We start from the raw sequence: 53,863 nt of genomic DNA, 5'->3' as shown, positions 1-53,863 counted from the left end.
AGCGAAGCGCGTGGACGCTGGGTGCCTCGCCCAGCACCACCGCGGCGTCGCTCCGGTGGAGCCGTCGATCGACCGCGTCCGTCGGCGAGTAGGGGCGCGACAGCGTCCGACCGCCCCCGTCGAGGTCGTACGCGCCGCTCCAGTAGTTGCCACGACCGTCGTGCGTGTAGATGCGCATGGGACCGGGCCTGCTCGTGGCGTGGCGATCGTTGGCCACGAAGTCGTTCTCGACGACCCGGTTCGACGGGACGATCGTCGCCGCGATCACGCCGACCCCGTTGTCGGCGAGGACGTTGTGCTCGTACAGCGACCGACCGGCGTTCGTCGAGAGCCCCCGCTCGGTGCCGACGACGACGTTGTGGCCGACGTAGCTCCTCGAACCCGCGGTGAGGATGCCGCTTCTGGCACGGCGAACGTCGTTGCCGACGATCGCGTTACCCGAGGGGTCCGTCATGACGACGATCCCCGCGTGGCGCTGGTCGCGCGCCCGGTTGTCGGCGACCAGTGTGGCGGAGGTGTACATCAGGTGCGTACCGAAGCGGTTGCGTCGGAACGTGTTGTTCCGGAGCACGGTCCCGTCGGCCCGGTGTAAGTAGACGCCGTCGCGCCCGTCGGTAAACGTCGAGTGCTGGACGACGATCGGCTCGTCCATTCCGACGACGCCCATGAACCCGTCGCGCCAGTCGTCGGTCCCGTCGACGGTGACGTTCTCGACGACCGCGCCGGGGGTCCCGACGAGGACGAATCCGCTCGCCGGCGTCTCGACGGAGACGTTCGCGACGAAGAGCCCGGAGACGTTCCTCGCCGCGAGGGCGGCGTCGCTCTGCCCGTATCCCTGGCGGACCGGCGCGTCCCACGACGAGTCGTCGTCCGTCGATTCCCCGACGGTCGCGTTCCCGACGCCGACGATCTCGAAGCCGACGACGCCGACCCGATCGGCGGTCACCCGGAGGATCGTCCCGTCGCCGCCGCCGTCGAGTCGGGTGCCCTCGCCCCGCAGCGTCACCGGCTTGTCGACGGTGACGTTGCCGACGGTGGTCGCCGTCGGGACCCTGATCGTCGTGTTCGGCGGCGCGCGGTCGATCGCGGCCCGTACCGTCGCCACGTCGCGGCCGACGACGACCGAGACCGGACGATCGCGATGCTCGCGGGCGGCCGCGACCCGCTCGTCGGCTCGCGACGCTCGCTGCTCGACCTGTGCCCGGACCGCCGCGGCGGGGTCGTCGGTCGTCGGCTCCCGAGCGCGGACCGTCTCCCAGTCGACGACGCGGCCGCCACAGTCATCGGTGAAGCCCTCGGCGTCCGCGCGGTCCTCGAAGGGGACGATCACCGGCCCGGCGGGGCTGCGTGCGTCGCTGTCGACGACGTAGTGGGCGGTCTCGGCCGGCGTCCACGCCGGGGTGGCCGACGCCGAGAGCGAGCCACCGGCCGAGCAGTCCACCGAGACGCCGCCGTAGTCGGAGACGTACACCGCGAGAGGGTAGCCGAACTGACTCGCGCTGGCGGGCGCGTCCAGCGCACTCACCAGCCGGTCGACGCCGGAGTAGCCGACCACGTACCGAAACTGCGAGTAGAAGACTTCAGCGCGGGGGACGGAGGCCCCCTCCGCACGCGCGATCTGTTCGGCTTCCATCGTGAGGCCGACGCCGACCGTCTCGTCGTACGCGACCGGCTCGGGGCGGGCACTGCCGGCGTCAGCGGTGAACGCAGCGGTCACGACGACGGCGGCGACCGCGACGAGGGTGATCGCGAGCCACTGCCAGCCAGTCGTCTCGGAACTGCCCATGAACTAGCCACCGATACGACACCCAACGACAAACGTCGTGTGGTGTGCCCGTCGAAACAGACGGGAGCCCGAGATCGACCAGTGGCCGGCAGGCGGCAGAGCGACGGTGTGGCGGGCCAGACCGGCGTTTACTCGCCGAGACGGGGACCCGGCTTCCAGGTGTTGCCTTCGAGCACGACCAGATCGTACCGTTCGAGGACCTGCATCGTCTCGACGACGGCCGCCGCGTCGTACTCTGCGGCCATCTCGCCGGGCAGTTCGTCGGCGATGGCGCTCCGGGTGCCACCGCCCATGCGCTGGACCGTCTCCAGCAGCGTTTCGAGGTCGCTGGCAAGCGGGGCGAGCGCGTCCGGGCGACTCTCCTCGGATTTCAGCTTCGACACGACCTCTTCGTACCGGCCGGTGATCTCCATCGACACGGATACGTCCTCGTCAGTCGACTCGTCCTCTGACATACCCGAAGCGACGGGTAGATGGATCAAAAGTGTTTCCACACGCCGTCATATCGAAACAGGCCGGAGCTATTCGTTGCCACCATTCCACATTCGTCAGCCACTTGGCGGAATCGAAGTGCAGAGTGAGGCGGCGACGGCAGTGGCGTCTGCCCCAGACCGGTCAGCTGCCCGCGTCAGAGGCCGCGTCGACGGTGCTGCCCTCGCGTCGAGAGTGGACGGGGTCTCGAAGCTCCCCACGGCGGACGGCACCACGGAGTCCGGCTTCGGCGATGTTCCCGCCGTGCTCGGCCGTCCGCCGGAGGCTGTCGAGGACGCGGACGAGTCTGTAGTCGCCGTCCGCACCGTCGACCAGTCGCCGCTCGATCGCGGTCGCTCGCTCTCTCACGTCGTCGCGACGGTCGAGCACGTCTCGGGCCGCCCCACCAGCCGTCTGATCGACGACGACGCCGACGGCGTCCTCGACGACCGTCCGGGCCTGTTTGGCGAGATCGGTGAGCGCGTCGACGGATTCGGCGGGTGGTGCGTCGAGGGCCGCCACCGTGGTCGCGATCCGCTCGGCGTGGTCCGCGACCCGTTCCAGTTCGCAGGCGGTCCGCCAGCAGTCGAGCAGTTCGGGGCGGCGCTGGCCCAGCGCGTCGACCTCGTCGAGGCGGGCGAGCGCGCGTCCGAAGTGGCGATCGACCATCGCGGCCAGCCGGTCGGACTGGTCGTCCCGATCGGCGATGTCCGGGCCGCCGTCGCCGGCCAGGGCCGCCGTCGCGTCGCGATGCATCGAGAGGGCGACGAAAGAGAGCTGGCGGACGGACTGGGGGATCGACACCTCGGCGGCGTCGACGAGGCTCTGGACCGTGATCTGGGTCGCCGTGCGCTCGTCGATCGTCACCCCGGTCATCGTGCGGGTCACCGACTGGATCCGACGGGACTGTGCGTCGGTGAACTCGCCGGCAGCCTCGAATCTGACCGTCGACGCACCGGCGGCGTAGGCCGCCCGAAGCGTCTGTTCGAGGTGGACCGGGCGCTGGTCCTCGACGGCTACCTCGACGCGACCGGCCTCGTCGTCGGTCTCGCGGGCCTCGACGACGAGCAGGCCGTCGACGTGCGTGTGGAGGTCGACGACGGAGCCCGCTTCGAGTGACTGTTCCCGTGCCCACGACTTGGGGAGCGAGACGGTGTAGGTCCCGCCACCGACCGTCTGGATCTTGCGGGAGTCCATCGGCTCACCCGAACTTGCCGGTGATGTAGTCTTCGACGCGCTGGCTCTCGGGGTTCTCGAAGATCGTGTCCGTGTCGTCGTACTCCACGAGGTGGCCGCCGGTGAGGAAGACGGCGGTCTGGTCGGAGATCCGAGCGGCCTGTTGCATGTTGTGGGTGACGACGACGACGGTGTACTCCTCGGCCAGGTCCTCGATGAGGTCCTCGATCTTCGCGGTGGCGATCGGGTCCAGCGCCGACGCCGGCTCGTCCATCAGCAGTACCTCCGGATCGGTCGCCAGCGCGCGAGCGATACAGAGACGCTGTTGTTGGCCGCCAGACAGTCCCAGCGCGTTGTCGTCGAGTCGGTCGTTGACTTCGTCCCACAGGGCCGCCTGTCTGAGCGTCCGTTCGACCAGTTCCGCCTCCTTCTCGGTGTCGTCGCGACCCAGGAGCCGCGCCATCAGTCCCTTGTTGATGTCGCCGTGTTTGCGCGGGCCGTAGGAGATGTTGTCCCGGATCGACTTGGGGAAGGGATTGGGTGCCTGAAACACCATCCCGACGCGCTTGCGAAGCTCGACGAGGTTGGTACCGTCTCGGTAGATCTCCTGGCCGTCCAGTTCGACCGAGCCGTCGACGCGCGCGGCGTCGACCCGGTCGTTCATGCGGTTGAGACAGCGCAGGAACGTCGACTTCCCGCAGCCGGACGGCCCGATCAGCGCCGTCACGCTCTCGTCGGGGATGTCCATCGAGACGCTCTGGAGGGCGTGCTCGTCACCGTAGTGGACGTCTAAGTCTTCGACCGACAGTTTCGCCTGCCCGGTGAAGTCGTACTCGCGCCACGCGGCGTCGATCTGCTCGTCGGACTCGCCGCTGGTCGTGGGCCGTTGCTCGCTCGATGCCTCGTCGTGGTGTTCGATTTCTGCGTTACTCATGGTGCAGTTTCCTCCGGAAGTACAGTCGACTGCCGACGCCGACGGCGTACAGCCCGATCACGACCAGCAGGAGGACCAGCGCCGTCCCCCAGCCGAACTGCTGGTTGGTGAAGATCTCCTTGGGGAACACGCCGGCAGTGATCGTCGAGTAGAGCTGGTAGGGCAGCGCACTGGCCGGCGACAGCAGCGCCTCGTTGGTGACGAACGGCGGGTTGGGCGTCAGCGCGAACGATCCCAGCACGTTCGGCGTGTTGCTGGGGTAGGGGGGACCACCGAACACCAGCAGGAGCGGCGCGGTCTCGCCAGCGATCCGGCCGACGCCGAGGATGACGCCGGTGATCGTCCCCGGCATCGCGGCCGGTACGACGACGCTGCGGATCGTCTGCCACTTCGTCACGCCCAGGGCCGCACTGGCGTCTCGGTACTCGTCCGGGACCGCCAGGACGGCCTCGCGACTCGTGATGAGCACGAGCGGCAACAGCATGAACCCGAGCACCAGCTGGCCGACGAGAATCGAGTTCCCGCCGCTGATCCGCGGCACCAGAAAGGCCAGCCCGAACAGACCGAAGACGATACTCGGGGTCGACCACAGCCCGTTGGTCGCCACCTCGACGACCTGGGTGAAGCGACCGTGTTCGGCGTACTCGGTGAGAAAGACCGCGGCACCGACGCCGAGTGGCACCGCGAAGACGACGGCACCGAAGACGAGCCAGAGCGTGCCGATCGTCGCCGGCAACACGCCGGGGACCTCGACGAACAGCCCGCCGGTGACGTTCGTCGCGAACGGGAAGGCGGGCCACGGAATCGTCACGCCGACGAGGGGGATCGTCAGCTGCCCGCCAAGCAGGCTCGCGCCGGTGAGCATCGTTTCGAGACCGTTGACGACGATGAAGCCGATCAACAGCCCGAGCACTGCGAGCATCCCGAAGACGACCGTCCCGATGAGCGCGAAGGCACCGGCCTGGCGGCCCTGCGCGCCGAAGCCGGCTTTCGCTTTGGCCCCGCTCCAGGCCGCGAGCAGGGAGCCGGCGATCACGACGGCGGGAATCAGTTCGCTGCCGGGGAAGCTGGCCGACGACCACGCCGGGGCCCAGACCCACGCCGCGTCGATCTGGCCCACCACGACCGCGCCACCGAGCAGGGCGAGCACGACGGCGACGGGGATCGTCGAGCCGATGTCCTCGCGGGTGAGCGTCGCCGCGAGACTCCCGGCGGCACCGAACGCCACTGCCGCAGGGACCCACAGTACGGTCCCAGCGCCGAGGAGCGTCGTCGCGAACAGCGCCCCCAGTACCGACCAGAGCACGCCAAAGACCGCGCCGACGGTGAACCCCGCCGTCGGGGACGGGGTGGTGTCGAGCCGATCGAGTCGGGACGCGACGCCGACGGCCACGAGACCGGCGGCGGCGACGAGCAGCGCCACCCCGAGCAGGACGAGCACGGTGGCCCCGGCCACCGTCGTCGCCTCGTCGATCCACTGGAAGAGCACGCCCCAGGAGACGACGAAACCCGCGAAGCTCACCGCGAGGACGACGTTCGCGATCAGTTCGCTCGTCGTCGAGTCGCCGCTGTGCAGCGCAGTGTCGCGGACGGTACTCATCGTTCACCTCGGAGTTTCTGTCGCATCCGCCACTCGACGAACTGCGAGGAGACGCTGAGGAACATCACCATGACGAACAGGACGACGCCACCGGCGAACAGCGCACTCATGTGGAGACCGCTGGCGTTGCCGCCCTCGAAGGCGATCACGGTCGTCAGCGTCTCGCCGTAGCCCGCGAACACGTCGAAGATCGGCGACGGGAACCCCTTCGTGTGTGAGAGCATCACCGTGGCCGCCATGGTCTCGCCCATGGCACGACCGACGCCGAGCAAGATTGCCGCCGAGATGCCCGACAGCGCCGCGGGAATGGTGACGCTCTTGGTCGTCTGCCACTCGGTCGATCCCATCGCCAGCGAGCCGCTCTTCATCGACTCGGGGACCGTCGAGAGCGCGTCTTCCGCGACCGTGACGATGGTCGGCAACGCCATGATGCCGACCATCAGACCGGCCCCGAAGTAGTTCCCGATCGTCGGGGTGTTGAACTCCGCGTAGAGGTACTGATTGACGATCGTCAGTCCGATGAACCCGTAGGTGATCGAGGGGATCCCGGCCATCAGCTCGATGCCGGGCTTGACGAGTTCGCGAACGCGGGGCGGGGCCAGTTCGCTGACGAAGATCGCACCGGCGACGCCCAGCGGTGCCGCGACGATCGTCGCGATGACGGTCGTGAGTGCGGTCCCGACCATCATCGGCGTGAGCGACCAGACCGTCCCGCCGTCGCCACCCCAGAGGCGTGGGGGCGATTCGGTTCGGAAGAACAGATCGAGGCCCATCTGTCGGAACACCGGCAGTGTCCGCAAGAGCAGGAAGGCGATGATCAGCGCCAACACGCCGACGGTCACGACGGTCGTGAGGAAGGTGAGTCCCTTCGCAGTCTCGGCCTGGTACCGAGCCCAGCCGTAGGCGGTCGTCGTCAGAAAGCCCACGAGCGGCAGGATCGTCCACGCTGAACCGACGAAAAAGAGCGCGAAGCCGACGGCGATCCAGCCGGCGACGAGTACGTGCAACGCGATCGCACCGTCTTCCGTTCGGGACCGGTAGTCTCGTGCCCGTTGTGAGAGCCCGGTGAGTGAGAGTCGTTGAAGCATTGGATCGTAGTATCCGGAAAGCCCAGGGTCCGCGACGCTATTCGTACTTCGAGGCTGCGACCTTCTCGCGCTGTGCTTCGAGGCGATCGTCTGGCAGCTTGAAGTAGTTGTTACCGGCGACGAAGATCTCCTGTCCGAAGTCGCTCAGGCAGAAGTTGATGAAGGCCGCTTCCTTCCGGGACGTGTCCTCGTAGGTGTACGCGTGGAGGTCCCGAGAGAGGGGGTACTCCTGGGCACCGAGGTTCTTGCCGTACTCGTAGACGGTGCCGTCGATCTCCAGGCCGATCGGCGGCGTCCCGCCGTCGGGCTCGACGAACGCCAGCGCGATGTAGGCGATGGCGTTGTCGGCCTGTCCGACGGCCTGCTGGAGCTGCTGGTTCTGACCGAACCGCTGGTCGGGACTGATCGGCTCGTCGGGGTCGCCGTAGACGTTGTTCCGGAAGGCGGTGTCGGTCCCCGACCCCTCTGCGCGACCGAGCGCGAGAATGTCCTTGTCCGGGCCGCCGACCTCGCTCCAGTTCGTGACCTCGCCCTTGTAGATGCCCCGCAGGTCGTCGATCGTGATCTGCTCGACGCCCGCCTCGGCGATCTCGGGGCTGACGACGATCGGCTGACCGTCGACGCCGACGACGTGGTCGACGAACCCGTCGAGCCCCTCGGCGTCCTCGCCGAGTTCGGACTCGGCCGAGGAACTCGCGTCGCCGATGTCGACGCGCCCCTCCATGACGCCCTCGATCCCGGTCCCGGAGTGGGAGAGGGCGATCGAGACGCGGAACGGTGGGCTGGATCGATCGCCGGTCGCTTCGAAGCCGTACTCCGAGGCGAAGTAGTCGGCGAGCCGCATGTCGGTGCCGTACTCCTCGGCCCAATCGGAGGGCCAGTAGTCCTCGTCGCCGGCCTCGGGGTTGGAGTTCCAGTAGCTCGCCGCGGTGTTCGTGATCGGGAACACCGTCGAGGAACCGTCACCCGTCAGGACGCTCGTGTCCATCCCACCGCCGCCGCTACTCTCCGAGCCGTCGGAGTCCATGGAGTTCGAGCCGTCACCGCTCGACCCCTCGCCGCCAGTGTCTCCGTCGGCGCTGTCGCCGTCGCCACTGCCTTCGCTCTCGCTGCACCCGGCCACAGCAGCGGCCCCAGCCGAGCCCGCCGCCGCGACGAATTTCCGCCGTGATACCAGATCAGACAGTCGCGCTGACTCGCGTGTCATCACCAGAAACCGGACGGAGGATTACTAAACTCGTTTATAATAGCGGTACTTGACGGTATGTTCGTTTCGGTGCGGTACGTACCGATACGATCCCAATAGAGCCCTATATATCGGTACGTACCACCGGGTCGTCGTCTCCGAGTTCGGGCGGCACGAACACGAGACAGCCCGCCCCGGCAGTATCAGTCCGCGATGTCGTCCTGGAGTCGGGCGAGCGCGTTCATCGCCTCGATGGGCGTCATCGTCGCCACGTCCAGCCGTGCCAGCCGCTCGCGGAGCGGATCGGCGTCGGGTCTGCTCTCGTCACTGGTCGCCGCCTCGACTGCGGCGTGGCCGTCGGTCGACGGCGACTCGCTCGCCGGGACCGACGGCTGGGACGCCGTGTCGTTTTCGGCGTTCGAGGGCCCACTTCGTGCGCCCTCACTACCCGCGTGTCGCGCTGCTCCCGCTCCCGTCTTCGAGGACTCACTTCGTGCGCCCTCGCTGCTCACGGGTCGTCTCTCCCCGCTCGCTCGTTCCGAGGGCTCACTTCGCTCGCCCTCGCCTGCCAACAACGTCCGGGATCGCTCGACCACCGAATCGGGCACGCCAGCCAGGGCCGCGACCTCGATCCCGTAGGACGCCGCGGCCGCGCCGGGAGCGACGCTGTGCTCGAAGACGACGCCGTCGCCGTCGTGGCGCGTCTCGAAGTGGCGGTTGTGGACGCCGGGCAGTTCGTCGGCGACGGCCGTCAGCTCGTGGTGGTGGGTGGCAAAGAGCGTGTAGGCCCCGATTTCGTCGTGGACGTGTTCGGTGACGGCGCGGGCGATGGCGAGCCCGTCGGCCGTCGAGGTCCCGCGGCCGACCTCGTCCAGCAGGATCAGCGAGTCGCTGGTCGCGCCCTGCAGGATGTCTGCGAGTTCGGTCATCTCGATCATGAACGTCGAGCGCCCGCCAGCGATGTCGTCGCTCGCGCCGACGCGGGTGAACACCCGGTCGACGATCGGCAGGCTCGCCTCGCGTGCGGGGACGAAGCTCCCGGCCTGTGCCAGCACGCAGAGGAGCGCGATCTGGCGCATGTAGGTGGACTTGCCGCTCATGTTGGGGCCGGTGAGGATCGTGAAAAACGCGTCCGGAGTGAGGCGGGCGTCGTTGGGAACGAACGACTCTTCGGCGCGCTCGACGACGGGGTGGCGGCCGGCCGTCACGTCGATGGCGTCCCCGCCGACACTGGGTCGACAGTAGTCGTGGGTCGCCGCCACCTCGCCGAAGGCCACGAGCACGTCCAGCGTCGCCAGGCGGTCGGCCAGTGCCTGCACGCGCTCGGCCTCGGCCGCGATCGCCGCCCGGACCTCACAGAACAGTTCGTATTCGAGGTCGTCGGCGGCCGTCTCAGCGCGGACGATCTCCTCTTCGCGCTCCTTGAGCTCGGGCGTGACGAAGCGCTCCGAGTTTTTCAGCGTCTGGCGGCGCTCGTAGTCGTCGGGGACGCTGTCGAGGTTGGGGTCGGTCACCTCGATGTAGTAGCCGTGGACGGAGTTGTGCCCGACCTTCAGCGAGTCGATCCCGGTGCGTTCGCGCTCGTTGATCTCCAGGTCGTCGATCCACCGCTTGCCCGACTGCTCGGTCTCGCGCAGCGCGTCGAGGTCGTCGTCGTACCCCTCGCGGATCACGTTGCCCTCGGTGACTTCCTGTGGCGGGTCCGGACAGATCGCCGCCTCGATCTCCTCGCGCACGTCCGTCAGCGGGTCCAGCCCCTCGTAGAGGTCCGCGAGCAGGGCGCTGTCGGCGTCTGCCAGCTGCTCGCGCACGTCCGGCACGACGGCCAGCGTGGCGGCGAGCGAGCGCAGGTCTCGCGCGTTCGCCCGGCCGCGAGAGACGCGCGAGATCAGTCGTTCGAGGTCGTACACCGCCGTGAGCAGTTCGTGGAGTCGTTCGCGACGCTGGAGTCCCTCGACCAGCTCGGCGACCGCCTCGTGACGGCGCTCGATCCGGTCGGCGTCCAGCAGCGGGCGGCGCAGCCAGTCGCCCAGCCGTCGCCGGCCGAGCGCGCAGGCGGTCTCGTCGACGGTGTCGACCAGCGTGCGCCCCTCGTGGCCCCGCACCGCCCGGCGCTCGAACAGTTCGAGGCTGTCGAGCGCGACCGCGTCGAGCAGCATGTACTCGCGAGGATCGTAGCGCGTGAGGTGTGTGAGATACGTCAGCTGCCCGCCGCCGTCGTCTGCAATTTCGTCGCTCGTGCCCGCACCGCCCCCGCGGGTGTACTCGGCGTACTCGAGCAGCGCGCCGCAGGCTCGCACCTCCAGATCGTCGGCCAGCAGCGCGTCCGGATCGCCGAAGTACGTCCGCACCCGGTCGGCGGCGTCCGCGAAGGCGAACACCGACTCGTCGTACGGCGTCACCATCGCCGCGGTGTCGAAGACCCGATCCTCGTCCACGTCGACGCCGGGGCCGACGATCGCCTCCGCGGGTGCGAACCGGCCCACTTCGTCGGCGACGGCGTCGACGGCGTCGGCGCTGGTCGCGTAGAAGTCGCCCGTCGACACGTCGAGCAGCGCCAGCCCGTAGCGGCGGCCGTCGGCCGTCAGCGCGGCGACGTAGTTGTTGTCCGGTGAGTCCAACAGTTCGTCCTCGGTCAGGGTCCCCGGCGTGATGATCCGCGTCACCGCCCGGTCGACGACGCCGCTGACCGCGTCGGGGTCTTCGACCTGGTCCGCGATGGCGACGCGGTAGCCGGCGTCAAGCAGCGTCTCGACGTAGCTTTCGGCGTTGTCGATGGGGACCCCGGCCATCGCGTACTGCCCGGTCGAGTCCTCGCGCTTGGTCAGCGTGATCTCACAGAGCCGGGCGACTCGCTCGGCGGCACCGCAGAAGGCCTCGTAGAAGTCACCCACCTGAAACAGGACCAGCGAGTCGTCGTAGGCCCGACAGAGCTCGTAGTACTGGCGCATCATCGGCGTCAGCTCGTCGACCCGCTCGGCCATCTTTTCGGGAGGTCCCAGCGCCGCGTCCATATCCGGGAGGGAAGCCCTGCCCGCCCAAATATACTGCGGGTCGGCGGGACGGCTGTGGGCAGAGGGGGAGCTAGAGCAGTGGTTCGGCGACGAGGTCGACACCGGCGTCGCCAGTCGGGGCACTGGTGGAGTGCAAACAGCCACCAAGGCGATGTTCGACATTCAGTTTTTTAACTCCCTTTGCCACACGTAGGGCCATCTGCACGTGACTTCGACTCCGTCCGCGTCGGATTCACCGTACGCACGACTCGTGTCCGGCTTTCTCAAGAATCAACACTTCTTCGTGTTCACCGCACCAGTAGTGTTCGTCGCGTTGGTGTACCTGTTCGCGCCGACCAACGGGGCCGGCGGGAGCGGCTACTGGCTGGAGTACTGGTGGCTGTTCCCCTGCTTCCTGCTGGGCGCGACGATCGTCAACACGGTGGGGATCAGCGGCGCGGCGCTTTTCGTCCCGTTCCTGATCTTCCTCTTCCCGCTGGTCGCGTCGCCACTCGACGCCGCGACGATCGTCAAAGTCGGGCTCATCAGCGAATCGTTCGGCCTGTCCAGTTCCGCCGTCGCGTTCGTCGCTCACGGCCTCGTGGATCGGCGAGTCGGAACGGCCATCGTCGGTGGGGCGCTCCCGCTGGTGGTCGGCGGCGCGTTCCTCTCTTTCTTCCTCCCGGAGCCGGTCTTCCAGCTCATGCTGGGGGTCGTGTTGACGCTGTCGGCGTACCTCCTCTTCCAGCTCGACCTCTCGCACGGCCACACGGGAGACAGCGTCGAGACTGCTGCGGCGGACGGCGGCAGCGACCTGCCAAACGACGCCGACAAGCTGGGCCACGCGGGTGTGAGTACCGACGGTGACGGACAGGTCACCCGTGTCGACCGCAGCGGAACGACCTACCGCTACGATCGATCGGGCTACGCCGAGCGGTTCGGCACCTACGGCTTCGGCGGCGTCTTCCAGGGTGTCGCCGGCTTCGGCATCGGCGAGATCGGGATCGTCTCGATGCTGCGCTCGAAGATTCCCGTCCGCGTCGCCATCGGCACCAACCACATCATCGTCGCCATCACGGCGGTCGCCGCCTCGCTGACTCACGTCTTCGGCGGCGGCCTCGTCGGCGCACACAGCATCGATCTGGCGACGACACCCTGGAACATGGTCGTCTTCACCGTCCCGGCGACGGTCACCGGCGGCCAGATCGCGCCCTACGTCACGTCGACGTTCAGCACGCGAACGCTGAAGCTGTTCGTCGCGGGACTGTTCGTGTTGATCTCGGTCGCGCTGTATATCCTCGCGAGCCAGGGGCTGTTCTGACACGATCGGCAGCCATCTGGGACCAAGTGGCCGCCCCGCGGCGAACATCGTCGCGGAGTGAGGCGTCAGTACGAGACGACGGCAGTGAGAGCCGCCAGGGACAACCGTATTCGTCTGGGCGACCAAAGACTGGCATGGCCACGGAAACACAGCCCCGGCCCCACCTGCTCGACTCGAAGCCGGCGCTCGACGACCTGATCGCCAGCGAGGAGCGACTGCTCGTGGAGTTTCACACGAAGGGCTGTTCGCTGTGCGAGGCGATGGCCCCGGTACTCGACGCGGTCGCGAAGGGGACCGACGCGACGGTCGCGACGATGAATCCCCGCGACGATCCCGTCCTCGTCGACGAGTACGACGTGCGGTCGGTGCCGAAGCTGTTGCTGTTCGTCGACGGCGAACTCGTCGAGACGCTGGAAGACGGGTTCGTCCCGGTCGAAGACGTGCGCGCGTTCGTCACCGAAACCGAATGACGCGCGGAGAGCAAAGAGTCGACAGGGAGCGCGATCAGGTCCCGTCGACGAGCCGTTCGAGCTGTTCCGGAGGGACCGCACCACGGGCGGCGTAGCCGTCGTAGACGAACGTCGGGACGCCGGTGATCCCCCCGCGCTGGGCCTCGGTAAAGCGCGTGGTGACCGCCTCGCGGAGCGTCTCGTCGTCGAGCGCGGCGCGGATCTCACCGCCGTCCAGACCCGCGCGTTCTGCGAGGGCTGCCAGCACGTCCGGATCGCCGATGTCACGTTCCTCCTGCCACAGCGCCGTGAAGATGCTCGTGTCGAAGTCGAGCCACGTCTCGTAGTCGGCCGTCGTCTTGACGTGGTAGGAGGCGACCTGGGCCGACAGCGAGTCCACCTCGCTGGCCAAATCGAGGCTCATCTCGACGTCGTACTCCGCTTGCAGGCGGCGGACGTTCTCCTTTGCCTGCTCGTAGTAGTCGTCGTCTTTGCCGTCGTCGACGGAGTGGTCGATCGAGCCGTCGGGGTTTCGTTTGTTGTGGCGCAGGTCGAACGGCCGCCAGTCGATCCGCAACTGCTCGTCGCGGTCCGCCTGGAACTGTCTGAGCGATTCGCGACCGAGATAACAGAACGGACAGACGTAGTCGGAGTAGACCACGATCTCGTCGGTCGCCGTCGACTCCGGCCGGTCAGCGGCGTCGGTGTCGGTCATCCTAACCACGTTTTGCAGTCCGGACGGAAGAGCGTTGGCCGGTCGTGTGTCCGCGGTATCAAGCCGAGGAGGTGTCCTCGCCCACCTCGACGGCGTAGTCCGACTGGATCCAGGCCGCCGAGTTGGTCCGATCGTAGACGATGGTGTCGCCGTCGTCGGTCGTGAACGCACCGAACTGTTCGTCGGCGCTGGGTTCGTCGTCGGTTGCCACGTCGGAGGGAGTGTCTGGTTCGGTCATCGGTTGAAATACGGTATCGTTTCCCAATGGAATGGTGGACATAAGCCTTTCCCGGGTGCGATAAGGAATAGTAATACCATACTAGGACTCGGTGCTGTCGGAGAGACTTCAAAAAAGCCGCGCACGCCGTGGACGCGTGCGATCGACGGCTACTGCCCACTCAGGTCCAGTGCGAAGTCCGACTGGATCCAGGCGTCCGGATTCTCGCGGTCGTAGACCACGAAGTTCCCGTCGCCCGTCACGAACGTCCCGTACTTGTCGCTCTGTTCCCCACCTGTTCGATCGACTGTGCGTGTCATCGTCCCATGCCACCCGGCGACCCGGGTTGGCAGACGTACACGACCACATATCATAAATATTATTAATTTCGCGGCGATTCACAGCGAGACCAGGATCACCATCCATTAGGGCCGGGTCGCCCTGTCGTCACACATGACACGAGAGGCCGCGCCCGTCACGCCACCGGTCGTCCTGTCGATCGCCGGCAGCGACAGCGGCGGCGGTGCGGGGATCCAGGCTGACACGAAGACGATCGAAGCGGGCGGCGCGTTCGCGACGACGGCGATCACCGGCGTCACCGCACAGAACACGCAGGGCGTCCGGGACGTGACCACGCTCGACCCGGGGACGGTCGGCGCACAGATCGACGCCGTCGTCGAGGACTTCGACGTGGCGGCGGTCAAGACGGGCATGCTGTCGACGACCGCAGTCGTCGAGACGGTGACCGAGTACGCCGCGTCCTTGCCCGCGCTGGTCGTCGACCCCGTCATGGTCGCCGCCAGCGGCGACCGACTGCTCGATCCGGCGGCAGAAGCCGCCTACGAGGACCTGATCGCGGAGGCGGCAGTCGTGACGCCAAACGCCGACGAGGCCGAGGTGTTGACCGACATCGAAGTGACCGACGCCGACGCGGCGCGGCGCGCGGGCGAGGCGCTCGTGGCGATGGGTGCCGACGCGGCCCTGGTCAAGGGCGGGCACGTCCCCGGCGACGCCGTCGTCGACACGCTCGTGACCGACGAGACGGTCCACACCTACCGACACGATCGAATCGACACGACGGCAACCCACGGCTCGGGCTGTACCCTCTCCAGTGCCGTCGCGACGCGACTGGCACACGGCGACGACACGGAGACCGCCGTCGGCGAGGGGATCGCTCTGCTCGCCCGCGCGGTCCGGTACAACGTCGACGTGGGCGAGGGGGCGGGTGCCGTCCACCACACCGTCGAGAGCCGCAACGAGGCCGCGCGCAACGAGACCGTCGAGGCTGTCGAGGCCGTCGTCGCGGGACTGAGTGACGCGAACGCGACCGCGCTGGTCCCACACGGCATCGCCAACGTCGCGGGGGCGACGCCGTACGCCGAATCCCCGGCAGAAGTGGCGGCCGTCGAGGGCGGTATCGGGCTGACCCGAGACGGAATCCGCTCCAACCGCGGCGTCCGTTTCGGCGTCCCGACGCCGCTCGCAGAGACGATCCTCGCCTGCCGGGAACACGATCCAGCGATCAGGTTCGCGCTGTCGTGTACGGCCACGTCACCGCTCGTCGACGCGCTGGGGACGCTCGACGGGGCGACGGCGACCGTCGAGAACGGCGAGACCGAGGCGCGCGTGCAAGCGGCGTTCGCGGACTGTGAGACGACGCCCGCGGCGATCGTCGACCGCCACGACGACCGCCTCGTCGTCCTCGCGCCGGAGGCGACCCAGCTGCTCGAACGCGTCCAGACCCTCGTCGCCAGCGTCGAGGCGTGAGCCCGTAGCTACCGCCGGTAGCGGAGAGCGACCCACAGCACGGACAGAGCCACGACGAGAGTGACGACGCCGGGTCCCGCCCCGTCACCGCGGCTGGTCGCCGTCGGCGTCGGCGTCTCGGTGGCGGTCATCGTCCGCACGCGGTTCGGTCGGACCATCACCTCGACGGAGGGGACGGTGCCGGCACCGAGCGACACCGCGCCCGGACGGGGGAGCGAGATCTCCCGCTCGATGGAGGTCCTGTTGTAGGCCGGCATCGTCACGTGCCGGCGACCGACCTCCTCTGAGTCGCGGGTGAACACGACGGTCGCCTCGCCCGGGCGCGGCTCGCCGTTGTACAGCGTCGCGGTCAGGACGACGGTGTCGCCCTGCTCGGCAGTCGTGGGCTCGACGTCGAGGCTGACGACGTTGGCCCTCACCGGTCGCTGGACGGTGACGTTGAGCCGCTCGCCGTCGACGACGACGTGGTAGGTGCCCGGCGTCGGGAACCGGTGGGACAGCGGAGCCGTCGTCGATTCCCCGGCCTCGATTTGTCCGCTCGTCTCGTCGACGACCGTCCCGTTGACCCGCATCGAGACGTTGTACACGCCCGCAGTGCCACCGGCGTTGCTGACGAGGGTGTCGACGGTCAGGCGCTCGCCGGTCACCAGCTGGATCGAGTCGTCCGCGACCGTTTCGTTTCGGTAGAGGCCGGTGATCCGGTAGCCCTCGGCGTCGCCGGCCGGCGGCAGCTCGTATCCGACCCGTGCCGGGAGCTGGCCGAAGACGGCGGCGTGGGTCGTCCGGTTCCAGGTCTCGACCGACGCCGTGGTCTCGGTGTAGGTCTGGCCCTCGTCCAGCACGGACGTTCCCCCGGTCGTCGCCAGCAGTTCGAGGAAGTCGAGCTGTGACACCGGCTGTTGCTGGCCGTTCATCTCCCGGAACACGTCCTGGAGGGTCCGCTCGCGGTCGGTCGCGACGCGCAGGCGACGGTCCAGTTCGCCGGCCACGAGCGAGCCCCTGTCGTAGTCGGGCGCGCCCTCCCAGGTCGAGACGTTCGAGAGCACGACCCCGTCGTAGACCGGATGGGTCCCGCGGGCCAGTCGGTCACGGAATCCCTCGAACGCCACGGACTCCTGTTCGAGCGAGAGCAACGACGCGTAGTACGACGCCGACGCCTCCGTGAACCAGGCCGTCCGACTCGTGGGCGTGAACGCCTGCCGGGTGTGGACGTACTCGTGGAGCCAGGCGTTGTCCGGCTGGTCGAGCGGCTCCGTGTCCCGGACCCAGGCGTCGGTGTCCCCGGTCTGGACGCCCCGGACGCCCCACTCGACGGGTCCCGTGGGCGCGGCGATCAGGAACACCGTCTCGTCGCGATCGCCGACGCGCAACGCGTCGGAGCTGTTTGCCAGTGCGTCGAGGATCGCCGACGGTGACTCCGACAGCGTCGCGGCCGCCGGGACGACCAGCCGGAACCGCTGGCCGTGGGCGGTCCGCTCGTGCAGTTCGTGCTCGCCGAGGTAGACGAGCCACTCCCCGGCCGCGCCGGGACCAGCCGTCGACGAGCCGCGGTCGAACACGATCGGCGTCCCGCCAGTCGCCTCCCAGTAGGTCGGCGTCGGCGGCCGTTCGAACAGCGCCCACTTGCCCGTGCCCGCGTACAGCGCGCGGCCGTCGGTCCCGTGTGGCCCCGTCCGGTCGATGGTCTCGTTGATCCGGTAGTCGTAGGTCAGCGTCGGCTGCTGTGTCGTGGCACGCCAGCGAAAGTGGGTCTCGTTGTCGCGGACGAATCCCCGCTGGGAGACGAAAGTGGCTCCGTCGGGAAGCGCGGCCCGCATGGAGACGACACGTGCCGGGACGCTGTAGGCCAGTCTGACCCGAACCGTGCCGGGACGTTCGGGCAGGCGCTGGAACCGCTGGGTGAGTCCCAGCGTCCCGTCGTCCTGCTGGCCGGTGTCGCTGTCGGCGGTGTCGCCCACGCCGAGACCGAACTGGTCGACGCCGGCAGACAGCTGCCGGGACGGCGAACCCGACTGGTCCGCCGACGCCGGCACGTCGGTGTCGACGGTCGTCTCGGCGGCGGCGGAGTCGGTGACGGTGACCGCGGGGGCGATGCTCCCCGAGAGCACCACCACGACCAGCACCGCGACGGCACCACGCGTCACCTCGCCCATTTACCACTTGTTGTACACCACCGGACAAATAGCTGACCCGTGGGAACACGGACCAATCGACGACCCACAACCCTTAGGCACCCGTCGCTCCCAGGGGCGGGTATGACAGAGGCGACGGGTATCGTCGGCGAGTTCCTCTCGCTGAAGGCGGACAGTGACGCGGATCTGCTGGCGATGCAGTGTGGCGACTTCTACGAGTTCTTCGACGAGGACGCCGAGATCGTCGCCGACGAGCTCGACCTGAAGGTGAGTCAGAAGTCCTCCCACGGCTCTTCGTACCCGATGGCGGGCGTGCCGGTCGACGACCTGACCCCCTACGTCTCCGCGCTGGTCGAACGAGGCTACCGGGTCGCCGTCGCCGACCAGCACGAGACGGCGGACGGACACGCCCGCGAGATCACGCGCGTCGTGACGCCGGGAACCCACCTGGAGACGACCGACGACGCCGCCCAGTACCTGGCTGCCGTCGTCGGTACCGACGGCGACTCGTCGGACCCGGCGGACGGAGCCGACGGGAGCTACGGGCTGGCCGTGGCCGACGTGACCACCGGCCAGTTCCACGTGACCCAACTCGACGGCCCGGACGCTCGCACGCGGATTCAGACGGAGCTGTACAAGTTCGACCCCGCGGAGGTGTTGCCCGGTCCCGACCTGCGTGGCGACGACGACTTCCTCGATCGCCTGCGCGAGCGGACCGACGCGGCGCTGACGGTCCACACCGAGGAGTCGTTCGCGCCCGGACGAGCGCGCCACCGCGTTCGCGACCACTTCGGCCCCGAGACCGTCGACAGCGTCGGTATCGCCGACGACGACGCCGCGATCTGTGCCGCCGGTGCCGTCCTGTCCTACGTCGAGGACACCGGCGTCGGGACGCTGGCCTCGATCACGCGCCTGCAGTCCTACGGCGCGACCGACCACGTCAATCTGGACGCGACGACCCAGCGCAACCTCGAACTGACCGAGACGATGCAAGGCGGGACCGACGGCTCGCTGTTCGACACGATCGACCACACGACGACGGCTGCCGGCGCGCGCCTGCTCCGGGAGTGGCTCCAGCGGCCACGCAGAGATCGCGCCGAGCTGACGCGCCGCCAGTCCTGTATCGCCGCACTGACCGAGGCAGCGATGGCCCGCGAACGGCTGTGTGAGACGCTTTCCGACGCCTACGACCTCGAACGGCTGGCCTCACGGGCCGTCTCGGGCAGTGCCGACGCCCGCGATCTGCGGGCCGTCGCCGAGACGCTCGGGCTGCTGGCGACGGTCGAGGACGTGATCGACGAGGACGACCGACTGGCCGACTCGCCGCTGGCCGACGCCCTCGATCGGCTCGACCGCGAGGCCGCCGCCGACCTGGCGACCGAACTCGACGCCGCACTGGTGGCAGATCCACCGGGGACGGTCCGACAGGGTGGCCTCTTCGAGCAGGGGTACGACGAGGAACTGGACGAGGTGATCGAGCGCCACGAGTCGATCCTTGAGTGGCTCGACACGCTGGCCGACCGCGAGAAAGAGCGGACCGGGATCACGCACCTCTCGGTCGACCGCAACAAGACCGACGGCTACTACATCCAGGTCGGCAAGAGCGAGGCCGACGAGGTCCCCGAGGGCTACGAGGGGATCAAGACGCTGAAAAACTCAGAGCGGTTCACGACCGACGAACTCCAGCAGAAGGAACGCGAGGTGTTCCGGCTCGAAGAACAGCGCCACGAGCTGGAGTACGAGCTGTTCGGCGACCTGCGGGAGCGAGTCGCCGAGGACGCCACGCTGCTACAGGACGTGGGTCGCGTGCTGGCAGAACTGGACGCCTTCGCGTCGCTCGCGATCCACGCCGTCCGCAACGACTGGACACGTCCGGAACTCACCGACGGGCGCGAACTCGACGTGGAAGCCGGCCGCCACCCCGTCGTCGAGCAGACGACCGAGTTCGTCCCCAACGACCTCCGGATGGACGGGGCGGCTTCGCCGCCGAACCGGGAGCGTGCCAGCGGACACGCGAACGACCAGCGCCAGTTTCTGATCGTCACCGGCCCCAACATGAGCGGCAAGTCCACCTACATGCGCCAGGCGGCGCTGATCACGCTGCTGGCACAGATCGGCAGTTTCGTCCCCGCCCGGACGGCGACGCTCGGACTGGTCGACGGGATCTACACCCGCGTCGGCGCGCTGGACGAACTGGCCCAGGGCCGGTCGACGTTCATGGTCGAGATGCAGGAACTCAGCAACATCCTCCACTCCGCGACCGACGACTCGCTGGTGATACTCGACGAGGTGGGCCGGGGCACCGCGACCTACGACGGCATCTCGATCGCCTGGGCGGCCACCGAGTACCTGCACAACGAGGTCCGGGCGAAGACCCTCTTTGCGACGCACTACCACGAGCTGACGACGCTTGCCGACCACCTCGACCGCGTCCACAACGTCCACGTCGCCGTCGCCGGTGAACCGCCGACTGCCAGTGGGGCTGAGTCACACACCGCAGACGAGTCCGACGAAGACGTGACCTTCCTCCGGACGGTGCGAGACGGGCCGACCGACCGCTCTTACGGGATCCACGTCGCCGACCTGGCGGGCGTCCCAGAGCCCGTCGTCGACCGCTCTCGGACGGTGCTCGATCGCCTGCGCGAAGAGAAGGCCATCGAGGCGAAAGGCAGCGGGTCGTCCGAGCCCGTCCAGACCGTCTTCGACGTGAACGCGGGCGGGTTCAAACGCGCCGACGAGAGCGAGCCGGCCACCGCCGACGGTGGAACGGCGGCCGAGGCGTCGGACGCGGGACTCGACCCCGAGACCGAGGCCGTCGTCGAGGAGCTGAGCGAACTCGACGTCAACGAGACGCCGCCGGTCGAGCTGATGGCGACGGTCCAGGAGTGGCAATCGCAACTGGACGACGGGTGACGCGACCAGCGATCAGCGACCGCGTGGTCTCGTCCCCACGATCGGGACGTGCTGGTACTCGATGCCGTCCTGGCCGTCCAGTGGTCGACGGAGCCGGAGGATCGCCGTCCTGCGGCCCCGTTCCTCGTATGGCAACTCCTCGACGACCTCGAAGCCCAGTTTCTCGTAGAGCCGGCGGGCCGTGCGGTTGTCCGGATCGACGATCAGCGTGAGCGCCTCGCGATCGGCGACGGCCGCCGCCGCGACGACGTGCTTGCTCAGTTCGGTCCCGATGCCCCGTCCCTGGTAGTCCTGGTGGACGAAGACGGCGAACTCCGGCTCGGCGTCGTCGGTCGGCGTGTACAGCGCGTGGCCGACGAGGCCGGTCTCGCCGGCCACGACGAAGTTACAGCCCTCGTCGAGCAGGCCGTCGAGCCAGTCGGCGATCCGCGAGCGCGTCCGTGGCGGCAATCCCTGTGCCGCCTGTCCCGGCGCGAAGTCGTCGTACATCGCGACGAGGGCCTCGTGGTCGCCGTCGGCCGCCGGGCGGATCACCCAGGACGAACCTTCTCGGTCGACGAACCGTGGACACCGCGGCGGGCAGTGTCGCGTCCCCTCGCACTCGCCTGCGTCCCAGTACCGGCAGACGCGGTCTGTCTGGTCCATGGCTGACTCTCTGTCGGCCCCAGTCAAAAGGAGGGGACTGCGCTCTCAGTCGCTGGGAATCACTCCTCGACCAGCGCCGTCGCTGCCGCCACGTCCCGGAGGCTGGTCGTCGCGGCGTCCAGCACTCCCGTCAGCGTCTCCAGCGCGATCGGACGAAACCCCAGCAGCTCACAGCTCACGTTGACCCGCTGGGCTCGGGGAGCCACGAACGGGTACGTCTCCGGGTCGTTGTTGTGGATGTGGCCGTGGATCACCCACTCGTCCCAGTCGTCGGGCACGTCTTCCGGGCGGTGCGTGCAGTAGAACCGGTAGTCGCCGTGTTCGAGGACACACGAGTCGAGCACCGGGAACGGAGCCCCCGCGGGATCGAGCCCCACGTCGTGGTTGCCCTGCAACAGGAGATCCCCGCCCAGCTGTTGGAAGTACTCGATCGTCTCCTGGCCGTCCCGCATGTCCATAGCAACGTCGCCGAGGTGGACGAGCAGGTCGTCGGGATCGACCGTCTCGTAGTGGCGATCGAGCAGCGCGCTGTCCATCTCGCCGACCGACGTGAACGGCCGATCACAGTACTCGATGATGTTCGAGTGCCCGAAGTGATGATCGGAGATGACGTACCGGGCCATGGTCCATAGCGCCGGGGGAGGGACCTAACAGTTCGGGTCGGTCGATGTTTGCTACCACACCTCATTCGGCCCCTGATCGTCAATCCGGGGAGCGTCGGCCAGCCACGAGACGGAGATCCGCGGGCGGCCTGCGCCGACGACGACAGCGTCGAACTCCGCCGCGTCCAGTACGACATCGACCGGGTCATCTCGAAAGTCGAAGAACTCGACACGCCCCGACGGCTCGGCGTCCGGCTGCTCGACGGCTCCGGACACTGTCGGCTGTGTGCCTGGGACACGTCTCGCGATCTCGGAGTGACGGACGTTGCCAGACAGTGACAGTCAGCGCGACAGAGACGGTCGCGAAAATCGTCGAAACAGTCCCGCGACGGGGCAGCGAGTCGAGCGGGCTGGAGTGGGTTCGTTCTCATACTGCCGGCGGTACCTTCGTGACGAGCTTCGCCACCTCGGGGTGGCGAAATCGGTCACAGATGTACAGCCGGTCGTCTCAGTCGGCGGTCATCTCGGCGCGGTCGGCGGCGTCGGTGGCCATGGGCGTGGCGAGCTTGTAGGCACCCCAGACGGCCAGCACGAGCAGCGCGGCGATGACGATCCCGGTTCGCAGCGTCGGGTCGAGCAGCGGCGTCGCGATCACTTCGCCGGCGTCGTTGGTCAGCGGGGCCGGGCTGTAGGGTTTGCCTGCCAGCAGCTCCAGCACGCCCATGACGACGATGCCCAGCACGAACAGGGCACCGCTCAGTCCCAGCGCGATACGGTCGACGGTCGTTGTGGTGTCAGTCATTGTGTGTCACCTCGTTAGCCGAGGATGTAGCGTAGTTTCGGGTGGCGTTTGACCAGCTTCGTCTGCTCGACGATGGCGTCGAGCCCGTAGTACCGGCCGGCACCCAGCACGAGCACGGTCACGAACAACAGCAGCCCCATCAGGTCGCTGTTGACCAGTCCGTGGCCGAACTCGGCGTTGCCGATCCAGAACAGGGTCATGAAGGTGACCCCGCCGATGGACGCCAGCCGCGTCAGCAGGCCCGCCATCAGCGCCAGCCCGATCAGCGTCTCGAACAGCGGCACGCCGGGCGCGATCAACCACGCCAGGTTGTTCCCCATCCAGACCGGGATCGGTCCCAGGGCTGTGCCCGTCATCTCCTGCATGTACATCGGTCCGTAGCTGTAGGCCAGCCCGTCCTCGATGAGCTTCGTCACGCCCGCGTGGAAGAACCACCAGCCCGTGATGACCCGCAGCAGGGCCAGCCAGTAGCTCGTCAGCGGCCCGTCTAACTCGAGCTCGAAGTCCGTCGCCAGGGGGTTTGCCGTGTTGGTTGCCATAATCTCTCCCTCACATGTACGTGTTGGCGGTGATACGGGATATAAGAGGACGCGTGTTCCCAGCGGGTGAAAACCGCTCTCAGATTCCGAGAGCCGTCACTCCTCGCGGTCGCCGTAGGCCACGTCCTCGTCGTCGAAGAAGCCGAAGTCGTCGTCGTCCCGGAGCACGTAGTCGTTCTCCAGGACCTCGGAGACGATCCGCCCCAGCGAATCGAGCGCCATGTCGATCCCGTCGGGATCGTCGAGATCGTACTCGTCGGCGGCGTCGTCGGGCAGTTCGGGGGCGCGGTACCCGACCTCGTCGCTGGCGGGGTCCCAGTAGAAGTCGAACGCCTCGATCAGATCGAGCCGTTCGACGACCGCGAACTCCGCGGTCGAGAGCCCGGCGCTGGTCGTCCACTCCTCGAAGGCGTCCTGCCAGGCACCGGCCCGGAGGAACCCCTCGACCTCCTGTCGACGGTAGTCGTCGCCCGTGTCGACGATCTCGTTGTCGATCGCCTCGTAGTCGCCTCTGGTCTGGGGACCGCGCAACGACGGGGGGTCGGGCGTGGGAACGTCGAGCACCATGCCGAGTTGTTGTCTCTCCAACAGTATAGCCTCTCGGGCACACAGGCCAGAAGGTTCTCAAGTGGCGACCAGAGAGGGGCGTGTATGAGACACGTCGGACTGAAAGCCCGGATGGCGTTCGTGGGGTCGCTGCTGTTTGGCTTCTACGCGGTCGCCGCGGTAGTGCTGATGGGGCTGTTCGGCGAGCGCGCGCTCCCGCTGATCCTCGTCGGGAGCGTCCTCTTCGTCGGCGTCCAGTACAAGATCGGTAAGTGGGCGGCCCTGCGCAGCGTCGGCGCGGAAGACCTGCCAGAGGACCGCTTCCCCCAGATCCACAAGCAAGTCGAGTACCTCTCGACGGACATGGGCATCGAGAAACCGCGGCTGATGGTCGCGCGGATGGGCGTGCCCAACGCCTTCGCCGTCGGCCGCAAGGGTGCCGGGACGGTCGTCGTCAGCGAGGAACTGCTCCAGCTCCTCGACGCAGACGAGGTCGAGGGCGTCCTCGCCCACGAGCTGGCTCACATCCGCAACCGCGACGTAGTGATGATGGTGCTGGGCCAGGGAATCGCTTCGATCGTCTCCATTGCCGCCCAGTGGATCGTCCTGCTGACCGGCGACAACGACCTGGCCGACTTCTTCCTGGCGATCGTCGTCGGCCAGATCGTCCAGCTGATCGTGATGGTGTTCGTGCTGGCGATCTCCCGGTACCGGGAGTACGTCGCCGACAGCGACGCCGCAGCGGAGGTCGGAGGCGAGCCACTGGCCAGCGCACTGGAGAAGATCTCACGTGGGAGCGAGCGCGCCCAGGACTCCGCGATCGACGAGCAGGTCAGCGCGCTGTGTATCTTCGGCGAGGAGCGCGGCCTACTGGCCACGCTCTTTGCCTCGCACCCGCCCGTCGAGAAGCGCATCGAGCGGCTCCGCAACTGAGATGGACACTCGTACCGTCCTGGCGGCCGTCCTCGGCGTCGGCCTGGGACTCGTCTTCCTGGCCGCGCCGGGAGCCGTCCGGACCGCCTACAGCGCCGGACGCAGCCCGCAGGATCGTCGCGGCGAGTACGGATCGGGGGAGAGTGCGGGGAGTCGGTACCACTCGCTGATCCGGGCGGTCGGCGCGGCCTTCGTCCTCGCGGGGCTGTATTTCGGCTGGCAGGCGCTCGCAGTCTGAGGCCGATCCCGCCCGCGACGGGATCAGTTCTTCTGGATCTCCGTCGGGGGCAGGTCGGCCGGCTCGTCGGCCTCGACCCAGTTTTCCTCGGCGAGGACGAGCCGAGAGATCACCGCGGCCACGTCGCGGGCCGTCGCCTCTTGCTGGAAGAAGGAGACGTTGCCGAGCGACGCGCCGATCGAGCGGCTCACTTCGACGGTCGCGAGCGCCTCGTCGCCGACGACATCTTCGACTTTGCGGGTCACGCGCTCGTTGAGTTCCTTGCGCATCGGCTCGGAGAGTTCGTAGCCCGCCGGCAGGAGATCGTAGGTGATCGCGTACCCCTCCTCGTAGCGCTCGACGGCGAAGAAGGGCGTCGATTCGGCCTCGGCCTCGTAGTAGGCGTCGTCGCGCGCCTGCTGGTCCTCGTACAGTGGCACGTCGGATGGATCGAATCCTGCTGGCACACGAGAGCGTACTCGATACGGCGTTATCAACCTGTTCCCGGCGGAGGCGACGTGATACGCTGCCACCGCCCACACCGGAGCCCGCAGGCTCAAGACGCTCCCGCCATACGATCGGACAATGAGCGAGGGGACAGACACCGAGATCCGACAGCTCGATTCGGCGACCGTCGAGCGCATCGCGGCAGGGGAGGTCGTCGAGCGGCCCGCAAGCGTCGTCAAGGAACTCGTCGAGAACGCGCTGGACGCCGACGCCGACCGCGTCAGCGTCGCCGTCGAGCAGGGCGGTATCGAGGGGATCAAAGTGACCGACGACGGGATCGGGATGGGTCGCGAGGCCGTCGAGCGGGCCGTCGAGGAGCACACGACGAGCAAGATCAGTTCGATCGAGGACCTGGAGAGCGGCGTCGGGACCCTCGGCTTCCGTGGCGAGGCCCTGCACGCGATCGGAGCGGTCTCTCGGACGACGATCACCACGCGCCCGCGTGGGAGCGACCGCCAGGGGACCGAACTCGTCGTCGAGGGCGGCGACGTGACCGCCGTCGAGCCGGCGGGCTGTCCCGCCGGGACGACCATCGAAGTCGACGATCTCTTCTACAACGTCCCGGCCCGCCGGAAGTACCTCAAGCAGGCGAGCACGGAGTTCGCTCACGTCAACACCGTCGTCACCAGCTACGCGCTCGCGAATCCCGACGTGGCGGTGACGCTGTCACACGACGGCCGGGAGACGTTCGCGACGACAGGACAGGGCGATCTCGAAGCGACCGTCCTCTCGGTGTACGGCCGCGAGGTCGCACAGTCGATGATCGAGGTGGACGACGGCGATCTGCCGGACGGACCACTGGCGTCGGTGACCGGACTCGTGAGCCACCCCGAGACCAACCGCGCGAGCCGGGACTACCTCTCGACGTACGTCAACGGCCGGTACGTCCGGGCCGACGCCGTCAGAGAGGCGATCGTCGACGCCTACGACACCCAGCTCGCGCCCGATCGGTACCCCTTCGCGGTGCTGTTCTGTGCCGTCGATCCGGCGACCGTCGACGTGAACGTCCACCCGCGAAAGATGGCGGTCCGATTCGCAGACGACGAGGGCGTCCGTCGGCAGGTCGAGCACGCGGTCCAGTCGGCGCTGCTCTCCGAGGGGCTCGTCCGCTCCAGCGCACCGCGGGGCCGCTCGGCCGCCGAGCAGACCGAGATCACGCCAGAGTCCGGGCGAGTGGACGACGAGACCGACGCCGCCGGGGACGGCGCGGAGGCCGACGGAGAGCAGTCCGGCGACGACTCGGCTGGCGAGACGAGCCGTCCAGACACCCCGGTTTCGGATCGAACCGCCGACGGAGCGAGTGGCGCGTCCGCTGGCGAAAGCGGCGACCGCGGACAGCCCGACGCGACGGCGGCGAGCGTGACGGACGACGGTGCGACGGGCGACAGCGCGTCGGACACCGCCTCGCCGCGGAGTCGGTCGAGCGCGTCCAGCGGACGGGACGAGCCATCGACGAGCGCGCAGTCGAGCCAGACGAGCGGATCGACTCAGACGAGCGACGCCGACCGCGGACGTGCCCGCTCCGGGCGCGACACGGACCCAGAGCGGAAGTTCCGCGGCGACGACCGGCAGGCCCGGCTGGGCGGCGAGGAACCGACCCAGTCGCTGGACTCGCTGCCGGCCCTGCGGATCCTCGGGCAGCTCCACGAGACCTACGTCGTCGCGGAGGCCGACGACGGACTGGTCGTGATCGATCAGCACGCGGCCGACGAGCGGATCAACTACGAGCGGCTGAAAGATGCCTTCGAAGGCGAGACGACGACGCAGGCGCTCGCCGAGCCGGTCGAACTCGAACTGACGGCGGGGGAGGCCGCGGTGTTCGAGGACCGCGTCGAGGCGCTCGCGCGGCTGGGTTTTCACGCCGACCGAACGGGTGACCGGACCGTCGAGGTGCGGACGGTCCCCGGCGTGATCGCCGACGCCGCCGGCCCCGAACTCGTCCAGGACGTGCTGGCGGCGTTCGTCGCGGGCGAGCACGAGGCCGCCGACACGGTGGAGGCGGCCGCCGACGAGCTACTGGCAGATCTGGCCTGTTACCCCTCGATCACGGGCAACACCTCGCTGACCGAGGGCTCGATCCGGGAGTTGCTCGCCGCGCTCGACGACTGTGAGAACCCCTACGCCTGTCCGCACGGTCGACCGGTCGTCGTCGAGATCGACCGTGGCGAGCTCGAAGACCGGTTCGAGCGGGACTATCCGGGCCACAGCGGTCGTCGGACCTAACGGCTCCCGGCGAGGGCACGTCCCTCGCCGCGTCGCGGACCGCCGGCAGACGCCGCTGCGATCGATCGAAATCGCGCGCCGTGACGCCCGTGGCAACTAAACCCCCGGCCGTCGATGGCTGGGCCATGAGTCGACTCGTCACGTTCGGAGAGACCGCGTTGCGACTGAGCCCGCCGGACCACGAGCGCCTGGAGACGGCGACAGACGTATCGCTGCACGCGGACGGTACCGAGAGTTCCGCCGCCGTCGCGGCCACGCGACTCGGTGCGCCGGCCGTCTGGCTGTCGAAGCTCCCCGACACGGTGCTCGGTCGGCGCGTCGTCGCCGAACTGGAACAGCAGGGCGACGGGCTCCAGACGCAGGTGGTCTGGGACGAGGACGGCCGGCAGGGCCTGCAGTTCGTCGAACGGGGGAGCCCACCCAGAGACGACGTGACCGTCCAGGACCGGGGCGACACCGCGCTGGCTACGGTGTCGACCGAAGACGTGCGGATGGCGATGGTCCAGAACGCCGACGTGTTCTTCGTCAGCGGTTCGACGCCCGCGCTCTCGCCGACGGCCCGGCGGACCACGGAGGCGCTCTATCGGGCCTGCGAAGGGACCTGCGTGTTCGATCTGGACTACCGGTCCGGCCTCTGGTCGCTTGCGGACGCCCGCGAGGCGCTCCTCTCCCTGCAAGACGCGATCGACGTACTCGTCGCGGACGAAGAGGACGCACAGGCGGTGTTCGACCGCTCTGGCAAGGCCCGGCAGCTGGCCCACTCGCTCGCCGCCGAGGGCGACTTCGAGCAGGTCGTGATCACCCGCAGCGGGCGCGGTGCGGTCGCCTGGGACGACAACGTCGTCCACGAACAGGACGCCATCGAGACCGACGTAATCGACGCCAGCGGCACGCACGCCGGCTTCCTCGGCGGCTACCTCCACCAGTTGTACGAGGACGCCCCGACGGAGCAGGCGCTGGCCTACGGGACCGCCGCCGCCGCGCTGACCCGGACCGTCCCCGGCCCGCTGCCGACGATCTCGGCGAGCGAGGTCGAGGCCCTCGTCGAGACCGAGCAGGATCGCACCGGCGAGCGGAGCATCTGAGTGGGTCCGCGGGGTCGGGTGCGCGGATCGATGGAGGGAAAGCGCCAGCGGCGTGAGGATTGATCGATGCAGGTCGAGTTTCTGGGCGGAGCCGGCGAGATCGGTCGCAGTGCCGTGTTGATCGACGACTCGCTGTTGCTGGACTACGGCATGGCCAGCGAGTCGCCCCCGCAGTACCCCGTCGGCGACGTGGACCCGGACGCCGTCGTCGTCTCGCACGGCCACCTCGACCACGTCGGCGCGGTGCCGGCGCTGCTCTCGGGGACCGAACAGCCCCCCGTCCACTGGACGCCACCGACCCGAGAGCTCGCGCTGACGCTGGCTGAAGACACGCTCAAGCTACACGGCGGGAGCCCGCGGTGCCCCTTCACCGAGAACGACGTGCGCCGGATCGGCGAGGTCTCTGCGACCCACGGCTACCGCGAGCCGTTCGAGGCGGCCGGTTACGAGGTGACGTTCTACGACGCCGGCCACATCCCCGGGAGCGCACACGTCCTCGTGGAAGATGGTGAGACGCGCCTCCTCTATACCGGGGACTTCCACACGGACGAGCGTCGAGGCGGCGACGCCGCCTCGGGCCGCGCGAACGGGCGCGAAGCGCCCGTGAGCGGACAGCGCCTCGTCCCGGCGACGACCGACCGCCCCGACGCCGACGCCGTGATCTGTGAGTCCACGTACTCGGACGTGAGCCACGAGGATCGGGGCGACGTGGAAGCGTCCTTCGTCGAGACGCTGCGCACGACCGTCTGGCAGGGCGGGACCGTCGTCGTCCCTGCCTTCGCCATCGGCCGCACACAGGAGATCATGCTCGTCTGTGCGGCCCACGACATCGACTGTTACGTCGACGGGATGGGCCAGCGGGTCATCGAGCAGTTGCGCCACCACCCCGCGTTCCTCCGGGACGCCGACGCCTTCCGCGACGCGGTCTCGAACGCCCGCTTCGTCGACGGCCGGGACGGCCAGCGCCGACGGATCGCCGACCAGAACGCCGTCGTCGTCACCACGAGCGGGATGCTCTCGGGCGGGCCGGCGATGACCTACGTCCCGGCGATCGCCGACCAGCCGGTCAACACGATCGCGATGACCGGCTACCAGGTCGAGGGGACGCCGGGCAGGGACCTCCTCGAAACCGGCAGCGCCGAGATCGACGGCCGCGTGATGCCCGTCAGCGCGCAGGTCGAGGCGTACGACTTCTCTGCCCACGCCGACCGCGAGGGGCTCCTGTCGTTCCTCGACGCGTACCGAGACAGCCGGCTGCTGATCAACCACGGGGACCGCTGTGAGTCGTTCGCCCGAGAGCTGCGAGCCGAGGGCCACGACGCCAGTGCGCCGACGCTGGGCGAGACGGTGACGCTGTCCTGACAGCGCCGGTGAGGCGACGGCCAGCGCAGTCCGGAGTGGGCGTCCCCAAGACGTTTGTGAGGTGTGGTCGGAGGAGAGAACATGGTCGAGCCCTCCCGCCGCGAGTGTCTCGCGGCGATCGCAGGCGGTACTGTCGCGGCGCTCGCTGGCTGCCAGTGGAACGCGGAGACGAGCGACGAACAGCCCGGCGACGGCCGAGAGCGAGTGACGGAGTACGAGGTGGCGTCGGTCCGCAATCCGGACGGGAAAGCGCTGTTCACCGAAGGCGAGACGCTCCCGACGCCGAGAGAGACCGACGATCGGTCGCGGGTGTACAGGCACACCTATCTCACCAGCGGCGACGACCTCGACGACGTGACGTTCGCGGAGACGAGCGAGGCACGCACGCTGGCGTCGTTCGCCGAGGCGACGGCGCTGGACGGCGAGGAGTCGGTGTACCTCTTCACGACGGCGATTCGAGCGTGCTCCGAGGTCCGTCTCCAGTGGGTCGAAGTCGACACCAGCGGGCCGTCGGCGCAGTTCTGCCAGACGCTGCGACCCGCCGACGTGGAGTGTCGGGCCACGGCCTACGAGACGACGGGGTTCGCGATCAGGTTCCCGTTTGCCGGCGATCGATTCTCCGGTCACGGCGCGGGCACGAGCAGCAGTTGCGGCCGGCCACCGCGTCCGGAGCCGTTCGATCCCACGGAGGGAGCGCCATGACCCGGCTCAGTCGCCGTCGGTTCCTGACGGCGATCGGGGTCGGAACAAGCGCGCTGGCGGGCTGCTCGGCGCTCCCGTCGAACGGGGACGACGAACCGGAGATCGACGACGACGCGATCGCGCGGGCGATTCGAGAACGCGAAGCGCCGTCGGTGCCGGCCACGAATCCGCTGTCCGTCCCGAGCAGTGCGATCGAGCACCACCGGACAGCGGCGCGTGAGACGCTAGAGCGCGTACCGCCGGAGCTGTCCGTGCCCAACGGCGCGATAACCGAGAAGCTGCGCGAGCAGCGAGCGCGAGTCGCGACGGAGCTGGATTCGTCGGCCGAGGGAGCGCCCCGAGAGCGCCTGGCGACGTGGCGCGACCGTCGTGGGGACGCCGTCAACGTCCGGCGAGCGTACGAAGCGGCGAGCGGCGACGCCGACCGCGGGGCGTATCGCGATCGGTACGACGAGGTCCGGGCCGAGCGTGCGGCCGTCGAAGCGAGTCTCGACTATCGAGCGCCGGACCCCGTCGCTGCGACGGTCGGGTTCGGGACCGTCGAGTCACTGCTCGACACGGCACACGAGCGGCTCGGCCCGCGCTCGCCGTTCGCCGAACCGCCACAGGCCGCCGTCTTCGCCGTCGGCGACCGCTGGGAGGCCGTCGAGACGGCCGGGATCGAGACCGCCGACGCGCGTCGGCTACGAGACGCCTTCGTCGACGCCACGGACGGCACCGCCTGGCGGTCCCACCTGGCGGCGGCGAGCGAGCGCCTCGACTACTCCGTTCGGGCGACCCGAGATCGGGTCGCGGAGTACGTCGACGCCGAAGCGTCGGTGCTGGACGCCGACGCCGCCACAGAGCCGCCGACCCGGCATCTGTTTCGGCAGGCGTCCGACGCCGTCGACTGGCGCACGGAGCACGCGGACCAGGCCCGCGATCGCCACGACTACGCGACGGCCGTGATCGAGTCGGGGCGCGGGCTGGTCGCAGCAGAGGCGCTGGACCGGGTCGTCACGGAGATCGAGAGCGGCGAGTACCGGACGGCAGTGACCGAGGAGACGGTCCAGTCGGCCCACGCGTCGGCCGTGAGTGCCGTCGAGGACGCCGTCGCCGCGACGCCACGGCCGCTTGCCGTCGCACTGGCGACGCCCGCCATCGAGGTGCTCTCTGGCGTCCGGCGGCGGCTCGACCGGTCGCCGTCCAGAGTCGCGCCCGAGCGGCTGCAGCCGAGACTGGACAGCGTCGTCCGGTACGCTCGTGTCGTACCCGACGCGACGGCGTTCGTCGCGGAGCGACTCGCAGTCGAGGGGTGACCGACGGGACGAAACGAATTTCCGGCGGCCGGGTCGACGGGCGGACATGCGACAGGCCCACCTCGACTTCGAGCAGTACTTCTCGATCGCGATGGAGACCGACGAGGCCCAGGCCGCCGAGATGACCGTCGAGCCGGGCCGAACCGTCGGTGGCCCGGAGAACGTCCACGCCGACAGCGACCAGTGGTGCTACGTCGTCGCGGGCACGGGCGTCGCGACCGTCGACGGCGCGGACAATCGGATCGAGGCCGGCGACCTGCTCCTGATCGAGGCCGGCGAGGCCCACGCGATCGAGAACGACGGCGACGAGCCGCTGCGGACGGTCACCTTCTACACGCCGCCCCGATCCGATCGGTGAGTCCACAGGAGTTGCTCGACCGCACCCCGTTGCTAAGGCGGTGGCCGTCGAACCTCGAACCATGCCAGATCCGTTCGTCGCGATCGGTGGCGACGCAGCCGGCCTAAGCGCCGCCAGCAAGTGCAAGCGCGAACAGCCAGAGCGGGACGTGATCGTCTTCGAGAAGGGGTCGTGGGTGTCCTATTCGCACTGCGGGATGCCCTACTTCGTGAAAGGCGAGGTCGAACGGCTGGACGAGCTGCTGTCGCTGTCGCCCGCGGAGATCCGGGAGCGCGGGATCGACCTCCGCCGAGGGCACGAGGTCGTGGCGATCGACAGCGACGAACGCGTCCTCACCGTCGAGACGAGCGCGGGCGACCGTCTCGAACAGCCCTACGGCGACCTCCTGATCGGGACCGGCGCGCGTGCGGTCACGACGCCGATCGAGGGGAGCGGTCTCGACGGCGTCCACACGATGCACGGGCTGGACTCGGCCGCGGCCGTCCGTGCGCACCTGCTCGATCCGGCGGTCGACGCCGTCGCCGACGTGGGCGGCGAGGAGTTCGTCGACCGGGAACTGGTCGAGCGCTACGCCGCGTTCGAGCCCCCCGAGACCATGGCGATCGTCGGCGGGGGCTACGTCGGCATCGAGATGGCAGAGGCGTTCAGCGCCCACGGGCTGGACGTTCACCTCTTCCAGCGTGGCGAGCACGTCCTCCCGCCCTTCGGCGAAGCGGTCGCCGAGGTCGTCGAGGCAGAACTCGCCGCCGAGGGCGTCACGCTCCACCTCGGCGAGGAGGTCCAGCGCCTCGACGGCGACGACGGCCGAGTCGAGCGCCTCGTCTGTGCCGGCGGCGCGTCGCTGGCGATCGATCTGGTGCTCGTGGGCATCGGGATCCGCCCCAACACGGACCTCCTCGCCGACACGCCGATCGAGACCGGCGTCGCCGACGCCGTCGCGGTCGACGACTACGGCCGGACGAACGTCGGCGGCGTCTACGCGGCGGGCGACTGTGCGACGATGCGCCACGCGGTCACCGGCGAGCACGACTGGGTGCCGCTGGGCCTGACTGCGAACCGGGCGGGGCGAGCGATCGGCGCGACCGTCGCAGGCGACCCGACGCCGGTGGGCGACATCGCGGGGACCGCCGTCGTCAAGGCCTTCGAGCAGGAGTGTGGCCGGACCGGCCTCGTCGATCACGAAGCGGCCAGCGACGCCGGTTTCGATCCGGTCAGCGAGACGATCACCGCCGGCTCGCGGTCGGGTTACTACCCCGGCGGGGCCGAGACGACGGTGACGCTGGTCGCCGACCGGGACAGCGGCCGTCTGCTGGGCGGGACCATCGTCGGCACCGACCGCGCGGCGATCCGGATCGACATCGTCGCGATGGCGCTGGAACAGGACGCGACCGTGGGAGAACTGGAGCGGTCCGACCTGGCCTACGCGCCGCCGTTCTCGCCCGTCTGGGACCCCGTCCTGACGGCCGCGAAGGTGCTCAGTTCGTCGGTCGAAGAGCGCTACTGACCGAGCACGCGGGCCGACTCGAACCGGTCGTCGGTCAGGTAGACCGCGTCGTCGTCGACCGCGACGGCGACCGCGTCGAGCGCGTCGCCGGCACAGGGACCGTGCGTACACGTCCCCTCGCCGCCGGAGAACTGCGCACCGTGTTTGTGACAGACGAGATCGTCGCCGCGGACGATCGCGCCGGTCCCCGGATCGAGCGGGACCGCCGGTCGGTGGGGACAGGAGTTGCGCCAGGCGACGACCGCGTCGTCGATCCGCCGCAGGATGCAGTCGACGCCGTGGGACGGGCCGCGGGCCTCGAACCGAATGGTCGAGTCCGACGGGACCGCGTCGAGGTCGACGATCCGTCTGGGGTCGTCTCCGACTACCGGGCCGTCGTCGTCCGACGCGCTCTCACCGAGGTCGAATCGGGCGGTCGCGTCGCCGGCCGAGAGCGCGCACTCGCCGTCCGAGAACAGCGCCGTCTCGGTCTCGCCGTCGTGTTCGACCGTCACACGGAACCGGTCACTCATCGCCCACACTCGATTCGGCTAGCCTAAAAGATTGCCGATCGGCGGGAGCGTCGTAACGGTGTAGTGTCGTCGGGTCGAGTGACTACGTATGGACTCCGAAGACGTCGCCGTCGACGTGGAAGTCGAGGTAGAACTGGACACGGCCGAACTCGAAGCCGAGATCGAGGACGCGACCGAGTACGAGGCGACTCTCGAAGGCGACGGCATCGAGATCGAACTGGAGGCAGCAGTCGAGTTCACCGGCGAGGACTGATCGGCGAGGCGAGACCGTCGCTCGCACCGTCTGCGTCGGGCTGACAAACGGTAATTGCGGCAGCACTCGCCGCCGTGTCACTGGGCCGGGACGCTCTCGTCGCCGTCCAGCAGGAGGTCGTCGAGTCGGTCGGCGACGATGGGACTGACCGTGTCGACGACCTCGCGGGCCTCTCGTTCCGGAGCGTCCAGTTCGAGCACCTCCTCGAAGAACGCCGACAGCGTCCGGTAGGTGTCGTACAGCTCGGTCGCCCGCTCGCGCCCGCGATCGGTCAGCGTGACGCCCTCGTACGGTTCGTAGTCGACGAGTCCGTCGTCTGCGAGGCGCTGGAGCATCTCCGTGGTTGCCGACGGAGAGCGACCCATCGTCCGTGCCACGGTGCCCGGCTCGACCGGCGGTCCGTCGGTCCGTTCTCGATCGTAGACGACGACCAGGTACTGAGCGACGCGCTCCATCGGGCTCAGCGGCGCACGTCGACGACGAGGTCCGTCGCGATCCACCCCTCCGTGTTGTCCGACTCGATGAAGGTGCGCGTCCCGGGGCAGGTCTCGCACACGTCGATCGACGGGCGATCTGTCGCCGGCTCGCCCGCGCTGTCGTCGGGCGCAGTCGTCGTTGCCATACCCGTATTTTAGGCACACCTAAAATTAAAGCTTCGGGTGATCGCGGCCGCCGGCAGACGAGAGTCCCGTCGCTGTTCGACGTTTGTTTAGCCGCGCCTAAAAGTGTGGGGTGTCGGTCGCCGAACGCTTACTGCATCGCGCTCTCGGTGACGAGCGTGTCGTCTTCGAGGTAGTGTTCGATGTGGTGGACCGCGTCCTCCAGCTCGACCAGCTGCTCGCGGAGCATCTGTGCGCTGGCGTGGTCGCCGAGTCCCTCGGTGAGTTCGATGTGGCTCCGAGCGGACTCGATGATCTCGCCGTACACCTCTACGTCGTTGGCCAGCGAGATTCGGATGTCGTACACGTCCTCGTCCTCGGGCTCGACGGTCGCCTCGGATTCGAGCGTCGCGGCGCTCGCGTGCGGGACACCGCCCAGCGCCTGGACGCGCTCTGCGAGTTCGTCGGCGGCCTCCTCGGCCTCTTCTGCGGCCTCGCCGAGGAACAGGTGGAGATCGCGGAACTCGGCACCCTCGACGTTCCAGTGGTGCTTTCGGAGCTGGTGGTACAGCACGTAGACGTTCGCCAGGTCGGCGTTGAGCGCGTCGACGATCTGCTCGACTTTCTCCTGTTCGAGTCGGAGTGCTTCGCTGGCTTCGACGGTACCGGCCTGCTTCAGGGTCGACTGTTTCTGACTCATACTCAGTGGTTCGTCCCCGACCCACTTCAAACTTTTCAAAATTTTTATATTTTTTCGCACCGCCTAAACCGGGCGACGCGTCCGGCGGCGTCACTCCCCGTCGCGCTCTTTGAGCCACTCGTCCAGGAGGTCGCGGATCGCCGCCTCGCGGTTGTCGCGGTGCTCGGCGAAGGCCTTCTCGTCGATCGCGTCGAGCAGCTCCTCGTCCAGTTCGAGCTCCACGGCTTCCAGATCCAGGTACGCCTCGTCCATCGGGTGGGAGCGATGGCCCCCGCGGATAAATAGCCTCGTCAGACGACCGTCTGGCGTTCGTGTGACGCCCACCACGCGGCGAGATCGGGTCCTCGACGGGCGGAACGGTTTCGGCACCGGAGTCCGTACGGTAACATATGTCACACAGTGTCGACCGCTCCGAGCTGACAGACACCGAACGGGCGGCCTTGCACCGGCTGCAGCTGGGTGTCGAACACGTCCACCGAGGGTACGGGTCGCTGCTGGCCTGTCACCACAGCATCGGCCACGGGATGGACCACTTCGAGGCCGCCCGCGAACTGCTCTCTGAGGCGGGCCACGAGGCGTACGCCGAGGCGTTGCGAGAGGACATCCTCCCGACGGGATTCGTCGACGACCGGTGGACCTACGAACTCGTCGACGCGGCCCGGACGGGGTTCGTCGACGACGTAGCGACGCTCGAAGCGGCGATTCGGGCGGACCTCGCCGACGGCGAACGACACGTCAGCGAGCGACGGCTACAGCGCCGCTGGCGCAGGCGAGCCGAGGGCAGAGACAGAGAGTAGCGACGACGGCGTCACTCGGTGAGGCTCGGGTGCGTCTCCGGCGGCTCCGGGTGGGGCTCGGCGAGCGTCTCGCGTAGTCGCTCCCGAGCCCGTTCTTCCCGCCGACGGCGTTCGTCGGCGTCGATCTCCTCACATCCCGGCGGCAGGTCGCGACCGCGGTCGGTGAAGTAGCCTTCGGGGGCGACCCAGTCGTGGTAGAACGGCGCGTCGTCGTCGGTCAGCAGCGTCACGGCCACCTCGGCCCCGTGGCCGGCACAGACGACGGCCTGGTGGGGTTTCTCGGCCAGCCGACCGGCCGCGTAGAGGCCCTCGACGCCGGTGCGTCCGTGCTCGTCCGTGTCGACGAAGGTCTTGCCCCGGTCGAGCAGACCGACGCCGTCGATCTCGCTCAGGTAGCTCGTCTCGTTTTTCGTCGCCGCGATCACGTAGTCGCTCGTGTACCGCTCTCCGGCGTCGGTCTCGACGGTGAAGCCGTCCGACGAGTGGGTGACGGTCTCGACGGTCGCCAGCCGCCGCTGGGCTCCCGCCCGCTGGACCTGTTCGCCCAGCAGATCGAGGAACTGGCGGGCGTCGATCCCGGCGGGGAAGCCGGGGACGTTCTCCAAGTGGGCGTTGCGCCGGAGGATCGAGCCGCCAGCGTCGAGTACGAGCGTCTCGAAGTCGGCGCGAGCGGTGAAGACGCCGGCCGACAGGCCAGCGACGCCGCCGCCGACGATCAGTACGTCGTAGTGTTCGGGCATGTGTCTGGGTCGTGTTCGGAGTGAGTATAGCAGCGTCGAATCGTTCGGTCGGCTGTGGAACGTCTCGGTCGAGCACCACCGGTCGACACGTCAGCGAGTGACGATCTCGGCGACTCGCTGGCGGTCGAAGAGCCGTTCGCCCTCGGGGATCTCCGGGTAGTGGTCGCCGTCGGTGTAGGCCGGCCACTCGCCGAAGATCTCGGGGTAGAGCTGTTTGGCACCCATCTCCAGCTGGAAGAGGTTCATGATCGGCCCCTGGTAGCGCATCCCCGCCGGGTAGACGCGATCGTTCTCGACCGCCGAGAGCTGGCTGCCGGAGGCGCTGTCTTCGAGTCGCGTGCGCGTGTCGGTGATGCTGTAGTCGGGCGTCATCCCCCAGAGGTGGAGGAACACGTCCGGATCGGCTTCCAGCATCGTCTCGTAGTCGACCGTCCCCCAGAGGCCGCCCCAGTCCTGATCGGCGAAGGCGTCGGTCGCACCGAGCGGGCGCGTGTCGGCCAGCCAGTAGCCGGGCTCGTTGAGGTGGTACGTCCAGAAAGTCTCGCCGTCGCCCGAGAGGGTCGCACGCACCGCGGTCGGCCGGTCCTCGACGGGCGGGAGCTGTGACTGGATCCGCTCGACGAGATCCGTGTGGACGGCGGCCAGCGCCTCGTAGCGTTCGCGCTCTCGAAACACGTCGGCGACCGCGCCGAACAGCTCCCAGAGGTCGTAGTACTGGTAGTCGTCGTACCCTTCGGGCGGCTGGCCGTGGGTCCCGCTGTAGAAGTTCCCGAACCACGGACCCAGCTGGGTCGCGACCTCCTCGATGTCGTCTGTGTCCCAGTTGTCCTGTGTCGTGACCCACGCCGGATCGGTCAGGTGGACGTCGGCGTCGTGGGTGTACAGCCGTTCTTTCGAGAAACCGTCGGCGAGCGGGTCCGACAGCCGCTCCCAATCGAGCGAGACGCCGTCGAGGTGATGGTAGTAGTGGTTCATCGTCGTCCCGGACATCTCGGGGACGTAGACGCTCTGGACCGCGTCGCCGTGACCCAGCGCGACGGCCATATCGAGGTACTGCGGGTAGACGGTAAACACCGTCTCGGGGACGGCGTCGAACGACACCGTACCGGCCGGCGACAGCGTCGCGGTGTGACCGGCGTCGGTCGTCGTCTCCGTCCGAGTCCGAGGCTGGGCCGTGTCGTCGGGGGTCGATCCGTCGCTGCCGTCTGGTTCCGTCGCGTCGCTGCCCGCACAGCCCGCGAGAGCCGTCCCGGCGGCGATCGAACTCGCGACGAACCGTCGGCGTGTCGAGGAGTGGTCGTCTGCCATTGCTTTTCGGCTTGCCTAAAAAGATAAATGCCTTGCGAATTTTAGGCGTGCCGAATAAACCGGAACTGATACAAGTGATGTTAGGGACACCTAAAATATACATGGCCGGGACCCACCCAACCGACACGCCCACCGAGGCGGGCCACCAGCGCAGTTGGCTCACCGGCCGTCTCGCGGCCTTCTGTCTCGCCAGCGCGGCGGTCACACTGTTCGCGGGACTGCTACAGGTGAGCTTCGGCTCGTACTCGATGACGATCGCGACGGCCTGGCGCTCCGTGTTCGACCCCTCGATCGTCTTCGACCCCGCCGTCTGGAACGCCCTCCTGCTGGGCGGAGAGTTGCCCGAAATGACAAACGAATCGCTGATCGTCTGGAACATTCGCCTCCCGCGAGTGCTCGTCGCCGTCGTCACCGGCGCGACGCTCGGCGTCTCGGGTGCCATCTTCCAGGCGGTGACCCGCAACGAACTCGCCAGTCCCTACATCCTGGGCGTCAGCTCCGGCGCGGGGCTGGCCGTCCTGCTGACGCTGGTCGTGTTCAGCGGCCTCGCGCCGTTCCTGCCGCTGATCGCGGCGGCCGGCGGGACCGTCGCGTTCGCGCTCGTCTACGCGATCGCCTGGAAGGGCGGGACCAGTCCGGTCCGGCTGGTGCTTGCCGGCGTCATCGTCGGCACCGTCTTCCAGTCGCTCCAGACCGGCCTGTTCTTCTTCGCGGACGACCTCGGGGTCGTCCAGTCGGCGATCGCCTGGACGACCGGCTCGCTGACCGGCACCGACTGGGAGCAGGTGCGGCTGTCGATCGTTCCGGCGACGTTCGCGATCGTGCTCGCGCTGGCCGGCGCGCGACAGCTCAACGTCCTCCTGCTCGGCGAACGCACCGCTCAGTCGCTCGGCATGCGAGTCGAGCGGGTGCGCTTCCTGCTGTCCGGCGTCGCGATTCTCGCGGCCAGTACGGCCATCGCCGTCGCCGGCATCGTCGGCTTCGTCGGGCTGATCGTCCCCCACATCGTGCGCAACGTCGTCGGGGGCGACTACCGCCGGCTGATGATCGGTTGCCTGTTCGCCGGACCCGCGCTGATGGTCGTCGCCGACGTGGGCGCACGCCTCGCGCTGAGTCCGGTACAGGTCCCGGTCGGCGTGGTGACGGGACTGATCGGTGGCCCGTACTTCCTGTACCTGATGCGCAAACAGCAACAGATGGGTGAGATCTGATGGCGGAACTGGACGACCAGCCCGGAACGGTCCGGGAGTGGGCTACCGACGCCGACGGGGTGCCGATCGAGAGTGCGATCGTCGCCGAGGACCTCGACTTGCGCTATCCGACCAGCGAGGAAACCGTCGTCGACTGTGCCCGTCTCGACGTGCCGGAAGGCGAGGTGACGGCACTGGTCGGCCCCAACGGGAGCGGGAAGTCGACGCTGCTGAAGGCGCTGGCGAACCACCTCGAACCCGAGGCCGGGACGGTCCGACTCCACGGCGAGGACATCCAGACGTTCCAGCAGTCTCAGCTGGCGCGGGAACTGGGCGTGCTCTCCCAGGAGAACGAGTCGCCCGATTCGATCACCGTCGAAGACCTGGCCTACCACGGTCGCTACCCTCACCGAGGCTTTTTCGACGCCGTCGGCCCGGAGGATCGCCAGGCCGTCGAGCAAGCCCTGGAGCAGGCGGGCGTCGAACACCTGCGAGACACCGAACTGGGGCAGCTCTCGGGCGGCCAGAAACAACTGGCCTGGATCGCGATGGTGCTGGCCCAGCAGACCGACGTGCTCTTGCTCGACGAGCCGACGACGTTCCTCGACCTGCACCACCAGTTTCGGGTGCTGGAGACGGTCCGACAGCTCAACGAGCGCGAGGACGTGACCGTCGCCGTCGTCCTCCACGACATCGCGCAGGCCGCCCGCTTCGCCGACAACCTCGTCGCGATGCGAGACGGCCAGCTGTACGACTGGGGGCCGCCCCACGAGGTCGTCACCGAGCAGCTCCTCGCCGACGTGTTCGGCGTCGAGGCCCGCATCCAGCACGAGCCGGAGTTGCAGATCCTTCCCCAGCGGGCTCTCTCGGAATGATTGTTTTCTGATAGTAGACCAGAAAAATTCCAGAAATCGGGTCTGCACTGCTGAACGGTTCTATCTCCGGCAGCACGACACCAGTTAGGTTCGGAACCCTTTAGTATTTTTAGGCAAGCCTAAAATTCGATGACGGACGAATCACGCCGATCGCGGACGCGGCGAACCGTACTGAAAACCGGAGCGACACTGGGTGCGGCCGCGCTCGCTGGCTGTACCGAAACGACCGGCGGTGGAGACACGAGCGATAGCACGTCGACCGAGACGAACACGCCAGTCGACACCACAGACGCGGGCTCCGAGGCGACCGACACGCCCACGAAGACGGCCGCCGACACGGGCTACTCGGTCTCCATGGAGCCGGTCGGGACCGTCGAGTTCGACGCGGTCCCCGAGACCTGGGTCGCCAACAACGGCAGCTGGGCCGACATGGGGATCGCACTGGGCCAGCAGCCACCCGAAGGCGTCTGGCTGCCCGGCCGCTATCACACCCACTACTACGACGACATTCCCGGCGTCAGCGTCGACACCGACGAGATGACCGCGCTGTATCAGGACGGCGTCAGCAAAGAGCGGTTCTACGCGCTGGAGGGCGACGTACACGTCATCGACCCGAACTTCCTGCAGAACCGCTTCAAGGGCTGGGAGCAAAGCGACGTCGACGAGGTCGCCGAGACCGTCGCGCCCTTCTTCGGCAACAGCATCTTCTCCGGCGGGTACAGCTGGCACGAGGACTACCAGTACTACGACCTGTACGAGGCCTTCGAGAAGCTCGCGGCGGTGTTCCAGCAACGGGACCGCTTCGAGGCCTTCGACGCCCTGCACGAGGAGTTCCAGTCCTCGCTGGACGACATCGTTCCGCCGGAAGGCGAGCGTCCCGAAGTCGCGATCATGTGGGCCGGCAGCGACGAGCCCGAGAAGTTCTCTCCCTACCTCATCAGCCAGGGGACGAGCTTCAAGCAGTGGCGCGACCTCGGCGTCCGGGACGCGCTGGCCGAGACCGACGTACAGGACTTCCACGAGAGCCGTGGCCGGATCGACTTCGAGACGCTGTTGAAGATCGATCCCGAGAACATCATGTTCCGAGGGCAGGAAGGAAAGAGCCGCGAGGCCTTCGAGGACACCGTCGTCGCCCACATGGAGAACCACGAGGTCGCCAGCAAGCTCACCGCAGTCGAGAACGGTGACGTGTACCGCGGCGGTCCGCTGTACCAGGGGCCGATCACGAACCTCGTCCTCACCGAGCGAGCGGCCCGGCAGGTCTACGGCGTCGACGAACAGCTGTTCGACCGCCAGCGCGTCGCGGCTATCGTCAGCGGCGAGTTCTGAGACTATCGTCGCCCATTCAGGCAGTCGTCACCGCCACCTCGAAGTCGTACTCGACGCCGGTCAGGTCCTCGGAGACGTGCCAGAGTTTGCTCGCGGTCGCCGTGTTGTACGAACGGGCGCTCGAATCCTGCACCGCGGGCGCACCGCGCATGTGCAGCAGTCCACCGGGGCCGACGTACTCGCCGCCGGAGATCTCGTCGTGGGTCGCCGCGTACAGCATCGGGAGTGCGCCCTGGGCCGCCGACTGGGCGACGAGAGCGTTGGCGGCCTGTGCGATCGCAGCGCCGATCGCCCCCGCCCCCGCCTCGCCGGCCCGTCGCTGGAGGTCGCTGTCGGCGTAGCCGGGGTGACAGACCACGCTCGTCACGTCGATCCCCGCCTCGTCGGCCCGTCGGTCGAGTTCGTAGCCAAAGAGGACGTTTGCGAGCTTGCTCTGTGAGTAGGCCGACCATCGACCGTACGATCGCTCGCCCTGGAGGTCCTCGAAGTCGATCTCGCCGTTCTGGTGGGCACCGCTGGACTGAGTGACGACGCGCGCGCCGTCGGTCGCGGCGAGCGTATCCAGCAGGTGCCCGGTCAGCGCGAAGTGACCCAGGTGGTTGATCCCGAGTTGCCGTTCGAAGCCGTCGGCGGTCTCGCCGCGGGGCAGCGCCATCACGCCCGCGTTGTTACAGAGCACGTGTAGCTCGTCGTATGCAGACGTAAACGCCTCGGCGAAGTCGGCGACGGCGTCGAGGTCGGCGAGGTCACACGCCATCACGTCGAGGTCGGCGTTGGCGACGCTGCGGTCGATCTCGCGTGCCGCGCGCTCGCCGCGCTCGGTCGACCGACAGGCCATGACGACGGTCGCGCCCCGCCGGGCGAAGGCCTTCGTGGCCTCGTAGCCGATCCCGCTGTTCGCGCCCGTGACGACGACCGTTCGGTCGTCCAACGACGGCATATCGCGTGCTGTCCAGTCAGTCATCACTCGCTCTAGCGGGTCGCCACACAGAAAGGTGGTACCAAACGGCGGGAGAAGAGCGACCGCGCGCAGTCCGTGTGACACGCTACCTCGTCTCGCCGAATAGTTATCCGTCTCGGGCTCGTCTTTATGTTGTGAGCGAGAATTCCGGGCGTCGAAACCTTCGAATGCCCAACGACGACGAGCTGTTCGCCGTAGTGACAGAGCACAACGGCGGCAATCACGTACGCGTGCAGTGCGAAGACGGCAAGGAGCGCATGGGGCGGATCCCCGGCCGAATGAAGTTCCGAACGTGGATCGAGACGGACGACGTGGTCCTCGTGGAACCGTGGGACTGGCAGGACGAGAAGGCAAACATCGAGTGGCGCTACACCAGCCAGGACGCCGACCAGCTGCGCGACGAAGGCCACATTCAGTGATCTAGCCGCCCGGTCGGGCGTGCAAAGGCGATATTTCTGCACTGCAAACGACAGGTAGCGACGCGAGCGGTGGCACAAGATGTGGTCGCAGACGAGACGACGATTACTCCGAGCCAGTCTGTGCGCCCCACAGCTCCGCGTAGCGCCCGCCCTGCTGGCGAAGCGTGTCGTGGTCGCCGCGTTCGACGACCGCGCCGTCTTCCAGCACCAGGATCGTGTCGGCACCGATCACCGTCGAGAGGCGGTGGGCGACGACGAAGGTGGTTCGGTCTTCGGTCAGCGCGTCGAGACTCTCCTGGATGCGCTGTTCGGTGTCGGTGTCCACGTCGCTGGTGGCCTCGTCGAGGATGAGGACCTCGGGGTCTTGCAGGACGACGCGGGCGATGGCGATACGCTGGCGCTGGCCGCCCGAGAGCTTCACGCCGCGTTCGCCCACGCGAGTGTCGTAGCCGTCGGGGAGGCGCTGGATGAACTCGTGGGCCTCGGCGGCTTTGGCGGCCTCGCGGACCGCCTCGTCGGGCTCGTCGAAGCGGCCGTAGCGGATGTTCTCGCCGATGGTGCCGTCGAAGAGGAACGCGTCCTGCGAGACGTAGCCGACGTGCTGGCGCAGGCTCGCGAGTTCGAGGTCCCTGATGTCCCTGCCGTCGACCGCGACGCGGCCCTCGTCCACGTCGTACAGTCGCAAGAGCAGCCGACAGAGCGTCGACTTGCCAGCGCCGGTCGAGCCGACGAAGGCGACGGTCTCGCCGGGGTCGGCCTCGAAGGAGACGTTTCGGATGACGTAGTCGTCCCCCTCGTCACCGTCGAGGGCGGCGAACCCACCGTCGGTCTCGGTCTCGTCCTCGGGGACGGCGGGGCCGTGGTCGTCGGTCAACAACTCCGGATAGGAGAAGCACACGTCCTCGTAGGTGACCCGACCCTCGGGGTCGCCGAGACGCGTTGCGTCCTCGCGGTCGGTGATCCGCACCGGGATGTCGGCCAGGCCGAACACGCGGGCCGCAGAGACCTTCGCGTTCTGGATCTGGTCGACGATGTTCGAGACCTCCGCCAGCGGCGCGACGAACCGCTGGGTCATGAACACGAAGGTGACGAAGACCCCGACGCTCAACTCGCCGGTGAGCGGCCCCGGGGCGTCGAAGATGATCCAGTAGCCGCCGACGAGGAAAGTCGCGGCGAAGGAGAAGCCGGCCAACAGTTCCATCCCCGGCCGGTAGAAGTACGAGAGCTTCAGCACGTCCATCGTCGTCTCGAAGACGCCGTGTGAGGCGTCACGCACGCGGTCGACCTCGTAGTCCTCGCTGCCGGTCACCTTCGCGAGGATGACGCCAGTGATCCCGTTCTCGATGCGGGTGTTGAAGTCGGCCATCGCGGACTGGCGTGCCTCGTAGCGGGGTTCGATCACCCGCATGAACCAGACCGTGAAGCCGCCGATCAGCGGGATCGCCACGAGGGTCACCAGCGCGAGTTGCCAGTTGAGCGCGAAGAGGATCGCGGCGATGCCCAGCACCATCACGATCAGGCGCACGCCGTTCATCAGGGCGTTGTCGAGGAACAGTTCGAGGTTCTGGGAGTCGTTGCTCAGAATCGACATCACCTCGCCGGTCTGCTTGTCGTCGAAGAAGGCGGCGTCCAGCCGGAGCATCTTCTCGAAGCTATCGGAGCGGACGGAGTGCATCACGCCGTGGGCGAAGAAGTTCGCCGAGACGCCGTAGATCCAGGTGAAAAGGGCCGTCGCGAGGAAGGAGCCGGCGATCAGCGCCACCGAGAGCCAGAACTGTGCGACCTCTCCAGGGGGAATCCAGGCCTGTGGCAGGAACAACAGCGAGTACTCGCTGGTCTCCTCGCGGAACAGCGCGTCGATGGCGGTCCCGAGGACGACCGGCGGCGACAGCGAGGCCATCTGGGCCAGCAGGTTCGCGACCAGCCCGAGCACGAGCCAGCGCGTCCGCGACGTGCCGTAGTCTGCGAACAACCGCATCAGCGGCCGGTCGATCCGCGTCCGGTAGCGATCGAACGGCGTCTGCTCGTCGGTAGACATGTTCGACTGACTATCCAGTCAGGGAGTAAAATGGCGTCGGAACGGTGCCGTTGCCCCGGAGAGACTGTCCGTCGCGAACCCCATCGCTGGCGAGTCGCGTCACGAAGTGAGGCGTCACTCCCGCGCGTCGTCGACGGTCTCGGCCAGCCGTCGGGTCGCCGCCGCGGGGTCGTCGGCGGCGGTGATCGCCGTGATGACCGCGACGCCGTCGGCACCCGCCTCGACCACCGGAGCGGCGTTGTCGGGCGTGATGCCGCCGATGCCGACGACCGGGATCGAGACGGCGTCCGCGATGGCCGCGATCCGCTCGGGGCCGATGGCGTGCTCGTCGTCGTCGATGTCGTCCTTGCTCCCCGTCGCGTACACCGCGCCGACGCCCAGGTAGTCCGCACCGGCGTCCTCGGCGGCGACGGCGTCCTCGACGAACGAGACCGAGCGCCCGAGCACGGCGTCCTCGCCCAGCAGCTCCCGAGCCACCGAGAGCGGGAGGTCGTCGTCGCCGAGGTGGACGCCGTCGGCGTCGATCGCCCGGGCCAGATCGATCCGGTCGTTGACGATCAGCGGGACGCCGGCCGCGCGGGTCTGTTCGCGAACTCGACGGCCGACCGCAAGACGCTCGCGCGCAGCGAGGTCCTTCTCTCGGAGCTGGACGACATCGACGCCGCCGTCGATCGCCGCCGCGACGATCTCGGGGGTCGACCGCTCTGCGGAGTGGCTGGCCTGTGTGACGAGGTAGACGCCGTAGTCCATGTGGGTGGCGTCGCCCTCGGGAGAGTCACCACTTTCGTTTGTCCCCGAGAGGAGCGACGGCGGCGGCCGAAGATAAAGAGTCAAACGTGGCAATCGGCTGGGGCTCGATATGGACTCGCTGTGGGCACTCGGGGCCAGCGTCGACCTCGATTTGCTGGGGCGGTTCGCCTACATGCTGGCGCTGGTGGCCGCCGGCTTCGGCGCTCGCCGCCTCGGCGTGCTCACCGACGTTCGCAACGAGCGACTCGGACAAGTCGCCTTCTACGTCCTGTTGCCCGCGCTCGTCTTCACTTCGACCTACGACAAGCGACTGGGCGAGCTGCTCTCGGTCGCGCTCGTGGCTGGACTGGTCGTCGTCATCGGGACGCTGGTCGCCCTCTCGCTGGTGAGCAACCGCGGTGGCGACGACGACGTTCGCAGCGTGGCCGTGATCCAGTCGTACCACGGCAACTTCGGGTACTTCGGCGTGCCCGTCGTGGCGGCGACGCTGGGCTCGACCGCCGCGGCGACCGCGAGCATCATCCTCGGACTGGGGGCACTGATCCAGATCCCGCTGACGATCCTCGTCCTCGTCCGGGTCAACGAGACCGAGGCCGACTTCCTGGGCGAACTCCGGAATCTCGTGACGAACCCGATCTTGCTGACACTCGGCGTCGGCCTCGCCTTCGCGACGCTGCAACTGGACCTCCCGACGGCCGCGGGGACCGGGCTCGACTGGCTGTCGACGCTCGCGCTCCCGGTCGCGCTGCTCGCGGTCGGGGGCTCGCTCGACCCGCGAGGCCACGAGATTCCGCTGACCCGGACCGCAACGGTGGTCGGGCTGAAGGTGCTGGTGATGCCACTGGTCGCGTGGCTCGTGTTCTCCGGGTTCGGAGCCGACGCGCTGACGCGCAACGCCGCGCTCGTCATGTTCGGCTCACCCACCGCCGTCTCCACGTACGTCTACGCCACCGAACTCGGCGGTGACTCGGCGTTTGCCTCCGTCAACGTCTTCGCGACGACAGTCGCCTCGATCGTCTCGCTGTTCTTCCTGTTGCTGGTGATCGCGTAGCTGCCGGCGGGAGCCAGACGGAAGCACCGCGGACGGATCAGACACCGCGCACCCACCGGCCCGAAGGTATGTATGTCGTGGGCGAGGACCTTCGCACATGGTACTTTCCGGCCTCGTCGGATCGGTGGTAACGTTCCTCGTCAGCCTGCTGATCGGCGGGCTGGGCATCTACGTCGGTGCGAGAGTGATGACCGGCGACGGCGACTTCGAGCAGGCGGTGTGGACGGCGCTGTTTGCCGCACTCGGCGTGGGCGTCGTATCGCTGCTGGTCGGCTGGATCCCGCTGCTGGGCGGGCTCCTGGCGACGGTGCTCGGCTTCTTCGTCTACCTGGGCATCATCAACTGGCGCTACCCCGGCGGGTGGATCGACGCGGCCGGCATCGCGCTGATCGCGTGGCTCGCGTCGGTCCTCGTGTTGACCCTCGTCAGCCCGTTGCTGCCGGGCGGCGTCGGCGCGCTCGGCGTCGCGGGCGTCTGATCGCGCGACGAGCGGAGCGGCCCGTTGTCGCGACCCCGACACGTATCACTGCTGGGAAACAGCTAGTGGTATGCGCTCGTTCAAAGTCGCGCAGGTGTGGGGAATTCCGATCAAGATCCACATCTCGTTGCTCGTCGTGTTGCCGCTGTTCGCGTGGCTGCTGGGCAGCGGCCAGCAGATCGAACTGTACGCCGGCCTCATCGAGGGGCTGACGGGTGCGCCACTCGACACCGACGCGCTCACCGTCGACGGCGCGATCCCCTGGATCATCGGCTCGGCCGCCGCCGTCGGCCTGTTCGTCAGCGTCGCCTTGCACGAGTTGGGCCACGCCTGGGCCGCGCTGCGCTACGACCTGGAAGTCGAATCGATCACGCTGTGGATCCTGGGCGGTCTCGCCAGCCTCAGTGCGATCCCCCGCGAGTGGAACAAGGAGTTCTGGATCGCCGTCGCGGGACCTGCCACCAGCATCCTCACCGGACTTGCCTGTTACGGCGCGCTGTTCGTGATCCCGGCCTCCCAGCCCGTAGTCGTCTTCGTGGTCGGCTGGCTCGCGGTGACCAACGTCGTGCTCGCGGTGTTCAACATGGTCCCGGCGTTCCCGATGGACGGCGGTCGGGTCCTGCGGGCACTGCTGGCCAGGAACCGCAGCTACGCCGGGGCCACCAGGACGGCTGCGACCGTCGGGAAGCTGTTCGCGATCCTCTTCGGGGCGGCGGGCCTGCTCGGCGGGTTCAATCCGATGCTCGTGTTGCTGGCGCTGTTCATCTACGGAGCCGCGAGCAGCGAGTCTCGAACCGTCGCACTGGGTGATCTACTGGAGGGGCTGACTGTCACCGACATGGCGGCCGCGCCCGACGCCACCATCGAGGCCGACGCCACGGTCTCGGAGCTGGTGACCCGCATGTTCGCCGACCGCCGCACCGAGTTCGCGGTCGTCGAAGACGGGAACGTGGTCGGAGTCATCAGCGGCGACGACTTCCGGGCGGTCGCGCCCGAGGAACGCGAGACGACGACCGTCGCCGACCTGATGGCGACGGACCTGCCGACCTTCGACGGCTCGATGCCGGCCTTCGACGCGCTCGTGGCACTCGATCAGGCACGGGCCAGCGAGGCGTTCGTCTCGACGCCGGACGGGACCCGCGTCGTCTCGCGGACGGACTTCGCGGCCGCGATGGAGATGCGGAAGGTGCTCGGCCGGGGCGAACCGCTGTAAGGCGTCGGACCCCCCGACGGCGTCACGGCGCACGCCAGCGGTCGATCCCGCCACCGACGACCAGTACGAGTCCGACCAGCGAGAACCCGAGGTGGGCCTCGCCGAACCAGAAGGGCGTCGACGGGACGGCCGCGCGCAACACCGTCATCCCCAGCGAGAGGACGGGCACGTCGCCCCCCGGCGTTTCCGGCGTCGCCGTCGGGGTCTCGCCGCCCGTCTCTCCCGTGGGCTCTCCGGCGGAGTAGCGCTGCCCGCCGACGCGCTCACCCTCGGGCAGTCGTTCGGCCTCGTAGGGGATGCGGGGCGTCTTCGTGCTCCAGACAACGGTGCCGTTCCGGTCGATCTCGAAGATGCGAGTGTTGAGCGTGTCCGTCACCAGCGTGTTCCCGTTTGCCAGCCGGTCAGCGTCTCGGGGCCAGTCAAGCTGGATGCCACCCGCTCGCTCCAGGGTCCAGGCGGGCTCCCACTCGCCGCTCTCGGTCCGGTGGAGTTCGACGACGCGGTCGTTGTCGCTGTCGGCGACCAGCACCGCCCCGTCGCCGAGCCACTGGGGGTTGTGCTGGTGGTTCAACACGTCCGGATCGCCACACCGCACGTCGCCATCGGCGTCGGGAACGAGCTGTTCGCCCCGGACGAGACAGCTGTCGTCGCTGCCGCCGCGGTCGGCGTTGATCACCTCGACGGCACCCGCGCCGCGCTCGACGACGACGAGCTGGTTGGCGTTGCGCACCGAGACGAGATAGTGGCTCTCGTTGATCACGTCCACGTCGTTGATGTGGAGCCAGTCGCGACGGGTCGGGTCCTCGGGGGCGGTGTACAGCTCGCTGGCTCGCCACTCCCAGGTCACCTCGCCGCCACGGACGGCCACGAGGCGCTCGGCGTCCATGTCGGTCATGAGGTACTCGCCCGAGGGGAGCCGTTCCACGTCGTGGACCTCGCTGTTGCCCTCGCTACGGACCGGGAAGGCGTGCTCCGAGACGACGCGCGGGCCGCCGTCGGCGTCGGGATCGACGATCCGAAAGCCGGTCTTCGTACAGGGCGTCTCGTAGGGGCCACAGCCGTCCTCGTAGCCGGAGTGCATGAACCCGGCCATCACCGACCCGTTCGGGAGCATGGTCACGTCGAAGTAGCTGTCGGCGCTGTCCTCGCGCCAGGCAGTCGCGTCGCTGTCGACCAGGTAGACGCTCCCGTAGTCGTGCCAGCCGGTACCACCGCCCTGCGAGCCGACGAGGGTCTGTCGCCCGTCGCCGTCGGTCACGCTCCGGTCGGGCGCGGTCACGGCACCGACGGCGAGTGTGCCGACGATCACCAGCACGCCGAGGCCGACGAGCGCGAGTCCGCGAGCCCTGCGGTCCATTGGGTCGGCCTGCGCCGAGCGCGAGCAAAAGCGTTCCGCCACGGATCCGACAACAGTTAAATCCTCCCGGGAGTGGGTGCGGTATGCTACAGACGATACCGGAGCTGTTCGTCCGAGTCGTGGGGACCGATCCGGTGGTCCAGGGACTGGTCGGCGGGATCGTCATCGCCACGATGAACCTCTTCGGAGCGTCGCTGGTGCTGGTGTGGCGCGATCCGTCGGAGCGGGCCTTGGACGGCGCGCTTGGCTTTGCCGCGGGCGTCATGCTGGCAGCGGCGTTCACGAGCCTCATCATCCCCGGCATCGAGCAGTACTCCGGCGGGGACCCGCTCCCGACGCTGGCCGGCGTCGTCCTCGGGGCCCTCTTTCTCGATCAGGCAGACCGGTTCGTGCCCCACGCTCACTACCTCCTGACCGGCAGCCGCCGGACCGACGCCGCGGACCCCGGTGATCGACTGCCGGGCGTCGACGAGCGACTCGGCGCGGTCGTCCTGTTCGTGCTGGCGATCACGCTGCACAACATGCCAGAGGGACTGGCCGTCGGCGTGGGCTTTGGCTCGGGCAACGTCGAAGAGGCGATCCCGCTGATGATCGCGATCGGGATCCAGAACGTGCCGGAGGGGCTGGCCGTCTCCGTGGCCGCGATCAACGCCGGGCTAGATCGTCGCGCCTACGCCGTCTTCGCCGGGATCCGGTCGGGCGTGGTCGAGATCCCGCTGGCGGTGCTCGGAGCGGTCGCGGTCAGCGTCGTCGCACCGCTGCTGCCCTACGCGATGGGCTTTGCCGCGGGGGCGATGCTGTTCGTCATCAGCGACGAGATCGTCCCCGAGACGCACACCAGGGGGTACGAACGCGTCGCGACGCTGGGGACGATGGCCGGCGTCGTCGTGATGCTGTACCTCGACATCGCACTGGGATAGTCGGGCGGCCTCGTACCGAGCACCGACGGCGAGGGCCGCGAGCGTGACGCTCTGCCGTACCGCGGGCGAGCCACGGTGCTTTTGTAGCTGACTGGTGTGGGTCTAGACATGGGATTTGGTAGCTACGACGAGTCCGAACAGAAGGATCAGGACAACGACATCGACGAGGACGAGGCCGTCAACGTCCACAACAACGACCACGACGGCGACGTCAGCTTCGAGTCCGACGCCGACCAGGACGAGCTGATCGGCCGCCTCGACGAGATGCGCGACGAAGAGTAAAAGACCGTTCTCACACTGTCGGCCGTCAGTCTGGAGCGACCGTCGCTATTCCGGGTGGCGACGAACGCGACACGGCGACAGTAGCCACTTTCGATGGGCCGTCTGCCGGCGAGTTCGAGGAACCGAAAACCACAATCCATACCACACAGCCCCCGAGAGCTACCGGTATGGAACTCGGCGTTATCGGACTCGGGCGGATGGGACGGATCGTCGTCGACAGGACACTCGCGGCCGGCCACGACGTGGTCGCGTTCGACATCTCCGAGGAGGCCGTCGCCGACGCCGCCGAGGCGGGTGCGACGCCGGCCGACTCGATCCCGGACGTGGTCGAGCAACTCGGCGCGGAGAAGCGCATCTGGCTGATGGTCCCGGCCGGCGACCCGATCGACGCCGCGCTGGACGAACTCGACGGACTGGTCGACGCCGACGACGTGATCGTCGACGGCGGCAACTCGAACTTCCACGACACGCTCCGGCGCGCCGAGCGCACCGACGCCGCCTACGTCGACTGTGGCACCTCCGGCGGCCCCGCGAGCGCCGAAGAGGGGTTCTCGCTGATGGTCGGCGGCCCGGAGTGGGCCTACGAGGCACTGGTGCCCGTCTTCGACGCGGTCGCGACCGGACCCGCGGGCCACGACCGCATGGGTCCGACCGGCAGCGGCCACTACGTGAAGATGGTCCACAACGGCGTCGAGTACGCCCTCATGCAGGCCTACGGCGAAGGGTTCGAGCTGCTCGCGGAGGGGCGCTTCGACCTCGATCTCGAATCGGTCGCACGCACGTGGAACAACGGCGCAGTCATCCGCTCGTGGCTGCTGGAGCTGTGTGAGGAGGCGTTCCGCGAGGAAGGCACCGACCTCGGAGACGTGGCCGACCGCGTCGAGGGCGGCTCGACGGGCACCTGGACCGTCCAGGAGGCCCTCGAACAGGAGGTGCCGACGCCGCTGATCTACCAGGCGCTGGCCGAGCGGTTTTCGTCGCGATCGACCGACGGCGACGACCCCGGTCGGTTCGCCCGGCGGCTGGCCAACCGGCTCCGCTACGGGTTCGGTCGTCACGACGTGCCGCGTCGCGAAGGGTGACTACTTCAACTGCCTTTGTCGGGAGCTCTGAAGCTAGAGAGCGTAGCGGACGTGTCCCCGTCCTTGTAGACGACCCGAACGTCGTCGCCCGGCTCCACGTCCACAGTGATCGAGTCGCCGGCGACGACTCGTCCGTCGTCGCCGCTGACGGCACCACCCCCGTCCGCCCAGAAGACGCGTTGGCCTCCGGAGACGATCGATATCTCACTCGCAGGAATCGAGTCCCCACCGGCGTGCTGGATCTGCACCTGTCCGGCAGACTGTTCGTAGTCGAAATTGAACGAGGCTGTCGGAGTCTCCGGTGCCGTCTCGGATCCAACCCCGAGGACGAACGAGGCCAGCACCGCCGCGAGAACGACCAGCACCACGAGCGCCACCACCAGCACGACGCCGCCGACGCCGAGGCCGACCGCTATTTTCCCACCGGTTCCGAGTTCGTTCCACGATTCGCGCAATCCCATACGCTTTCTCTCCGAATCTCCTATTTTAATTTTGCTTCTTGTAGTAGCGTTTCAGCCACCTTTTGACAGTAGCTGGCAACCGCGAGGGGATGAGCCACACAAGATTGTTGAGACACTGGCCGGCGGAGTGGGGCGCAGTACTCCTCCTCACGTGTGCTTGTGGTGGCGTCGGGGGCTGGGAGGCCCCGGATCTGCGAGCCCACCGAAGGCTATGCGTCTCCGTTGTCGAGGATCGTCGGCAGGAATGAGTAGGCGATGACGAGAACAGTAACGACAAGCAGCCAGAATCCGAGTGATCCGATATCATTTGCTCCGGCCGCTAAAATTGCTAGAGCAACGCCAGCGACGGCGGTCCGGATTGCCCGAAGATGAGCCTGTAGTGACGCGTCAGATTTCGTCATTGTTGGGTTATATGTGCTTCTGCGCCGTTGTAACTAATTCGGTCCAAGACGTTGTCAGAGTTCCTCCCTTGGGTCG

General features: G+C 68.2%; 56 protein-coding genes and 1 pseudogene (2 of these 57 running past the window's edge). 26 read left to right on the top strand and 31 right to left on the bottom strand.

Going from position 1 to position 53,863, the window contains the following annotated elements:
* From ACAH01_RS02915 to mutS (ACAH01_RS02880), 8 genes are all read right to left on the bottom strand, one after another.
* On the bottom strand, window positions 1-1,786 hold the 5' portion of the coding sequence (locus ACAH01_RS02915; protein WP_372480176.1) for a NosD domain-containing protein. It extends 131 nt beyond the left edge of the window; 1,786 of the gene's 1,917 nt are visible here — the first part of the coding sequence; it begins with the start codon at window positions 1,784-1,786; its stop codon lies beyond the left edge, outside the window.
* Between the two features lie 128 nt (window positions 1,787-1,914).
* Window positions 1,915-2,241, bottom strand: a complete 327-nt coding sequence (locus tag ACAH01_RS02910; RefSeq protein ID WP_153554492.1) for a hypothetical protein — start codon at window positions 2,239-2,241, stop codon at window positions 1,915-1,917.
* Window positions 2,242-2,401: 160 nt separating this feature from the next.
* Entirely contained in the window at window positions 2,402-3,454 is a 1,053-nt protein-coding gene (locus ACAH01_RS02905) for a PhoU domain-containing protein (protein ID WP_372480175.1), read from the bottom strand.
* Between the two features lie 4 nt (window positions 3,455-3,458).
* Window positions 3,459-4,367, bottom strand: coding sequence for a phosphate ABC transporter ATP-binding protein PstB (gene pstB / locus ACAH01_RS02900; RefSeq protein WP_372480174.1), 909 nt, complete (start codon window positions 4,365-4,367; stop codon window positions 3,459-3,461).
* On the bottom strand, window positions 4,360-5,967 hold the full coding sequence (gene pstA, locus ACAH01_RS02895; RefSeq protein WP_372480173.1) for a phosphate ABC transporter permease PstA: 1,608 nt from the start codon (window positions 5,965-5,967) through the stop codon (window positions 4,360-4,362). Before pstA ends, pstB begins: the two co-directional genes overlap by 8 nt.
* Window positions 5,964-7,055 carry a phosphate ABC transporter permease subunit PstC gene (pstC, locus tag ACAH01_RS02890; RefSeq protein WP_170092632.1) on the bottom strand — a complete coding sequence of 364 codons (1,092 nt, stop codon included), beginning with the start codon at window positions 7,053-7,055 and terminating at the stop codon, window positions 5,964-5,966. Before pstC ends, pstA begins: the two co-directional genes overlap by 4 nt.
* A 37-nt stretch (window positions 7,056-7,092) precedes the next feature.
* The gene (locus tag ACAH01_RS02885; RefSeq protein ID WP_170092633.1) at window positions 7,093-8,262 is read right to left on the bottom strand and encodes a PstS family phosphate ABC transporter substrate-binding protein; all 1,170 of its coding nucleotides are present in this window, start codon (window positions 8,260-8,262) and stop codon (window positions 7,093-7,095) included.
* Window positions 8,263-8,444: 182 nt separating this feature from the next.
* The gene (gene mutS / locus ACAH01_RS02880; protein WP_372480172.1) at window positions 8,445-11,255 is read right to left on the bottom strand and encodes a DNA mismatch repair protein MutS; all 2,811 of its coding nucleotides are present in this window, start codon (window positions 11,253-11,255) and stop codon (window positions 8,445-8,447) included.
* A 250-nt stretch (window positions 11,256-11,505) separates the two neighbouring features.
* Here mutS (ACAH01_RS02880) and ACAH01_RS02875 point away from each other — a divergent pair, with 250 nt between their 5' ends.
* Window positions 11,506-12,555: a sulfite exporter TauE/SafE family protein gene (locus tag ACAH01_RS02875; protein WP_372480786.1), complete on the top strand. Its 1,050-nt coding sequence runs from the start codon at window positions 11,506-11,508 to the stop codon at window positions 12,553-12,555.
* Between the two features lie 134 nt (window positions 12,556-12,689).
* Window positions 12,690-13,025 carry a co-chaperone YbbN gene (locus tag ACAH01_RS02870; protein WP_153554500.1) on the top strand — a complete coding sequence of 112 codons (336 nt, stop codon included), beginning with the start codon at window positions 12,690-12,692 and terminating at the stop codon, window positions 13,023-13,025.
* 34 nt (window positions 13,026-13,059) lie between these two features.
* Here ACAH01_RS02870 and ACAH01_RS02865 read toward each other — a convergent pair whose 3' ends face one another.
* The 3 genes from ACAH01_RS02865 to ACAH01_RS02855 all read right to left on the bottom strand — a co-directional run bounded on the left by ACAH01_RS02865 (window position 13,060) and on the right by ACAH01_RS02855 (window position 14,256).
* On the bottom strand, window positions 13,060-13,719 hold the full coding sequence (locus tag ACAH01_RS02865; protein ID WP_372480171.1) for a DsbA family protein: 660 nt from the start codon (window positions 13,717-13,719) through the stop codon (window positions 13,060-13,062).
* A 58-nt stretch (window positions 13,720-13,777) separates the two neighbouring features.
* A complete protein-coding gene (locus tag ACAH01_RS02860) occupies window positions 13,778-13,957 on the bottom strand; it encodes a hypothetical protein (protein WP_170092637.1) in 180 nt (59 codons plus the stop codon).
* Window positions 13,958-14,106: 149 nt separating this feature from the next.
* The gene (locus tag ACAH01_RS02855; protein WP_164731963.1) at window positions 14,107-14,256 is read right to left on the bottom strand and encodes a hypothetical protein; all 150 of its coding nucleotides are present in this window, start codon (window positions 14,254-14,256) and stop codon (window positions 14,107-14,109) included.
* A 133-nt stretch (window positions 14,257-14,389) separates the two neighbouring features.
* Here ACAH01_RS02855 and thiD point away from each other — a divergent pair, with 133 nt between their 5' ends.
* Window positions 14,390-15,703 (top strand): bifunctional hydroxymethylpyrimidine kinase/phosphomethylpyrimidine kinase, encoded by a 1,314-nt coding sequence (gene thiD, locus ACAH01_RS02850; RefSeq protein ID WP_372480170.1) that lies wholly within the window; start codon window positions 14,390-14,392, stop codon window positions 15,701-15,703.
* 8 nt (window positions 15,704-15,711) lie between these two features.
* On the opposite strand, the gene ACAH01_RS02845 is transcribed toward thiD, so the two are convergent.
* Window positions 15,712-17,856 (bottom strand): glycyl aminopeptidase, encoded by a 2,145-nt coding sequence (locus ACAH01_RS02845; protein WP_372480169.1) that lies wholly within the window; start codon window positions 17,854-17,856, stop codon window positions 15,712-15,714.
* Window positions 17,857-17,958: 102 nt separating this feature from the next.
* Here ACAH01_RS02845 and mutS (ACAH01_RS02840) point away from each other — a divergent pair, with 102 nt between their 5' ends.
* Window positions 17,959-20,748 (top strand): DNA mismatch repair protein MutS, encoded by a 2,790-nt coding sequence (gene mutS, locus ACAH01_RS02840; protein WP_372480168.1) that lies wholly within the window; start codon window positions 17,959-17,961, stop codon window positions 20,746-20,748.
* A 12-nt stretch (window positions 20,749-20,760) separates the two neighbouring features.
* On the opposite strand, the gene ACAH01_RS02835 is transcribed toward mutS (ACAH01_RS02840), so the two are convergent.
* Together ACAH01_RS02835 and ACAH01_RS02830 are read right to left on the bottom strand one after the other, a co-directional pair.
* Window positions 20,761-21,393: an N-acetyltransferase family protein gene (locus ACAH01_RS02835; protein ID WP_372480167.1), complete on the bottom strand. Its 633-nt coding sequence runs from the start codon at window positions 21,391-21,393 to the stop codon at window positions 20,761-20,763.
* A 59-nt stretch (window positions 21,394-21,452) separates the two neighbouring features.
* A complete protein-coding gene (locus tag ACAH01_RS02830) occupies window positions 21,453-22,016 on the bottom strand; it encodes a metallophosphoesterase (protein WP_372480166.1) in 564 nt (187 codons plus the stop codon).
* Window positions 22,017-22,088: 72 nt separating this feature from the next.
* Between ACAH01_RS02830 and ACAH01_RS02825 the strand changes: the two are divergent.
* A pseudogene (locus ACAH01_RS02825) lies at window positions 22,089-22,262 on the top strand (metallophosphoesterase); the annotation flags it as partial.
* A gap of 241 nt (window positions 22,263-22,503) precedes the next feature.
* Here ACAH01_RS02825 and ACAH01_RS02820 read toward each other — a convergent pair.
* The 3 genes from ACAH01_RS02820 to ACAH01_RS02810 all read right to left on the bottom strand — a co-directional run bounded on the left by ACAH01_RS02820 (window position 22,504) and on the right by ACAH01_RS02810 (window position 23,924).
* Window positions 22,504-22,797 (bottom strand): hypothetical protein, encoded by a 294-nt coding sequence (locus ACAH01_RS02820; RefSeq protein ID WP_372480165.1) that lies wholly within the window; start codon window positions 22,795-22,797, stop codon window positions 22,504-22,506.
* A gap of 14 nt (window positions 22,798-22,811) precedes the next feature.
* The gene (locus ACAH01_RS02815; RefSeq protein ID WP_372480164.1) at window positions 22,812-23,336 is read right to left on the bottom strand and encodes a DoxX family protein; all 525 of its coding nucleotides are present in this window, start codon (window positions 23,334-23,336) and stop codon (window positions 22,812-22,814) included.
* Window positions 23,337-23,432: 96 nt separating this feature from the next.
* A complete protein-coding gene (locus tag ACAH01_RS02810; RefSeq protein ID WP_372480163.1) occupies window positions 23,433-23,924 on the bottom strand; it encodes a hypothetical protein in 492 nt (163 codons plus the stop codon).
* 63 nt (window positions 23,925-23,987) lie between these two features.
* Here ACAH01_RS02810 and ACAH01_RS02805 point away from each other — a divergent pair, with 63 nt between their 5' ends.
* A complete protein-coding gene (locus ACAH01_RS02805) occupies window positions 23,988-24,815 on the top strand; it encodes a M48 family metallopeptidase (protein ID WP_208627247.1) in 828 nt (275 codons plus the stop codon).
* 1 nt (window position 24,816) lies between these two features.
* Window positions 24,817-25,053: a hypothetical protein gene (locus tag ACAH01_RS02800; protein WP_372480162.1), complete on the top strand. Its 237-nt coding sequence runs from the start codon at window positions 24,817-24,819 to the stop codon at window positions 25,051-25,053.
* Window positions 25,054-25,076: 23 nt separating this feature from the next.
* Here the strand turns inward: ACAH01_RS02800 and ACAH01_RS02795 are convergent, their stop codons facing one another.
* Window positions 25,077-25,499, bottom strand: coding sequence for a hypothetical protein (locus ACAH01_RS02795; protein ID WP_346775207.1), 423 nt, complete (start codon window positions 25,497-25,499; stop codon window positions 25,077-25,079).
* 118 nt (window positions 25,500-25,617) lie between these two features.
* Here ACAH01_RS02795 and mutL point away from each other — a divergent pair, with 118 nt between their 5' ends.
* The 7 genes from mutL (at window position 25,618) to ACAH01_RS02760 (ending at window position 34,071) form a co-directional block, all read left to right on the top strand.
* Window positions 25,618-27,762, top strand: a complete 2,145-nt coding sequence (gene mutL, locus ACAH01_RS02790; RefSeq protein ID WP_372480161.1) for a DNA mismatch repair endonuclease MutL — start codon at window positions 25,618-25,620, stop codon at window positions 27,760-27,762.
* 125 nt (window positions 27,763-27,887) lie between these two features.
* Entirely contained in the window at window positions 27,888-28,847 is a 960-nt protein-coding gene (locus ACAH01_RS02785) for a sugar kinase (protein ID WP_372480160.1), read from the top strand.
* Between the two features lie 66 nt (window positions 28,848-28,913).
* A complete protein-coding gene (locus ACAH01_RS02780) occupies window positions 28,914-30,209 on the top strand; it encodes an MBL fold metallo-hydrolase (protein WP_372480159.1) in 1,296 nt (431 codons plus the stop codon).
* A gap of 81 nt (window positions 30,210-30,290) precedes the next feature.
* Window positions 30,291-30,911 carry a hypothetical protein gene (locus ACAH01_RS02775; RefSeq protein WP_372480158.1) on the top strand — a complete coding sequence of 207 codons (621 nt, stop codon included), beginning with the start codon at window positions 30,291-30,293 and terminating at the stop codon, window positions 30,909-30,911.
* Entirely contained in the window at window positions 30,908-32,209 is a 1,302-nt protein-coding gene (locus ACAH01_RS02770) for a hypothetical protein (RefSeq protein WP_372480157.1), read from the top strand. The genes ACAH01_RS02775 and ACAH01_RS02770 overlap by 4 nt, the downstream gene beginning before the upstream one ends.
* Before the next feature lie 46 nt (window positions 32,210-32,255).
* Window positions 32,256-32,567: a cupin domain-containing protein gene (locus ACAH01_RS02765; RefSeq protein WP_372480156.1), complete on the top strand. Its 312-nt coding sequence runs from the start codon at window positions 32,256-32,258 to the stop codon at window positions 32,565-32,567.
* Window positions 32,568-32,628: 61 nt separating this feature from the next.
* Window positions 32,629-34,071 carry an FAD-dependent oxidoreductase gene (locus ACAH01_RS02760; RefSeq protein WP_372480155.1) on the top strand — a complete coding sequence of 481 codons (1,443 nt, stop codon included), beginning with the start codon at window positions 32,629-32,631 and terminating at the stop codon, window positions 34,069-34,071.
* Here the strand turns inward: ACAH01_RS02760 and ACAH01_RS02755 are convergent.
* Window positions 34,065-34,583 (bottom strand): Rieske (2Fe-2S) protein, encoded by a 519-nt coding sequence (locus tag ACAH01_RS02755; RefSeq protein ID WP_372480154.1) that lies wholly within the window; start codon window positions 34,581-34,583, stop codon window positions 34,065-34,067. The two genes, ACAH01_RS02760 and ACAH01_RS02755, sit on opposite strands and share 7 nt — an antisense overlap.
* An 88-nt stretch (window positions 34,584-34,671) precedes the next feature.
* On the opposite strand from ACAH01_RS02755, the gene ACAH01_RS02750 reads away from it, so the two are divergent.
* Complete coding sequence (locus tag ACAH01_RS02750; RefSeq protein WP_170092654.1) at window positions 34,672-34,836, top strand: hypothetical protein; 165 nt, start codon at window positions 34,672-34,674, stop codon at window positions 34,834-34,836.
* A gap of 77 nt (window positions 34,837-34,913) precedes the next feature.
* Here the strand turns inward: ACAH01_RS02750 and ACAH01_RS02745 are convergent, their stop codons facing one another.
* The 4 genes from ACAH01_RS02745 to ACAH01_RS02730 all read right to left on the bottom strand — a co-directional run bounded on the left by ACAH01_RS02745 (window position 34,914) and on the right by ACAH01_RS02730 (window position 36,387).
* On the bottom strand, window positions 34,914-35,291 hold the full coding sequence (locus ACAH01_RS02745) for a metal-dependent transcriptional regulator (protein WP_206039095.1): 378 nt from the start codon (window positions 35,289-35,291) through the stop codon (window positions 34,914-34,916).
* 5 nt (window positions 35,292-35,296) lie between these two features.
* The gene (locus tag ACAH01_RS02740) at window positions 35,297-35,458 is read right to left on the bottom strand and encodes a hypothetical protein (protein ID WP_170092655.1); all 162 of its coding nucleotides are present in this window, start codon (window positions 35,456-35,458) and stop codon (window positions 35,297-35,299) included.
* Window positions 35,459-35,586: 128 nt separating this feature from the next.
* Window positions 35,587-36,135, bottom strand: a complete 549-nt coding sequence (dpsA, locus tag ACAH01_RS02735) for a DNA starvation/stationary phase protection protein DpsA (RefSeq protein ID WP_372480153.1) — start codon at window positions 36,133-36,135, stop codon at window positions 35,587-35,589.
* A 90-nt stretch (window positions 36,136-36,225) separates the two neighbouring features.
* Window positions 36,226-36,387 (bottom strand): ribbon-helix-helix protein, CopG family, encoded by a 162-nt coding sequence (locus ACAH01_RS02730; protein WP_170092657.1) that lies wholly within the window; start codon window positions 36,385-36,387, stop codon window positions 36,226-36,228.
* A gap of 137 nt (window positions 36,388-36,524) precedes the next feature.
* Between ACAH01_RS02730 and ACAH01_RS02725 the strand changes: the two genes are divergently transcribed.
* A complete protein-coding gene (locus ACAH01_RS02725) occupies window positions 36,525-36,932 on the top strand; it encodes a hypothetical protein (protein WP_372480152.1) in 408 nt (135 codons plus the stop codon).
* 11 nt (window positions 36,933-36,943) lie between these two features.
* Here the strand turns inward: ACAH01_RS02725 and ACAH01_RS02720 are convergent, their stop codons facing one another.
* The gene (locus tag ACAH01_RS02720) at window positions 36,944-37,672 is read right to left on the bottom strand and encodes an FAD-dependent oxidoreductase (protein WP_372480151.1); all 729 of its coding nucleotides are present in this window, start codon (window positions 37,670-37,672) and stop codon (window positions 36,944-36,946) included.
* A 90-nt stretch (window positions 37,673-37,762) separates the two neighbouring features.
* The gene (locus tag ACAH01_RS02715; RefSeq protein WP_372480150.1) at window positions 37,763-38,980 is read right to left on the bottom strand and encodes an ABC transporter substrate-binding protein; all 1,218 of its coding nucleotides are present in this window, start codon (window positions 38,978-38,980) and stop codon (window positions 37,763-37,765) included.
* Between the two features lie 101 nt (window positions 38,981-39,081).
* Between ACAH01_RS02715 and ACAH01_RS02710 the strand changes: the two genes are divergently transcribed.
* The 3 genes from ACAH01_RS02710 to ACAH01_RS02700 all read left to right on the top strand — a co-directional run bounded on the left by ACAH01_RS02710 (window position 39,082) and on the right by ACAH01_RS02700 (window position 42,374).
* Window positions 39,082-40,191 (top strand): iron ABC transporter permease, encoded by a 1,110-nt coding sequence (locus ACAH01_RS02710; protein ID WP_170092661.1) that lies wholly within the window; start codon window positions 39,082-39,084, stop codon window positions 40,189-40,191.
* On the top strand, window positions 40,191-41,045 hold the full coding sequence (locus tag ACAH01_RS02705) for an ABC transporter ATP-binding protein (protein ID WP_170092662.1): 855 nt from the start codon (window positions 40,191-40,193) through the stop codon (window positions 41,043-41,045). The genes ACAH01_RS02710 and ACAH01_RS02705 overlap by 1 nt, the downstream gene beginning before the upstream one ends.
* A gap of 129 nt (window positions 41,046-41,174) precedes the next feature.
* Entirely contained in the window at window positions 41,175-42,374 is a 1,200-nt protein-coding gene (locus tag ACAH01_RS02700; protein ID WP_372480149.1) for an ABC transporter substrate-binding protein, read from the top strand.
* Window positions 42,375-42,390: 16 nt separating this feature from the next.
* On the opposite strand, the gene ACAH01_RS02695 is transcribed toward ACAH01_RS02700, so the two are convergent.
* The gene (locus ACAH01_RS02695) at window positions 42,391-43,338 is read right to left on the bottom strand and encodes an oxidoreductase (RefSeq protein ID WP_372480148.1); all 948 of its coding nucleotides are present in this window, start codon (window positions 43,336-43,338) and stop codon (window positions 42,391-42,393) included.
* A 164-nt stretch (window positions 43,339-43,502) separates the two neighbouring features.
* Here ACAH01_RS02695 and ACAH01_RS02690 point away from each other — a divergent pair, with 164 nt between their 5' ends.
* Window positions 43,503-43,754 carry a translation initiation factor eIF-1A gene (locus ACAH01_RS02690; RefSeq protein ID WP_206039096.1) on the top strand — a complete coding sequence of 84 codons (252 nt, stop codon included), beginning with the start codon at window positions 43,503-43,505 and terminating at the stop codon, window positions 43,752-43,754.
* Between the two features lie 103 nt (window positions 43,755-43,857).
* Here ACAH01_RS02690 and ACAH01_RS02685 read toward each other — a convergent pair whose 3' ends face one another.
* Entirely contained in the window at window positions 43,858-45,792 is a 1,935-nt protein-coding gene (locus ACAH01_RS02685) for an ABC transporter ATP-binding protein (protein ID WP_372480147.1), read from the bottom strand.
* A gap of 114 nt (window positions 45,793-45,906) precedes the next feature.
* Window positions 45,907-46,542, bottom strand: coding sequence for a thiamine phosphate synthase (gene thiE, locus ACAH01_RS02680; protein ID WP_372480146.1), 636 nt, complete (start codon window positions 46,540-46,542; stop codon window positions 45,907-45,909).
* A gap of 109 nt (window positions 46,543-46,651) precedes the next feature.
* Between thiE and ACAH01_RS02675 the strand changes: the two genes are divergently transcribed.
* The 3 genes from ACAH01_RS02675 (at window position 46,652) to ACAH01_RS02665 (ending at window position 49,284) form a co-directional block, all read left to right on the top strand.
* Window positions 46,652-47,593 (top strand): AEC family transporter, encoded by a 942-nt coding sequence (locus ACAH01_RS02675; RefSeq protein ID WP_372480145.1) that lies wholly within the window; start codon window positions 46,652-46,654, stop codon window positions 47,591-47,593.
* 97 nt (window positions 47,594-47,690) lie between these two features.
* Window positions 47,691-48,071, top strand: a complete 381-nt coding sequence (locus ACAH01_RS02670) for a hypothetical protein (RefSeq protein ID WP_153554537.1) — start codon at window positions 47,691-47,693, stop codon at window positions 48,069-48,071.
* Window positions 48,072-48,141: 70 nt separating this feature from the next.
* Window positions 48,142-49,284, top strand: a complete 1,143-nt coding sequence (locus ACAH01_RS02665) for a site-2 protease family protein (RefSeq protein ID WP_372480144.1) — start codon at window positions 48,142-48,144, stop codon at window positions 49,282-49,284.
* 22 nt (window positions 49,285-49,306) lie between these two features.
* On the opposite strand, the gene ACAH01_RS02660 is transcribed toward ACAH01_RS02665, so the two are convergent.
* Window positions 49,307-50,641 (bottom strand): aryl-sulfate sulfotransferase, encoded by a 1,335-nt coding sequence (locus ACAH01_RS02660; protein WP_372480143.1) that lies wholly within the window; start codon window positions 50,639-50,641, stop codon window positions 49,307-49,309.
* 83 nt (window positions 50,642-50,724) lie between these two features.
* Between ACAH01_RS02660 and ACAH01_RS02655 the strand changes: the two genes are divergently transcribed.
* The 3 genes from ACAH01_RS02655 (at window position 50,725) to ACAH01_RS02645 (ending at window position 52,925) form a co-directional block, all read left to right on the top strand.
* Window positions 50,725-51,561, top strand: a complete 837-nt coding sequence (locus tag ACAH01_RS02655; RefSeq protein WP_153554540.1) for a ZIP family metal transporter — start codon at window positions 50,725-50,727, stop codon at window positions 51,559-51,561.
* Window positions 51,562-51,669: 108 nt separating this feature from the next.
* Window positions 51,670-51,843: a DUF5786 family protein gene (locus ACAH01_RS02650; protein ID WP_012807936.1), complete on the top strand. Its 174-nt coding sequence runs from the start codon at window positions 51,670-51,672 to the stop codon at window positions 51,841-51,843.
* 167 nt (window positions 51,844-52,010) lie between these two features.
* A complete protein-coding gene (locus tag ACAH01_RS02645) occupies window positions 52,011-52,925 on the top strand; it encodes a decarboxylating 6-phosphogluconate dehydrogenase (RefSeq protein ID WP_372480142.1) in 915 nt (304 codons plus the stop codon).
* A gap of 5 nt (window positions 52,926-52,930) precedes the next feature.
* Here the strand turns inward: ACAH01_RS02645 and ACAH01_RS02640 are convergent, their stop codons facing one another.
* Both ACAH01_RS02640 and ACAH01_RS02635 read right to left on the bottom strand, forming a co-directional pair.
* Window positions 52,931-53,386, bottom strand: coding sequence for a type IV pilin (locus ACAH01_RS02640; protein WP_372480141.1), 456 nt, complete (start codon window positions 53,384-53,386; stop codon window positions 52,931-52,933).
* Window positions 53,387-53,841: 455 nt separating this feature from the next.
* On the bottom strand, window positions 53,842-53,863 hold the end of the coding sequence (locus ACAH01_RS02635) for a hypothetical protein (RefSeq protein ID WP_372480140.1). 782 nt of this gene lie beyond the right edge of the window; only the last 22 of its 804 coding nucleotides appear in the window; its start codon lies off the right edge, out of view — the gene reads right to left on this strand; it ends in the stop codon at window positions 53,842-53,844.

The sequence above is a fragment of the Halomicrobium sp. HM KBTZ05 genome, from assembly GCF_041530035.1.
In the GTDB taxonomy this organism is placed as follows: domain Archaea; phylum Halobacteriota; class Halobacteria; order Halobacteriales; family Haloarculaceae; genus Halomicrobium.
Note: the sequence above shows the minus strand (reverse complement) of the source record. Positions and strands in the feature narration are given on the sequence as shown.

What these genes read in the sequence shown, in the direction of transcription:
- ACAH01_RS02730 (WP_170092657.1), bottom strand. Translation starts at nt 36,387, where the DNA reads ATGGACGAGGCGTACCTGGATCTGGAAGCCGTGGAGCTCGAACTGGAC.
- ACAH01_RS02860 (WP_170092637.1), bottom strand. Translation starts at nt 13,957, where the DNA reads ATGACCGAACCAGACACTCCCTCCGACGTGGCAACCGACGACGAACCC.
- pstB (WP_372480174.1), bottom strand. Translation starts at nt 4,367, where the DNA reads ATGAGTAACGCAGAAATCGAACACCACGACGAGGCATCGAGCGAGCAA.
- pstA (WP_372480173.1), bottom strand. Translation starts at nt 5,967, where the DNA reads ATGAGTACCGTCCGCGACACTGCGCTGCACAGCGGCGACTCGACGACG.
- ACAH01_RS02775 (WP_372480158.1), top strand. Translation starts at nt 30,291, where the DNA reads ATGGTCGAGCCCTCCCGCCGCGAGTGTCTCGCGGCGATCGCAGGCGGT.
- ACAH01_RS02715 (WP_372480150.1), bottom strand. Translation starts at nt 38,980, where the DNA reads ATGGCAGACGACCACTCCTCGACACGCCGACGGTTCGTCGCGAGTTCG.
- ACAH01_RS02835 (WP_372480167.1), bottom strand. Translation starts at nt 21,393, where the DNA reads ATGGACCAGACAGACCGCGTCTGCCGGTACTGGGACGCAGGCGAGTGC.
- ACAH01_RS02830 (WP_372480166.1), bottom strand. Translation starts at nt 22,016, where the DNA reads ATGGCCCGGTACGTCATCTCCGATCATCACTTCGGGCACTCGAACATC.
- ACAH01_RS02710 (WP_170092661.1), top strand. Translation starts at nt 39,082, where the DNA reads ATGGCCGGGACCCACCCAACCGACACGCCCACCGAGGCGGGCCACCAG.
- ACAH01_RS02780 (WP_372480159.1), top strand. Translation starts at nt 28,914, where the DNA reads ATGCAGGTCGAGTTTCTGGGCGGAGCCGGCGAGATCGGTCGCAGTGCC.
- ACAH01_RS02650 (WP_012807936.1), top strand. Translation starts at nt 51,670, where the DNA reads ATGGGATTTGGTAGCTACGACGAGTCCGAACAGAAGGATCAGGACAAC.
- ACAH01_RS02670 (WP_153554537.1), top strand. Translation starts at nt 47,691, where the DNA reads ATGGTACTTTCCGGCCTCGTCGGATCGGTGGTAACGTTCCTCGTCAGC.
- mutS (WP_372480172.1), bottom strand. Translation starts at nt 11,255, where the DNA reads ATGGACGCGGCGCTGGGACCTCCCGAAAAGATGGCCGAGCGGGTCGAC.
- ACAH01_RS02885 (WP_170092633.1), bottom strand. Translation starts at nt 8,262, where the DNA reads ATGACACGCGAGTCAGCGCGACTGTCTGATCTGGTATCACGGCGGAAA.
- ACAH01_RS02725 (WP_372480152.1), top strand. Translation starts at nt 36,525, where the DNA reads ATGTCACACAGTGTCGACCGCTCCGAGCTGACAGACACCGAACGGGCG.
- ACAH01_RS02910 (WP_153554492.1), bottom strand. Translation starts at nt 2,241, where the DNA reads ATGTCAGAGGACGAGTCGACTGACGAGGACGTATCCGTGTCGATGGAG.
- ACAH01_RS02750 (WP_170092654.1), top strand. Translation starts at nt 34,672, where the DNA reads ATGGACTCCGAAGACGTCGCCGTCGACGTGGAAGTCGAGGTAGAACTG.
- ACAH01_RS02785 (WP_372480160.1), top strand. Translation starts at nt 27,888, where the DNA reads ATGAGTCGACTCGTCACGTTCGGAGAGACCGCGTTGCGACTGAGCCCG.
- ACAH01_RS02755 (WP_372480154.1), bottom strand. Translation starts at nt 34,583, where the DNA reads ATGAGTGACCGGTTCCGTGTGACGGTCGAACACGACGGCGAGACCGAG.
- ACAH01_RS02640 (WP_372480141.1), bottom strand. Translation starts at nt 53,386, where the DNA reads ATGGGATTGCGCGAATCGTGGAACGAACTCGGAACCGGTGGGAAAATA.
- ACAH01_RS02685 (WP_372480147.1), bottom strand. Translation starts at nt 45,792, where the DNA reads ATGTCTACCGACGAGCAGACGCCGTTCGATCGCTACCGGACGCGGATC.
- ACAH01_RS02905 (WP_372480175.1), bottom strand. Translation starts at nt 3,454, where the DNA reads ATGGACTCCCGCAAGATCCAGACGGTCGGTGGCGGGACCTACACCGTC.
- ACAH01_RS02820 (WP_372480165.1), bottom strand. Translation starts at nt 22,797, where the DNA reads ATGACTGACACCACAACGACCGTCGACCGTATCGCGCTGGGACTGAGC.
- ACAH01_RS02870 (WP_153554500.1), top strand. Translation starts at nt 12,690, where the DNA reads ATGGCCACGGAAACACAGCCCCGGCCCCACCTGCTCGACTCGAAGCCG.
- ACAH01_RS02705 (WP_170092662.1), top strand. Translation starts at nt 40,191, where the DNA reads ATGGCGGAACTGGACGACCAGCCCGGAACGGTCCGGGAGTGGGCTACC.
- thiD (WP_372480170.1), top strand. Translation starts at nt 14,390, where the DNA reads ATGACACGAGAGGCCGCGCCCGTCACGCCACCGGTCGTCCTGTCGATC.
- ACAH01_RS02740 (WP_170092655.1), bottom strand. Translation starts at nt 35,458, where the DNA reads ATGGCAACGACGACTGCGCCCGACGACAGCGCGGGCGAGCCGGCGACA.
- ACAH01_RS02675 (WP_372480145.1), top strand. Translation starts at nt 46,652, where the DNA reads ATGGACTCGCTGTGGGCACTCGGGGCCAGCGTCGACCTCGATTTGCTG.
- ACAH01_RS02690 (WP_206039096.1), top strand. Translation starts at nt 43,503, where the DNA reads ATGCCCAACGACGACGAGCTGTTCGCCGTAGTGACAGAGCACAACGGC.
- ACAH01_RS02745 (WP_206039095.1), bottom strand. Translation starts at nt 35,291, where the DNA reads ATGGAGCGCGTCGCTCAGTACCTGGTCGTCGTCTACGATCGAGAACGG.
- ACAH01_RS02700 (WP_372480149.1), top strand. Translation starts at nt 41,175, where the DNA reads ATGACGGACGAATCACGCCGATCGCGGACGCGGCGAACCGTACTGAAA.
- ACAH01_RS02855 (WP_164731963.1), bottom strand. Translation starts at nt 14,256, where the DNA reads ATGACACGCACAGTCGATCGAACAGGTGGGGAACAGAGCGACAAGTAC.
- ACAH01_RS02645 (WP_372480142.1), top strand. Translation starts at nt 52,011, where the DNA reads ATGGAACTCGGCGTTATCGGACTCGGGCGGATGGGACGGATCGTCGTC.
- ACAH01_RS02765 (WP_372480156.1), top strand. Translation starts at nt 32,256, where the DNA reads ATGCGACAGGCCCACCTCGACTTCGAGCAGTACTTCTCGATCGCGATG.
- ACAH01_RS02845 (WP_372480169.1), bottom strand. Translation starts at nt 17,856, where the DNA reads ATGGGCGAGGTGACGCGTGGTGCCGTCGCGGTGCTGGTCGTGGTGGTG.
- dpsA (WP_372480153.1), bottom strand. Translation starts at nt 36,135, where the DNA reads ATGAGTCAGAAACAGTCGACCCTGAAGCAGGCCGGTACCGTCGAAGCC.
- ACAH01_RS02865 (WP_372480171.1), bottom strand. Translation starts at nt 13,719, where the DNA reads ATGACCGACACCGACGCCGCTGACCGGCCGGAGTCGACGGCGACCGAC.
- ACAH01_RS02760 (WP_372480155.1), top strand. Translation starts at nt 32,629, where the DNA reads ATGCCAGATCCGTTCGTCGCGATCGGTGGCGACGCAGCCGGCCTAAGC.
- ACAH01_RS02695 (WP_372480148.1), bottom strand. Translation starts at nt 43,338, where the DNA reads ATGACTGACTGGACAGCACGCGATATGCCGTCGTTGGACGACCGAACG.
- ACAH01_RS02800 (WP_372480162.1), top strand. Translation starts at nt 24,817, where the DNA reads ATGGACACTCGTACCGTCCTGGCGGCCGTCCTCGGCGTCGGCCTGGGA.
- mutS (WP_372480168.1), top strand. Translation starts at nt 17,959, where the DNA reads ATGACAGAGGCGACGGGTATCGTCGGCGAGTTCCTCTCGCTGAAGGCG.
- ACAH01_RS02720 (WP_372480151.1), bottom strand. Translation starts at nt 37,672, where the DNA reads ATGCCCGAACACTACGACGTACTGATCGTCGGCGGCGGCGTCGCTGGC.
- mutL (WP_372480161.1), top strand. Translation starts at nt 25,618, where the DNA reads ATGAGCGAGGGGACAGACACCGAGATCCGACAGCTCGATTCGGCGACC.
- ACAH01_RS02770 (WP_372480157.1), top strand. Translation starts at nt 30,908, where the DNA reads ATGACCCGGCTCAGTCGCCGTCGGTTCCTGACGGCGATCGGGGTCGGA.
- ACAH01_RS02805 (WP_208627247.1), top strand. Translation starts at nt 23,988, where the DNA reads ATGAGACACGTCGGACTGAAAGCCCGGATGGCGTTCGTGGGGTCGCTG.
- ACAH01_RS02655 (WP_153554540.1), top strand. Translation starts at nt 50,725, where the DNA reads ATGCTACAGACGATACCGGAGCTGTTCGTCCGAGTCGTGGGGACCGAT.
- ACAH01_RS02665 (WP_372480144.1), top strand. Translation starts at nt 48,142, where the DNA reads ATGCGCTCGTTCAAAGTCGCGCAGGTGTGGGGAATTCCGATCAAGATC.
- pstC (WP_170092632.1), bottom strand. Translation starts at nt 7,055, where the DNA reads ATGCTTCAACGACTCTCACTCACCGGGCTCTCACAACGGGCACGAGAC.
- thiE (WP_372480146.1), bottom strand. Translation starts at nt 46,542, where the DNA reads ATGGACTACGGCGTCTACCTCGTCACACAGGCCAGCCACTCCGCAGAG.
- ACAH01_RS02815 (WP_372480164.1), bottom strand. Translation starts at nt 23,336, where the DNA reads ATGGCAACCAACACGGCAAACCCCCTGGCGACGGACTTCGAGCTCGAG.
- ACAH01_RS02660 (WP_372480143.1), bottom strand. Translation starts at nt 50,641, where the DNA reads ATGGACCGCAGGGCTCGCGGACTCGCGCTCGTCGGCCTCGGCGTGCTG.